This window comes from Kiloniella majae (genome assembly GCF_002118315.1).
Classification (GTDB): Bacteria; Pseudomonadota; Alphaproteobacteria; order Kiloniellales; family Kiloniellaceae; genus Kiloniella; species Kiloniella majae.
In genome coordinates this window covers 1-57,671 of record NZ_MTSZ01000009.1, presented here as the reverse complement: position 1 = coordinate 57,671, position 57,671 = coordinate 1, and the positions used below count along the sequence as shown (strand labels likewise).

Here is a 57,671-nt window from a genome sequence, read left to right as displayed (position 1 = left end):
TATTCCTGTATTGCAGAAGTCCGTATGATTGAAACAATTAATTCAGGATCTCCTCAAACACCTTTTATGAAGTTTGGTGACACTATTTCGATAGAAATGCTGGATAAAGAAGGTCAATCAATCTTTGGGAAAATTGATCAGAAAATAGTGGAATACTCTACGCCTTAAATAATTAAACAATACTGTCATCGGTTTTGTGTTTCTGATATTCCTTACTCCAATAATTATAAAACAGCTCCGAAGTGAAATTCAGAGCTGTTTTCAGATCAATAGCTATAAAAACAACATAGCTCTTTGGCTTTTGCCTTTTGAAAGAAGAAGGTCACCCCACCCAGATCCTATCTGTTTTCTCAAATCATTTAGTAGGATTTGCCTATCAAACCCTGCTATACTCACAAGCGAAACAGCAAGTGGTCGTATTTACCACATTTAGCTGCGCTGATCGGCATACCCCTGATTTACAGGGAGGATATACAGCACATGGAATGCAAAATTTTGAAATTTTGTGCTGCAATTGGCTGGTAATTGAACACCAAATTACATTTTAGGCTCTGGATTATTCCAATTAAGCCTATTTCTTAAGATTGACAACAATCGATAGATCGTGTGCATTCACCACGCCCAGCAGGCCATCACTATTGAGTAACACAGGGAATTTAATATCATGGTATCGATTGATGACCTAAAGGCACAACGCGATGCGTCCTTGGCAGTCACCGCAAAAGGTGCTCCAACAAGAACGTCTAACCAGTTCTTTGGCGTAGGCCCCATTACAGATATGACATCTGATGAAGTTGACGGGCGTCGCCTGCGCTTCCAATTTGATGCATGGCTTGAAGAAAATTATGCCAAAGTAGATGACCGCGGCAATCGCATTGGTAGTTTTACAACTGCTGAAATCGGTCGCAGCATGCACCGTGGCTATCCAGCTGATAAAGTTCTACTGGATATGGCCCGTGAAATTCACCGTTACTTTGAATTCCCTAAAAAGAATAAAATGGCTATCGGCCTTGGTGGTGGTCACAGTGGCTTTACCGTTTCCATTCTTCACCTGATGAATGCAAACAACCCTGATCAAAAAATCTATGTCGATACCCCAAAACCTGAATCAGCCGAAGGCAAAGCAGGTGGTTTCTTCCGTCAATCCTGGGGTTCCCAGATTATGGAAATGCAGAAGTTCGCTGCAAATGGTGATATCGAACGCATTCACTACTCCGAAGGCGAAGGCGCAATACCGACTGCTGCCGAGCTAAGCTCTATGGGCATCAAGCTCTTTGTTGGTGTTGGTCACGAAACAACCGGTGCAACGACCTATAAAGAGTCCGAAATCATCGAACTTCTAAAGTGGATCGACGCGGACCCCACAGAACACCACGCCATTATTGACAGTACATCCATGCTGGGCGCAATGCCATGGTCCGAGAATGTTGTTCTCGAGGTTATGGACAAATGCTGTATGTTCATGCCATTCCAAAAGGCAATCGGTGGTATTTCAGGTTATTTCATTGCTTCCTACACACCAGAAGCACTGGTTTTGATGAACCAGAACCAGAAAGACCCTGCCTGGGCGATCCCGCGTCAGCTGAAAATCGCTGTTCCTGCGGACCCAAAAGAGCCAATGAGCAGCGAAAAAACCTGGGAACTTGGTCCAATTTACGATCCTGCTGAACACAAGATGCTTGGCGGTATCATCAATACCTTCTCAACCCTTGCTTTTGCTGAAACAACTTTTGGCCTTCTGCGCGCAGAAAAATCAATCGGCTCAGCACGTGATCTGAACAAACGTTCGATCAAAAATCGCCAAACAGCCAACGACTGGATTGCAACCAACCCGACACTAGAACTGGGTGTTACGGATGCAGATAACCGTGGTGCTGCTGTGACCTTGCTCAAGGTAACAGAAGGTGTAAACACAGATCCTGCAATCCACGCAGACATCATTGCTAAATCCAAACAGTTGCTCGGCTACGAAGGCCTAACGCATCCGAATGGTCATCATGAAAAAGGGTTGGATGTTGCACGTTATGTCAATGCTTTCCCAGGTACACCTGGCGACTACCGCGCCTGGATTGGCGGTCTACGCCCTGTAGAAGACGTTATTGCTCTTCTGGAAAATCTGGAATACGCCTATCACCGCGCAAAAATTGTCGTGCTTGAAGAACTTCTGGCAAAAGAAGGCGTAACTTTTGAAGCATCTGCAAATGATGCATCAGGTAAAGTTCGTCAGGATGATCAGAACAAAGCGTACAAAGTGCTTGTTGCCGATCTTGTCGGATTAAAATTCGATGCAAATGGCAATCCTGACCATTCAGAGGTTCGTGCCTATATCGAGTCAAAGGGTGGTGTTTTCCACGAAGGCCCGATTGCAGATGATGCAAATCTCGAAACCGGCAAACTACACTTCTCATACCAGCCAAACCTGAGTACCGAAGAAGAGCTTTTGCCGCAAACCGACGAAGGCCAATATGACGCAACTATTGTTGCGGCGACCTTCCTGCCAAAGGCTTCTGCATTCAAACACGGTGGTGTCCGTATTGGTGCAGGAACCGGTAACATGGGTTCTGATTCATGGGGCGGCGGTAATGGTGATGGTGGTGAAGCCGCCCTCATGAACACGCCAAGCTTTAACAGCCGTGCAACAGCACAGATGGCTATGAAAGCCCTTCTAAAAGTAACTCCTGACCTGCCTGTCGAAGAAATGCACAAGCTTGTCTGTGCGGGTGATTTTGATACTGGTAAAGACCTGTGTAAATTCCCGACTGAAAAGCTTGAAGGCAAAAAACTTGCTGTGATCGGCTATGGCAACATCGGTCGTGAAGTTGCAAATCTAGGTAAAGCCTTTGGCATGGAAGTTTCCATCTATGCCCGTGCCCGTCACAAGGCATGGATTGAATCAGAAGGTTTCATCTACGCAGAAACGCCTGAAGAAGCAGCAAAAGGCGCTGATGTGATCAGCCCACATACTGGTCTGGGTGCTTTTAATGCTGAAACAGGCAAGTTTGCCAATGATAGCCTGGTCAACGAAGGCGTACTTAACGCTCTAAATGATGGTGCAATCGTTGTTAATTATGACCGTGGGGAAGTGATCAACATCGATGCCATTGATGCAGCACTTACAAGCGGTAAAGTTGCCTACGCTGCTATTGACGCAGATCTTTTCAAGAATACTGAAACAGGCGAACTAAGTGGACCAATGGTTCCTTACCTGACACTTGTTGATCGTCTTGCTGACAAGCTAGAGCTTCTGCCTCATGCTGCGGCAGATACTGAACATGTGTCCCGTGTTCAAGGGGCTAAACAAGCTGTTGATCAGATCTTCGATGCAATCCAGTACAAGTCTATCATGAACCTGAAAGGCGATCTTCCAGCCGGGTACACAGATGCAGGCGCAACAACCGTTAACGGTGTTGGTAAAGTGACCTCAAATGCACTGGCTTCTGTTGCTTCAGAAGACAAAACTGCTGCTGAACTTCGCAAACTCACCGAAGATATGGCCGCAATTTGGGGGGCTCTGTCTGTCACGAAAGACGCTGCACGCCGTCAGGAACTGATTGATCGCTACGGTGCTCAACTAACGCTGCAGTCTAACAAGTACATAACGCTTGTTGAGCAGCTTGGTCTGAAAGGACCATACGGCTAAGCCCATAACAGCAATAAACGGAAAAGGGTGTCATGTTTTTCATGACACCCTTTTTTATACTTACGACTTTTATACGTGCGACAAAAATGGTGCTCGACAGTTCCCCATAGATCTGGCTACTTTAGGTTCATGAAACACTGGCATACCATAATTTGTTTGATCTTTAGCTTCAGTGCGCTTTTCACTCCACTCGCTCAGGCCAATCAGCATGCGCTTGAGTTAAACGACCTTAATATAATTGTTACGTTTGTTCAGAACATATCTCACGCACAAGATATGGCTCCGGATATCGAAAGCTGCCAAGAATGTGTTGAGCATTCCAACACTGTTATCTGCCAAAATTTCTGCCTATCAATGACACCTGCGATACTCGTTGAAACTACATTCAGAAATGAATGTTTCCGCTCAGATGGTGCCCGCCCTCACCTAGAACGATGTGTCGGCTTATCCCCTGCCGTTGAGATTTCTCCCCCTATAAATCTGTAAAATTAAACATCTATAAATCATAACAATACAGATACACTAGGATCATAAAATGAGATCTTTTATCCCTTTGGCAACAATCGCAGCCACTATGCTTGTCCAGATTTTGCCAATTCACACCCATGCTGGTGAAACTGAAGCCACCCTTTTTAAAAACCCGCAATGCGGATGTTGCAGCGCCTATGCCGAGCATCTTCGCCAAAATGATTACAAGGTTAAAGAAGTTCCGACGGAAAAAATGTCGCTGATTAAAAAGTCTTATGGCATTACAGGTGAAATGTCCTCTTCCCACACAACATTAATCAACGGTTATGTCATCGAAGGGCATGTTCCCATCGATATTGTAGATAAATTTCTATCGGAAAAACCTGATGTAAAGGGTATTTTCTTACCTGGGATGCCAATGGGCTCACCTGGTATGGAGATGGGAATTGAGAAGGAAGAACCATTTAGAATTTATTCGATTACTCTCTATGCGATCGAATAAAAAAAGAGGGAGCCTATAAGGCTCCCTCCTCTACGTCTTTTAAAAACTTTACTTATTCTGCATTAGGAATAAACAACTGTTCTCCGGATAGTTTATAGCCCGCAATGGCTTTTTGTCCTTTTGAAGATACTATCCAGTTCACAAAGGTTTCCGCAGGCTTGATTTTTACATGTGGAAACTTTTCTGGGTTAACGACAATAACGCCGTATTGATTGAAAAGGCGCTTATCGCCCTCGAAAAGAATTTCCATATTTTGTTTGTTTTTATAACTGATCCAGGTCGCCCTGTCGGTAAGTGTATAACCCTGCATCGCCACCGTCGTGTTTAATGTTGCGCCCATACCGGATCCGGTTTCACGATACCAGTCACCCGAAGCTGACTTTGGATTACTCCCGCTGGCTTTCCAAAGCTCTAACTCTCTCTTATTGGTGCCACTGTCATCACCACGGGAAAGGAAGATCGCTTGCTTGGTTTTAATCTTATTTAGCGCCTCGGCGATTGTTTGTGTTCCTTTGACTTCAGCCGGATCACTATCAGGTCCGACAAGAACAAAATCATTGTACATTACGTCAAAACGCTCCACGCCATAGCCATCTGAAACAAATTTCTCTTCAGAGGTTTTGTGATGCACCATCAGAACGTCAGCATCTCCATTACGAGCAAGCTTAAGGGCAGCGCCTGTCCCTACAGCAACAACATGGACCTCAACACCTGTCTGCTTCTTAAAAAGCGGCAGAAGATAATCAAACAAACCTGAGTTTTGAGTTGATGTTGTTGATGCAAGTGTAATTTCGCTCTTAGCTTCATCGGCATACAGGGTTGAACCAAATCCCCCTATTAACAATACCGAAGCAAGACATAACGCCCGAAAAACAGACCGGTTAATCATTTAAATAAAAACTCCTATATTTGAACATCATCTTTGTCAGGTCGGCGTTTCCACCAAATCAGCTGACCATCTAAAAAGGCTTGAGCCAGATCATTTTGCGGGCCAGAGAAGAACTCATCTGCAGAAGACATTTCCTTGATGCGTCCTCTGAACATGAAAAGAACATCCGTTGCCAGACGCTTGGCCTGTCCAAGATCATGGCAGGTCATAATAACCGTCGTGCCCTCTGCTGAAATTTCGTGAATGAGCTCTTCAATAGAATGAGTTGCAGGCGGATCCAGACTGGCTGTAGGTTCATCCATAAAAAGAACCTGTGGCTTTAGAACCCATGCCCTTGCAATCGCCAAACGCTGCTGTTCCCCCAAGGAGAGAACTGTCGCAAGTTTATGAGCAACCCGTGTTAATCCTGTACGTTGAATAACAGCGTTAATCATGTCGGGCCGCAGAGCTTTATCTACACCGCGAATTGAAAGCGCATAATCAATATTTGCATAGGCTGAACGCCGCAACATGACTGGCCGTTGTGTCACCATTGCCTGATGGTGTTTGGGGTTTATATCTTTGCCTGAAGACCACACGACTTTGCCTGATTTTGGTTTCAACAAACCATGACACAGTCGAAGTAAAAGTGTTTTTCCTGCCCCGTTTGGCCCCAAAAGAAGATACCTTTTACCTTGGCTGAACTCACAATTGATATTTTTGACGAGATGCTTTCCGCCCGCTTCGTACTCAAGGTTTTCAATTTTTAACGGTAAGATCGAAGGATGTTTTGTCATCACTGATGCCGCCTCTTTACCGTTTCAGTAATGCTGTAAGCGAAAAGGTTGATCCCAAGGGCAACCGCCAGCAACACCAAGCCAAGGGCAAGAGCCATAACCAAATCCCCTTTTCTTGCTTCAAGGGCAATCGCTGTCGTCATAACACGGGTCAGGTGATCGATATTGCCCCCAACAATCATGACCGCACCGACCTCTGAAATAGCGCGACCAAACCCGGCTAACGCAGCCGTTGTCAGTGAAAACCGGGCATCCCATACCAAGGCCGTTACCTTGCGATACCATGGGACATCAAGTGATCTCAGGAGCTCGTCGTATTCAAGATGGAGTTCTTCAAGAACCTGTCGGGTAATTGCCGTTACAATGGGCACAACCAGTATAACCTGCGCGATAATCATAGCTGTGGGCGTAAACAGTAATCCGAAAACTCCAAAGGGCCCGCTACGAGACAACAGCAAATAGACAAAAAGCCCGACAACGACGGGGGGTAAGCCCATAAACACATTAATAATAATAACAAGGATACGCCGACCTGGAAATTTCGTTAGCGCAAGAACTGCTCCCAAGGGCAAAGCAATAAACAAGGCTATCCCCACCGCTGACAAGCTTAACCGCAGGGATAGGAAGACGATTTCAAGCAACTTGTCATCAAGAGTAACGACAAGCGATATGGCTTTGAAAAATGCCTGCCAAAGATCGTTCATAAAATTCCAAAATATAACTGAAACGGGACGTACATAGAGTTTTACGCCATAAACCTGTTATGGCAAAATATTCGGGCACATTACGCAGTTACTTTTGGTTTGTATGTATTTATATTTGAAAATCTAGATTTGAAAAATGGATTAAACTTTATAGTCTTGTAAAAAATATCTGATTAAAACTGTATCGCAACCAATACAAAGACGCTTTTAAAATAATTGTTAACGCCACACGGCGAAAGGCCGGTCACTCTTGACCTTAGATTTTACTATTAAAACTGAAACAGCTGTCGCCTCCTTTTCTTTAAATGGCGGCTGTATTACATCATATGCGATTAAGAAAGAACGCGCGTATGATATTCTACGCCCCTATCAACAAGAAAATGCGGCTACCTTTTCACCGCTGAACTCGGCTTCCTTTCCGTTAATCCCCTATTCCAACCGCATTAAACATGGAAAATTCACTTTTGATAGTCAGTCTTATCAACTTGCCTTGAACTTTGCAGATCACCCCCATTCCATTCACGGAATTTCCTGGCAAAAGCTTTGGCAAGTTAAAGAGCAGAATGAATCTCAAATCGTGTTGGAATTAAATTACGCAGCAAAAAATTCAAAATCCGGGGACTGGCCGTTTGATTTTCATGCCATTCAAACTTTCAGCCTCAGAGGGACTGATTTAACTCAAGAAATTTCTGTCACCAATACCAGTAATCGCCCAACGCCCATTGGTCTTGGGATGCATCCCTATTTCCCAAAACGAAAAAACACGCGCTTAAAGGCAAACGTACCAAATGTCTGGATGACAGAGCCAACCTGTCTCCCTACAAAGCTTGTTAAGTGTCCCGAACATTGGGATTTAAGGGAAAGTCTATTGGTAGAAGCGCTAGAATGCGACAACCAGTTTGAACCATGGGACGGCAAAGCACAGATCTATTGGCCAGAAGATAATATCAAGGTCGACCTGAGTGCCAGTACAAACCTCAATCGGCTTATTGTTTACGCCCCCAAAGATGAAGATTACTTCTGCGTAGAGCCAACATCACATATAACAGATGCTTTAAACCCTGAATCAAAAGGTATGTCTTTGGAAGAGACAGGCATTCATGTTCTTGCGCCACAAGAAACATATCAAGGTTGGATGAAATTTAAAGTCAACGCAGAGATTTAGTTTATTTTACAGACAATTAAAGATTATAAGTCAAGAATAATATCGGCTGGTGAGGAGTTATTATTTACAAAATTGGCATTGGGAATATCGTTGGACAAAGCACGTTTGGTTGCCTCTTCTTTAGTCAAACCATGATCCAACCATCTCTTGATTAAACGCTTTTCAAGCATTTCTATTGGTACTTTTAGGAAAATACTCAAATCAACAAAGTTGTTTATTTTATGCCACGGGTTATCCTTTAGCAGAAGGTAGTTACCTTCCATCAAAATTAAGCCATGACTTTTGCGAATATGTTTGGCATTCGGAATTGAACAATCCAGTTCTCTATCAAAAACCGGAATAGTTAGTTCGGTATCTTTTTTATATATTTGCTGGATATCCGATAGAAAACTTTCGACATCAAAAGTCGCAGGAGCTCCTTTTCTTGATAGTAATCCCTTTCGTTCCAGGATTGAATTATCAAGGTGATATCCATCCATAGGCATCACGACGGCTTCTTCCCGACTAATTTGGTTATTGATTAAGTCACAAAGAGTGTCACTCAGCGTTGATTTGCCAGATCCTGGCGGTCCTGCAATAGAAATCACAAGACGTCCACGATCTCTATTCAACTTAAGAATATAGACGGCGAGTTCTTCTGCCGAATGCATTATAATGCTCACGCAACCAGCTCTTTTGGCGGCTCTTTAGCCCCCGTCATGAAGGCAACAGCATCAGACATCGTGTATTCTTTTGGATTGATCACACATAATCGGCGTCCGAGACGGTGGATATGAATTCTATCTGCTATTTCAAAAACATGTGGCATGTTATGAGAAATCAATACAATCGGAATACCCCGGGATTTCACATCCTTTATCAATTCCAGAACACGACGGGATTCTTTCACGCCTAATGCAGCGGTTGGTTCATCCATAATGATAACCTTAGAACCAAAAGCAGCAGCACGGGCCACGGCTATTCCCTGTCGTTGCCCACCGGACAAGGTCTCAACGGCTTGGGAGATATCCTGAATAGTCATGAGACCGAGCTCGCTCAGTTTCTCACGTGCAATTCTATTCATTTCTCGCCGATCCAGCTTTCGAAAAAGCGATCCCATTACCCCTTTCTGCCGGAGTTCACGCCCCAGGAACAGGTTATCTGCGATGGAAAGCGCCGGAGACAAAGCCAGGTTTTGATAAACGGTTTCAATCCCTGCATCGCGCGCAGCCATTGGAGATGGAAAACGTACAGGCTCTCCATCCAAATCAATTTGCCCCTCATCCAATTGAACGGCACCCGACATCGCTTTGATCAGAGATGATTTACCTGCCCCGTTATCGCCAATAACAGCCAGAATTTCACCGGGATATAGATCAAAATCAGCGTGATCCAGTGCCGTCACCCGGCCATATCGTTTCACGAGACCTTTTGCTGAAAGTACAGGTTTCATTGTTTCTGTCATGACGATAATTTCCTGATCCACTGGTCAATCGCAACCGCAATGATAATCAACCAACCAATGGCAAAGACCTGCCAGAGAACATCTACACCGGAAAGGCGTAACCCGGATTGAAAAACACCAACGATCAAAGCCCCAATCAAAGGCCCCATAATTGATCCACGTCCACCAAAAAGCGAAACACCGCCGATTACAACGGCTGTAATGGATTGCAAGTTACCTTCAAAAAAACTCTGCGGGGAAACAGAGCCAACTCTGCCAATAGATGCCCAGGCACCGACAGCACAAATCAGGCCAGCAACCATGTAAACCGACACGAGTGTTCTATCCGTACGAATACCTGCAAGCTCAGCAGCTTCTTTATCATCCCCCACAGCATAGACATGTCGCCCCCAAGCCGTTCTGTTCAAGCAATACCAGAGCACGCAAAAGACAACCATCATCAAGATGGTACCGTAGGTTAGCTGAGCACCAAAAAATACGATGCGTTCACCAAACCATTTTAACAGAGGCGCCGTGCTATCAATATCTTGCCCCCGAATTGATTGTGCACCGGAATACCAGAGGTTCAGCGCATAAAAAATATTCCATGTACCCAAGGTAACAATAAAGGGGGGAAGCTTTAATAACGTGATCAATTTTCCATTGAGGTAGCCACAAAAAGTACCAACAGCAAAGCCCAGCGGGATGGCAAGGTAAATAGGGATACCGTAAACAACGGCAAAACGCCCCATAACAACCGATGTCAAAACCATGATTGCAGCAACAGATAAATCAATACCTGCGGTCAAAATAATTAAACTCTGCCCTGCAGCGAGAATGCCAATAATCGATACCTGCTGCATAATAAGAGATAGATTAAAGGGATGAAAAAATTTGGTTCCCGCAACCAAACCAAAAACAACGATGCTCATCGCCAAAACAATGACAGGCACCATTGTTGGATTACGGTGAAAGAAATGTTGAATATGATTTATAAATGACCTGTCGTGCTCTTCGAAAGAGGCCGGACCGTCCTTGTTATCGGGTAAAGCGTGTTCGTAGTTTTTTGTCATGAAGGCATTGCTATCGTGAATAATTAATAGGGCCATTTATCTGTAACAGCGCAAACCGTTAGCAGAAGTCATTATCAAGTAATTTAAACAATAATATCCCTCGAAAAGTAAAAAGGGGAAAACTAAAAAGAAGAAAATGGGAAAAGAGCAGGACTGGTAATCAAACCAGCCCTGTCCTTCGTAGGAAAACTAGCCCCAGCACTTTCCAAGGCCAGCTTTGGAATCAATACTTTCAACCCCTTTAACAGGCTCATCCGTAATTAACTGCACACCTGTATCGTAGAAATCCAGACCCGGAGTATTTTCAGGTTTTTTTCCTGTATCGGCCCAAGCTTTGATCGCTTCAACACCTTTTGATGCCATGAGCAACGGGAATTGCATTGATGTTGCGCCAATAACGCCTTCTTTGACATTTTGAACACCTGGGCACCCGCCATCAACAGAAACAATCAAAACGTCCTTTTCACGGCCAACGGCTTTTAAAGCTTCATACGCCCCCGCTGCGGATGGTTCATTGATAGTATAAACCAGATTGATTTCAGGATCTTTCTGCAGAAGGTTTTCCATGGCTTTACGCCCGCCCTCTTCATTACCCTGCGTAATATCATTACCGACAATACGTGGATCATCTTCGTCGCCAATGTCTTTTGGGTCTTTAACATCAACGCCAAAACCTGTCAGAAATCCCTGATCACGTAAATAATCAACAGAAACTTCGGACACATTGAGATCCAACAGGGCTATTTTTGCATTCGCAGCATCGCTGCCCATTTTTGCTTTGGCCCATTCACCAATCAGAACACCCGCTTTAAAGTTATCAGTCGCGAACGTTGCATCGGCTGTATCCGCTGGCTCAAAAGGTGTATCCAGAGCAATAACAAGCAATCCGTTATCACGCGCCTGCTTTACTGCTGGCGCAAGAGCAACAGAGTCCGACGGCGTAATCAGAATACCTTTTGCGCCAGATGCAATACAGGTTTCAATTGCCGCAACTTGCGTTTCAACGTCACCATCAATCTTTCCGGCAAAGGTTTGCAGATCAATACCATTTTTTTCTGCCCCGGAAAGTGCCCCTTCTTTCATTTTGACAAAAAATGGATTTGTATCAGTCTTGGTAATCAAACAGGCACTTACGTTATCGGCAAGTGTTGGTGATACGCTCATTGCACCACAGGCAACGGCCCCCATAAGTCCATATTTCAAAGAATTGAGTTTCATGACAATTCTTCCTCCCTTTATATAAAAATTATTCATTTCTGTAGAAATGTTTCAGACCATTTATCTGGCCTTTTCATTCGGCTTAATTCAATTCCAACACCATAAAAGTTCAAGTGTCAATAAATAAATCACTCTTATTTATTTATTGACCATAGTGAAATTATTCATGATATTAATCGCAATAAAAGCGTGTGACGTCATTATTTTCACGACATTTCACCCTGATAAAACAAAGGTCAAAATATTGGGTTCGGGTCAAGAAACGAAAAATATTAATGAGTTAGATCAACCGCTAAAAGGATCTAACCAAAGTAATATGAGAGCTTATAACGAACGCCTCGTGCTCTCGCTTGTGCGTCGTAATGGACAGCTTCCCAAAATGAAACTTGCACAGATGACAGGATTATCTGCACAAACTGTATCTGTCATTATGCGATCATTAGAGGCCGATGGATTACTTATAAAGGGCGAGCCTGTACGCGGAAAAGTTGGCCAGCCATCGGTCCCCCTTTCTCTTAATCCTGATGGTGTGTGTTTTTTGGGTTTAAAAATAGGTCGACGCAGTTCGGAGCTGATCCTTGTCGATTTTTTAGGACGAGTGAAGCAAAAGGTAATACACACCTACCCTTTTCCTGAACCTGATGACATTGAAAAGTTTGCCCTTAAATCTATCAAAAAATTTGAGACCGATTTAGGAGAAAACGCACCCAAAATTTCTGGCCTGGGTATCGCAATACCATTTGAATTATGGAATTGGGCTGAGGCCATTGGCACATCAATTGATAGGATGGAAAACTGGAAAACATATGACATACAGACGGTATTAAGTCAGAGCTGTTCCTACCCTGTTTATGTGCAAAATGACGCAACAGCCGCCTGTGGTGCTGAATTGGCTTTTGGAACAAACCAAAATAAACGCGACTTTGCATACTTCTACATCGGCACCTTCATCGGTGGAGGTTTGGTTATCAACGGTAGCCTTTTCATAGGAAAAAACGGGAATGCCGGTGCCTTGGGCTCCATGCTGATCAGTGACAAGAACGGTCATACCAGACAGCTAATTGACGAAGCCTCAATCGTCACCTTCGAGAAACAGTTGCTCGAGGCCAATATAGATCCCTCTCCGCTATGGACTACAGAAAATGGCTGGCAAACTTTCGATGAGAAAATTTCTCCCTGGATAGAATGTGTTGCAAATGGCTTGGCCCAGGCGATCATTTCAACCACAGCATTGATTGATCAGGAAGCAACGGTAATTGATGGGGCCTTTCCGGAATACGTTCGTCATCGCATCGTCAAAGCCACCCAAGAAGTTTTGAAAAACTACAATCAACAGGGGATCGAACAGCCGATTATCTGTGAAGGATCACTCGGAACAGTCGCCCGTGCCTTAGGTGGCGCAAGTCTTCCTTTGTTTGATCGCTATCTTGTTGATCAAAATACATCTCTTAATCAATAACCCTATTAAAACTAACGAGAACTCAAAAATGCAACGCTCAGAAGTCAATGAAATTCTTGCTCAATCAGACAGTTTCATCAAATCCCACGGGTATATCCTGCCCCCCTTTGCGTATTTCACTCCTCAGGACATGCAAACACGTAAAGAAGAACTAACAGGCATCACAAAGGCCCGTATGGGGTGGGATATTACTGACTACGGTCAGGGAAAGTTTGATGAACTCGGGTTATTTCTCTTTACCGTCAGAAACGGATTTGCAGAGGATCTGGAAACTGGCAAAGGTATGCTCTATGCCGAAAAAATTATGATTTCTCGCAAAGATCAAATTTCTCCTATGCACCGTCATAATATCAAAGCAGAAGATATTATTAACCGGGGCGGTGGCGATCTTGTCCTTGAGCTTTTTATGTCTGATCCTAACGGTGATATTGATGAAGAAGCGGAAGTTGTCGTTCCCTGTGATGGCATTAACAGAAAGCTTAAAGCTGGTGGCCTTTTAAAATTGGCACCGGGCGAGAGTGTTACCCTCCTGCCTGGCGTTTGGCACGCCTTCTGGGGGGAAAGAGCAGATGTTCTCATCGGAGAAGTCTCAACAGTAAATGACGATCTAACTGATAATGTCTTCCAAGCAAAGATAGGACGTTTCTCTCAAATAGAAGAAAACGAAGCTCCTCAACATCTACTGGTTTCTGATTACGATAAATGGATGAAATAACCCATGATCATTTGCTGTGGCGAAGCCCTTATTGACATGTTGCCTTTGGAAATTTCCTCGAAAAAGGAACAAAAAGGAACCGCCTATCAACCTGTTTCGGGTGGTGCAATCTTCAATACTGCCATCGCTCTGGGACGTCTGGGCACTAAAACAGGGTTCTGCGGGGGAATTTCAACTGACCTCTTTGGTGAACAGCTTTGCCACTCACTCTCGGAATCAAACGTTGATTACAGTTACTCCTATCGACAGGAAGCACCAACAACCTTGTCCTTTGTAAAGTTTACAGACGGGCAAGCCAGCTATGCCTTTTATGATGAAAATACAGCAGGAAAGTTATTCCAAATAAACAACATAAAAGAAATACCAGCCGATCTAGAGGCCTACCATTTCGGAGCGATCAGCCTCATTCAGGAACCTTGTGGAACATCTATTGAAGAACTGGTTACATCCGCAAAAGATAAGTGCGTACTGTCTTTTGATCCCAATATCCGGACAAGTTTCATCACTGATCCTGATGAGTACCGTCAACGTATCAATCGACTGCTCTCTATTAGCGATATTATTAAAGTCTCTGATGAAGATCTATTATGGCTTTCACCAGAGACTAAACCTGAAGATTTTGCGCAACAACAGTTGCAACAAGGCGCAGCAATCGTTCTTTTTACCGAAGGTTCTCAAGGCGCAACAGTCTTCAGCAAGGACGCAACCTTAAAACTGGAGAGCAAAAAGGTTGAAGTCAAAGACACTATCGGGGCCGGAGACAGCTTTAACGCGGGTTTTCTCTCCAGTTTAAGCGAACAAGGCGTTCTGTCGAAATCTAAGTTAAAGAATTTAACAGAACAGCAACTATCTACCGCGCTGAATAAAGCCAACAAGGTTGCGGCCTTTACAGTCACGCAAAGTGGAGCTGTTCCCCCCTGGAAAGAGGAACTGACCTGAATAATATAGATTAAGAGAGCGGATGTGCACTCTCATTATCAACAAAGAGCTGGACACGTTCACTGGCAAAGTGGGTAATACCAAACTGTATTGCTTTGCCAGTGGCGTCCACATCAACACTTTCAGTAATTAGAACAGGTTTGTTTTTAGCTTGTTGCAGTAATTCTGCCGTACGTTTGCTGGGCATCTGCGCCGTAATTCTTGTATTTTTACGGGTATAGTCATTTAATCCGAAATGTTTGAAAGCCTCTGTCAGAGATTTTGTTTCGGCAAAGACTGTCTCAATTCCCTTAAAACGGAGTGCCGGCAGGTAGCTTATGGAATAGGCCAGTGCGATACCATCTGCATGGCTTACAGCTTCCAATTTAATGACCTTTTCGTCTCTGGCAACCATCAATCTTTTTGCGACTTGCTTTGTTGCCTTTTCCTTTTCGCTGCTTAACAAAGTTTTATCCGGTAGGCGATGACGCCCCGACACAATTTGAGAGAAACGGGTCCGACTTCCTAAGGTGTAATCCATCAGGTTTTCCTGAACAAAAGTTCCCCGCCCTTGTTCGACACGCATCACATTATCTTCTGTAAGTGCAGCAATCGCACTACGCACTGTGTGACGGTTCACACCAAATCTTTTTGCAAGTTCATTTTCTGTCGGCAGTTTATCGCCCGGCTTAAAAACACCCGATGTAATATCCTGAAGCAAAAGACGTCCAATCTGTTTCCAGATTGCTTCACCTTTTTCCCACTCCATCTCATTGTCCTTTAAAGTTCATAAAACTTTCATCAGTCGTCAATTGTCTTCGTTAACGCTTCATTCTATAAATCAAAAAGGTATAGACGTCTAGACAAATTTAATATTTGTCGAAAGGAGATAAAAGTGACCGATGTTTCGGGCCAGAAAGACCAGTTAAACCAGAAAGATACTAATAGTGAGCGACAGAAATGGTTATCTGTTCTGGCTCGTTGCACATTGCAAGATTTACAACACCATTGGAATGAGCTGACAAAATCAGAAGCTGATCTAAACAACCTTCCCTATCGTTTCTTGCGTAAAGCGGAAACCGGATTGGTTATGGTTCGCGGAAGAGCCGGCGGTGACGGGCAGCAATTCAATCTGGGTGAAGTATCCGTAACACGCTGTACTGTGTGCCTTGATAGCGACCACATTGGATACGCGTACATCCGAGGCAGGGATCATAAGAAGGCGGAACTGGTCGCTGTACTGGACGCCCTACTCCAGACAAATCGCTGGTCACAAAAAATACGGGAGATTTTTGTTACACCACTGGCATCTGCTCAGGAAAAAGCAAAACTAGACCGTAAATCACAAATTGCGACTTCCAAGGTAGATTTCTTCACTATGGTACGAGGAGAAGACGCGTGATGGACTTCCAAACAAATTCTCTTTCTACGCAAGATATTGGTCAAACAACTCTTCCCGGTTTCGATAATCCTGTTTTTGATGCCACGGTAATTTTCAGAACAATTCTGGATGCGATGTCTCACCCCGGAACTGTTATAGAAACACCGATCAAATGTGAAAGTCCAAGCAAGCTGAATTCATCTGCAGCGTCTGTTCTGTTGGCTCTTGCAGACATGGATACGACAATTTGGCTTTCTCCAGAAACAGAGTGCTCAAATGTTGCTGATTATTTGAGATTCCATACCGGATGTTCGCTAACAAAGAATTCGAACCATTGTGACTTCGCCGTTCTTAATGGCACGGAAGGTCCAGATCAGATTGCTAACTTGCCAATTGGTACAGCTGAAAATCCTGATCGTTCCGCAACGCTTATCATTGCCGTTGATCATTTCAATGCTGAACAAAAAGCTGTCTTGAGCGGACCAGGCATCAAAACCACAAGCGAACTGTCTCCTTCTCCCCTCAATTCAAAGCTTTGGGGATGGATGAAGGATAACAGAAACTACTTCCCTTGCGGCATTGACGTCATTTTTGCCTCTCCCACTCATATTTGCGCCCTTCCCCGTTCTTCAGAAATGGACATTTAAAATGTATGTAGCTGTAAAAGGTGGCGAGAAAGCGATCAAAAACGCACACCGTCTTCTCGCAGAAAAACGACGCGGTCCAAAAGAAATACCAGAACTATCCATTACACAGATAAAAGAACAGCTCAGTCTGTCTGTATCCCGTGTCATGGCCGAGGGATCATTGTTTGATGAAGATCTCGCCGCTTTGGCCATCAAGCAGGCTCGTGGAGATTTAATAGAAGCAATCTTCTTAATTCGTGCCTACAGAACCACATTACCTCGCTTGGCCTATAGCCTTCCAATCAGAACTGACAAAATGAACGTGGAACGCAGGGTTTCGGCTACCTATAAAGACTTACCTGGTGGGCAAATCCTTGGTCCAACCTTTGATTACACACACCGTCTTCTTGATTTTGATCTAATGGAAGCCTCTGACGATGATCTGTCCGAAGAAGTTTCGACAGATGCTGAGGGCCTGAAAACTGAGAAAACCACTCAACCATCCGATACAGGAATGCCAAGGGTCTTGGGGGGACTTTTAAATAATGAGGGTCTTATTCAGGCGGAAACTCTACCCGAAAATGAAGAAGAACATCCTGTGGGCGATTTAACCCGTGAACCACTGGAGTTTCCTGTGGATCGCGATCAAAGATTACAAAATCTTGCCCGGGGAGATGAAGGTTTTATCCTGTCACTTGGTTATTCAACACAACGCGGATACGCCCGAAACCATGCCTTTGTCGGCGAAATCAGATTAGGAACTGTTTCAATCGAAATCCAACCACCAGAGTTGGGATTTGCAATTGATATTGGCGATCTGGAAATAACCGAGTGCGAAACAGTTAACCAGTTTCAGGGTTCAAAAACAGAACCACCACAGTTTACACGCGGATATGGTCTGGTTTTCGGTCAAAACGAACGTAAAGCCATTTCAATGGCGCTGGTCGATCGTGCTCTACGCGCCAAGGAAATGGGCGAAGACATCGTCGCTCCGGCTCAGGATGAAGAATTCGTTATGTCCCATAGCGATAATATTCAGGCAACGGGTTTTGTCGAACATATCAAGCTCCCTCATTACGTAGATTTCCAGGCCGAGCTGGGACTGGTTCGTCGCATGCGCGAAGAGCAACAAACCCCATCGACACAACAGTCACAAACACAACAGGCGGCAGAGTAAAACGATGTCTCAAAGTACAACTGCATCGTCCTATAACTACGCATATCTGGACGAACAAACTAAACGCATGATCCGCCGGGCACTTCTGAAAGCTGTGGCTATTCCGGGCTATCAGGTTCCTTTCGCCGGTCGGGAAATGCCGATGCCCTATGGGTGGGGAACAGGTGGTGTACAGGTGACAGCAACCGTCATCGGCCCCTCGGACACATTAAAAGTAATCGACCAGGGCAGTGACGACACAACCAATGCTGTCAGTATCAGGCAGTTTTTTGAAAAAACTGCAGATATCGACACGACCGAAAAAACCAAGGACGCAACTGTTATCCAAACGCGTCACAGAATTCCTGAAGAAACGTTAACAGAGGGGCAAATTCTGGTCTATCAGGTGCCAATTCCTGAACCTCTTCGTTTTCTGGAACCCCGAGAAACAGAAACCCGCAAGATGCATGCCTTGGAAGAATACGGTCTTATGCACGTCAAGCTATATGAAGACATTTCCCGTCATGGCCATATCGCAACGACCTATGCTTATCCGGTAAAGGTAAATGGCCGTTATGTCATGGACCCGTCTCCTACCCCCAAATTCGATAATCCCAAAATGGATAATTGTGCTGCACTTCAACTGTTCGGTGCTGGTCGTGAAAAACGGATTTATGCCATCCCCCCATACACCAAGGTACAAAGCCTGGATTTTGAAGATCATCCCTTTGAAATTCAATCCTGGGATCAGGACTGTGCCCTCTGCGGATCAACAGATAGCTTCCTGGACGAAGTCATTCTGGATGATAAAGGCAATCGTATGTTTGTCTGTTCCGACAGCGATTATTGTCAGAGCAGGCAAGATGGTTCCATGCCTTCGTCAGTGGAACACACCCTATCCCAAGCTTCCCAGATGCAATCCGTAAATTCAGAGGCATCAAAATGACTTCCTCAAATCAAACGTTATCACCTGAACAGACACTCTTGAGTGTAAAAGATCTGACCATGATGTATGGCAGCCGGATTGGATGCCAGAACATATCATTTGACCTTCGTCCCGGCGAGGTTCTTGGAATTGTCGGGGAGTCCGGATCAGGAAAATCTACTCTTCTCAACTGTATTTCCGCTCAGCTGAAGCCAACCTTTGGTTCCGTTAGCTATCACACCCGTCATGATGGATCACAAGACCTTTTTGCTGATATGAGTGAGCCTGAACGCCGCTTTCTTATGCGGACGGATTGGGCCTTTGTTCATCAAAACCCTCGTGATGGCCTTAGAATGGGTGTCAGTGCAGGTGCCAACATTGGTGAAAGGCTAATGGCCGTTGGCTGGCGTCACTATGGAAACATTCGTGACACTGCGACTGACTGGCTTGGTAAGGTTGAAATATCGACAGAGCGTCTGGATGATCTTCCGTCGACCTTTTCCGGTGGTATGCAGCAAAGACTGCAAATTGCACGTAACCTTGTCACCGCCCCTCGCCTGGTTTTTATGGATGAGCCAACTGGCGGCCTGGATGTTTCCGTACAAGCAAAGCTCCTCGATCTGCTGCGTGGTCTTGTACAGAACCTCGGACTTTCCGTTGTTATCGTTACCCATGATCTCGCCGTCGCACGATTATTATCTCACCGCCTCATGGTGATGAAAAACGGACACGTTGTTGAAAGTGGCTTAACGGATCAGGTTCTTGATGATCCGCAAGACCCCTACACACAGCTCCTTGTTTCATCGATATTGCAATCTTAAGGACATGAATATGTCAAAAATGATTAACGTGGAAAATGTCGCAAAACATTTTACTCTCCACAATCAGGCAAGCATGACAATCCCAGTATTTGAAGGAATTTCTTTCTTCTTAAATCAGGGTGAGTGCGTTGCGCTAACCGGTGAATCAGGTTCAGGTAAGAGTACTTTTATGCGCATGCTATATGCCAACTACATATGCAACAAAGGAAGTATTCATATCCGCCACAATGATGAGTTGGTTGATATTGTCAAAGCAGATCCACATCAAATTCTGGATGTAAGGAAGCGCACCCTTGGGTATGTCAGTCAATTTTTGCGTGTTATTCCCAGAGTTCCAACGATCGAAATTGTTGCTGAACCTCTGATTGCTCTCGGACAGGATAAAGAGCAGGCCATTACGAAGGCACAAGACATTTTGGCCCGTTTGAGAATACCTGAACGCTTGTGGAGTTTATCACCCCTGACGTTTTCTGGCGGAGAACAACAGCGGGTTAATATTGCTCGTGGGTTTATCGCAGATTACCCGATCCTGTTACTCGATGAACCAACAGCTTCTCTTGATGCCGTCAACAGACAAACCGTTCTGGACCTTATTGAACAGGCGAAAGAAAGAGGGTGCGCTATTTTGGGCATTTTTCACGATCAGGAAGCCAGAGAAGCGGTTTGTTCCAGAACCTTTGATGTCACCCAATTTCAGAGTGTTTAGAGATGAATGAAAAAGTCTTCACGAATGCAAAAGTCGTTCTTGCGAACGAAGTTGTCCATGGATCTTTAAAGATTGCCAATGGCAAGATTGAAGATATTTCAACAAGAAACACATCCATATCCAGTGCGCTGGATCTTGATGGTGATCTCTTGCTACCCGGGTTGGTAGAGCTGCACACCGACAACCTTGAAAAGCATATGACGCCTCGTCCCAAGACTGAGTGGCCATCTGTTGCTGCGGTTGTCAGTCATGACAGTCAAGTTGCCAGTGCAGGGATTACGACTGTCTTTGACGCCATAGCAGTGGGTGATGTGAACGAAGGAAGCAGCCGGGTTAAACGATTGGAAGAAATGGTCGGTAGTCTGGTTCACGCCAATCGCGAAAACCTGCTTCGTGCTGATCATCTGATACATTTGAGGTGTGAGGTCAGTTACGCGGATATGGCCCCTGCTTTGGATAAGCTATCAAAAAATAACCTGGTTCGAATGTTGTCCGTTATGGATCACACCCCCGGACAAAGACAGTTTGTTTCTCTTGATGCCTATTACATTTATTATCAGGGAAAATATGGTCTGAGTGATGGCGAGATGGAGAAATTCATTTCTGACAGGCGACTTGATCAGGAAAAATATAGCCAAAAGAACCGCAAATACGTTGTTGGTACAGCCCATGATAATGGCTTTGCCCTTGCCAGTCATGACGATGCAACGGAAACACATGTGGAAGAAGCTGTATCTGATGGTATGACGGTTGCTGAATTTCCAACCACACTCGAAGCAGCCAGAAGTTCACATAATTCCGGCTTGGCCGTTATGATGGGCGGACCCAATGTGGTCCGGGGTAAATCTCATTCTGGTAACATTTCTGCAGGTGAATTGGCTAAAGAAGGGTATCTGGATATTATTTCTAGTGATTACATCCCGCATAGCCTGCTGCATGCCGCTATGTTGCTCTATGAAGATTTTGACGCCTACGACCTGCCCAAATCTATTCAAACGGTGACAAAGACACCAGCAGAACGCGTTGGCTTAACTGACCGAGGTGAAATTGCCTTGGGAAAACGCGCAGATCTTATTCATGTCCACCACTCGCACCACCACCCTGTTGTCAGAGGGGTATGGCGCGAAGGAAACAGGGTTTCTTAAAATGGAAACAGGTTGGCTTTATCTTGTAGTTGGACCTAGCGGCGCAGGCAAAGACACCTTGCTTGATGCCGCTCGTCAACGCTTTGGCAATACAACAAGCGTTATTTTCCCAAGGCGATCAATTACCCGCCCCACAAATGCTGGTGGTGAAAATCATTTGGGCCTTTCAGTCGAGGAATTTACCCGAAAAAAAAGGGCGGGTATTTTTGCCCTTTCATGGGATGCACATGATTTGAAGTATGGCATTCCCAGATCTATCAATGACGAATTGTCCGAAGGTAAATGTGTTGTTGTCAATGTATCCCGGAGCGTTTTAAACGAAGCCCGTAGCGAATACCCGAACCTGAGAATAATCTCGATCACAGTCGACCCCGATATTCTTTCGCAACGATTACACGCCCGTGGACGGGAAAGTGAAGCAGATATTCAAAAAAGGTTAGAACGTGCCAAGTCATATCGCGTACGAGGTGATGATGTGATTGAAATTGATAACAGCGGTGCACTTGAAGACGCGATTACAAACTTTGTTATGGCGATTGAAAATCCTTATTTACAGACCAGCCATCCTTACCGGTATAGTGAATCGCCAACGCTACGAGGTTAGGTAAAATCAGTCACCAGTTGAAAGTTGATAACGGGAGATTTCTTCAAATTTCCCGCCTTTTCCGGGGTCGCCAAAAAGAGCGATCTCATCAATAACAAATGCCTCCTCACACAAGCTTTCGCAATGCTTTTCAAGTAGAGCCTGATATTTGATTAAGTCCATTCCATCAAGCTTATCACTCAACGTCAGATGGAACCGAAACTCTTCCATCACAAAAGGGTATCCCCACCGAAGAAGTAGTTCTTCCTGAACAGACGTAAGGCCAGCCTGTCGTCTGCGATCCAGTTCTTGCTTGCTGGGTGCTAATCTAAAATTATCAAAAGTTCTGATGCATTGCTCGGCAAGATCTGGAATATGATTCTCAGGATCATCAGGGACAAGTGCAAGAAACTTTCCTATAGATCTTATAGAGAGAGGTCCACAGATAATCGGACGAGCTTTTGTCACAAAGGATTTTAGCGATTTATCTAACGACTCTAAACTGCGATTTTTCCGTAACTTAAAGGGTGACCTTAATGTTCCATGAAAAGCATATCGCCCCGCTCCTCGCGTGATATACTCAATTTCTTGAGCAGCCATCCCCTCAACGTTTGGCCTTGGAATAGCTTCATGAGAAACAGGATTATAACCAAACCAGGCATTACCAAATTGTCCCAGTTTACTGTCTAATCGCGGCGCATAATAAATTGCATAGCGTTCATAAACCATGACTTGTCCTATAATTCTGGCAAAGATTGGCTACAGTTCAGGATCATACTTCAAGCAAAATTCATCAATGGTAAGCGTCCTGAAGTCCTTTAAACGGTCCGTCAGAAGGTCATGCCCCCAATCCCACCACTTGATACGTAAAAGAGCCTTTTGAATAGGCTTCTCAAAACGTGAACGAATTTCAACTGCGGGAACCCCCGCAACTATCGAGTAAGGCGTGACATCTTTCGTAACAACAGCCCCGGAACCAATCACAGAGCCGGTACCAATACGAACACCGCCTTTGACAATTGCGCCGTGACCGATCCACACATCATGATCAACATGAACAGGAGACGAGCGACGCCAATCAAAAAAATTCGCATCATCATCCCCCATATCATAAGCATCGCTGCGATATTGAAAGTGATGCATACTGGCACGATCCATGGGATGTTGCCCAGGATTAAGCCGGACAAAAGCTGCAATATTTACAAACTTTCCAATCTGACTATAGATAATATCGCTGTTATTCACGACATAGCTATAATCATCCAGTTTGCTTTCTACAATCTTGGTTCCCTCCCCAACCTCAGTCCATTGCCCCAAATGACTATCCAATACGACAGCGCTATCAGCAACAGTCGGTTGTTCGGAAAGTTGTTTTTTTGCATGAGGTTGGGTTTGGAAGTACATCTTTTAGATAACCATTTTTCTTAGGCGTTGGGATAGAACATCCAAAAGGCTGACAGATATGATAATCAGAATAATAACGGCTGCGGTTTCTGCATAATAGAAGCCACGAATGTTTTCCCACAAAACCATACCAATACCACCAGCTCCAACAATCCCCAGAACCGTTGCGGAACGAACATTGGATTCAAAACGATACAGCGAATAGGAAATCCATAACGGAAGAACCTGTGGAATGACACCAAAGATGACTTCCTGCAGGCCAGTTGCGCCTGTTGCTCTAATTCCCTCAACGGGGCTTGGGTCAATCGCTTCGACAGCTTCAGAGAATAATTTTGCCAAAACACCTGTTGTATGTATCCACAAGGCAAGAACACCTGCAAATGGTCCAAGGCCAACAGCAACAACAAAGAGCATGGCAAACACCATTTCATTAATTGCGCGGGCTGCATCCATAAGGCGACGAACAGGCTGATAAACCCACCAGGGTACAATATTTTCTGAACACAAAATGCCGAAGGGGATTGAACATACGATACTCAGAGCAGTTCCCCAGATGGCAATCTGAATTGTAATCCAGATTTCTTCGACATACATTTTCCATTGCGACATATCCGGCGGGAAAAAACCAGAGGCAAACTGGCTCATGTTCTCTGCGTTTTCAATCAGATCCCAAGGCCTCATATCAGCCCCTTCCCATGACATCGCAAGTAATGCAAAAAAGACAGCCCACATAACCAGGCTACCAATGGACCGCTTCAAATCATGAGCAGGAATTTCGATGGATTTTTGAGTTTCTGAAAGATTAGACATCGGAAAAAATCTTATATTGATGAAAGGAAGAACTGTTCTTATGAACAGAAAAACGGTGCTCTAAGAGAGCACCGTTTTTGCATTGTCACTGCTTATTGTGCAGCAACCAGAACTTTCAGATCAGAAAGTTTGTTGTTAATCGCCAGTAGCCTTTTTTCTTTATCATCAGCGGCCAGACCTTCGTTACCTTCGATCTTTAGCTTATTTTTGAACAGAGCCAACTGACGCACAGGATATAGCTGTGTGTTGTTGCTTTCCATGAACAGTCCCTGACCATCAGAGATGCCACCCAAGACTTCTTTAGCATGGGCAACATCACCAAGACGACCATAGCTAAGGAAGAAGGCTTTAATACGAGACTTAAGCTCCTTGGACATATCTTTGCGGTAAACCATCGGGTCAGATGGAATCAATGGAGATGTCCAGATCACTTTGATTTTTGAAGCAGCTTCAGGCGCTTTTTTCATAGAGCGGCCAAGTTGCTCTGAATTGTTTGCAGCAACATGAACCTGTTTGTTGGCTGTTGCCATCAGGTTTGTTTCGTGGTTTGCATTACGAACAGTTTTGAAACATTCTTTTGGATTAACACCATTCTGGGCAAACACATAGTATGAAGGAACCAGGAAACCAGACGTAGAGTTCGGATCACCAATACCGAAGTTCAAAGACTTGTCACATTTGAAGATATCTTCAAGGCTGTTGATGTCTTTGTTATCTACGTGCGTGATGATGTGTGAATAGTAACCTTGGCTTCCGTCAGCTTTAGATGTCTGTGCGAAAACTTCACCACCAGAGCGATCAACAGCTTCGATACCTGATTTGTTCCCGAACCAAGCCAAATGAACTTTACCAAAGCGCATTGCTTCGATAACACCCGCATAGTCTGGGGCAAAGAAAGGGTTAACCTTCATACCAAGAGCAGTTTCCAGATCCTTCATCAAAGGAACCCACTGTTCTTTCAGGTTAGATGTTGATTCTGTTGAAATGATCCCGAAGTTCAGTTCTGTAGGATCTTTCTCAAGAGGTTTGTAGTTAGTTTCAGCCTGAGCAACACCACCAACAAGTGCTGTTACTGCTACAGCTGCAGAAGCGATTAGTTTGCGAACCATTTTACCTGTTCTCCTAGTTTTAAAGTACATAAATGCCAGATGAATAAGGAACTGCAGATCGTAGCTTTAAGCTACTGCCTGTTCTGGAAGTGATGTCACAACAGGCTCTTCCTGTTGCTCGGAACCTAGCAATTCCAAACTGTCATCACCGTAAAGTTGTTCGAGTAGTTTTGGCGTCAAACGCTTTGAGTCGCCATCAAAAATAATTTCACCGTTCCGCATCGCAATTGTTCGCGGACAATAGCGCAGGGCATAGTCAACCTGGTGCAAAGAAACCAATACGGTTACACCGTCTTCCTTGTTCACATTCTCCAGTGTATCCATCACTTTACGAGCTGATGATGGATCCAGTGAAGCGATTGGCTCATCGGCTAAAATCACCTCTGCACCCTGTGTAATAGCACGCGCAATTGCGGCACGTTGTTGTTGACCACCAGACAAGGTCGATGAGCGCTGTTCAGCAAGGTTATCAATTCCAACACGTGCCAAGGCCTTCATAGCGATCATTTTCTCAGCACGAGTAAAAAGACCTAAGGTGCCTCGCCATCTTGGAATCTGTCCCAAAAGACCAATAAGCACATTCGTCAGGACAGAAAGTCGGTTCACCAGGTTAAATTGTTGGAATACGACACCAACATCAGAACGGGCAGAACGAACCCCACGCCCTAGCTTCCCATTCTCTTGAATGGTTTGATCAAGGACTTCGATTTTACTGTTATCGCTATCGCTTTTCATTAATCCGGAAATATGTCGGATCAGGGTAGATTTACCAGAACCGGATGCGCCAATAAGAGCAACCATTTCGCCCTTATCAATCTGTAGATCCAGTGAATTCAGGGCTTTTTTACCCTTTGTGAAGGTCTTACTCAGACCTGTAACCTTGATCGCAACCATGAAACTTGCACCATAAACGCTTGAATGTTTGTTGATGCAAGTCTGCCGTCTTTGAAAGACTCCTGCGTGATGGTTGTTTTAAGGTTCTGTTAACGTCCTTCTCTTTTCCTGCACAAGAAGGGAAACTTGTCTAGATGAATTCCCTTTCTTTACAGACAACACAGAAAGATCAGTTTCTGGTTTGATAATAGGATCGGGTTTTCTCGATAAAGAGTTCTATAGCTTCATCAGATATATCCATGTGAGTAACCAACCGTATTTTGGGAACTTGAGCACCAATTAAAATGCCTTCCTCGTGAAGGAAATCACACAAAGCCTGATGATGCCCTTCACCCGGGTCCATAAAGACCATATTCGTTTCAACGCTTGATAAATCAATTGATACCTCTGGAATAGACTGTAACCCTTTGGCAAGCTTAGTTGCTTTTTCATGATCTTTGCCAAGTAAAGGTACATTATGTTCCAAAGCATAAAGGCCGCAGGCAGCAAGCACCCCGACCTGACGCATACCGCCACCCAAGAGTTTCCGCATACGCTTTGCAAGCTTTATCAAATGCTCCGATCCACAGAGAACGGATCCAACAGGTGTTCCTAATCCCTTGGAAAGACATATAGAAATTGAATCAACTGGTTCACACAGTTTTTTTAATGACACATTCAAAGCCGTTGCCGCATTGAATATACGTGCACCATCCAAATGAACCGATAGGTCATTCTCATGTGCGACTGTAGCCAAAGAAGCAATACGTTGAGGATCTTGTACGCGCCCGGAAACAGTATTTTCAAGGCACAGTAAACGGCTAATCGGACAGTGAAAATCATCTGGCTTTATCGCATCTTTAATCTGCTGAGGGGCAAGGCCACCTGAATTATCTGTCGGCAACGGAAAAGGAGAAATTCCTCCCAACACTGCGGCACCTCCAGCCTCGTCTATAAAGATATGATATTCATCCCCCGCGATATATTCATCTCCACGACCACAATAGCTCAAAAGAGCTGCGAGGTTACTCTGGGTCCCTGTCGGAAAGAAAAGGGCATTTTCCATACCAGCCATTTCGGCAAGTTTACTTTCAAGCTCGACAACAGTTGGATCATCGTCATAAACATCGTCTCCTACCTTGGCTTGCGCCATGGCATCGTACATCCCCTTGCTTGGTCTTGTGACCGTATCGCTCCGAAAGTCAGCTATCAGTCCCGAATTCGAACCAATCTTATTTTTGCGATCCAACATACTTGAGTACATGCTTAACTCTCCTAGAATACTTTAAAAGTCTTCAAGTTCCCCAATTGGGTACCTTTAAATGCTAAGGCGTGGCCTCTTACCGGGATAACGGACAAGATATACTAAGAGCATTGAATACTCCTTATTCAGAGACATCATGAAGAACTAGAGCAAACGATAAACAGGGCAATAAACTTTGTCACGACAGGAAGTCATTGTTAAAGAAAAAATTTTCACTCTCTCTCATTCAGACAAAAACGTTGAATTAAAATCCAAAAATCAAATAAAACCGTTAGGCAGAATCACCCAAACTGATATTAGATACACAGTCAGAACATTCTTCTTCTGTTCCTATCAAGTGGTAAATACTCAGCATGTGGCAATCAATCAGGTCAATTTCAGCTCTCCTTTTTAGCTTTGCCATGCTTATGCTTGGACAGGGAATGATCAACACATTGTTAGGCCTTCGTAGTCGAATTGAAGGCTTCTCGACAGAGACCACCGGCCTGATCATGACCGGCCAATTTATTGGCATGTTGATTGGCGCCGTTTTTGCCATTCGCGTGATTGCCGCTGTTGGACACATTCGTTCCTTTGCTGCCTTTGCCTCTATCCTCTCGGTTGCCGTTCTGGCCCACGTTTTGTTTACCGATCCTATCTTCTGGTTTTTCCTGCGAATTGTGACCGGTTTTTGTATGGCCGGCATGATTATGGTGGTTGAAAGCTGGGTGAATGAAAAATCCAGCAATGAAAACAGAGGAAAAATTCTCTCCCTCTATATGATTACCAACTATATAGGTTCCGGGACCGGTCAATTTATGATGTTGTTAGGGGACCCCGCCCAATTTCAGCTCTTTGTTATTGGCTCAATGGTCTATTCCTTTGCACTCGTGCCCCTTCTTTTAACCAGAGCAACAGCCCCAACACCAAGCTCGCCAAAACGAATGGCTTTCAAGAAACTCTTTCTGGTTTCACCAGTTGGGGTATTTGGAACTGTATGTGCAGGTATGTCCAACTCTTCTCTTAATAGTATGGGGGCTGTTTTTGGCAAAGATGTCGGCCTTACGATACCTCAGATTTCCACCTTTATGGCGGCCGCGATTTTTGGGGGCATGCTGTTACAGTTTCCCATTGGGCGTATATCGGATCGCTTTGACAGACGTACCGTTCTCATCTTCTCGTCGCTTTTGACAATCGGATCCTGTTTTGCCGTTATCTGGGCAACGGGACAGAGCTTTATTATCCTTATTGCTGCCATTGCGATCTACGGAGGTATGTCCTTTACCATTTACCCGATTTCTGCTTCACAGGTGAATGACATGGCAGATAGAAAAGAGCTTGTTCAAGTCTCTGCCGGTCTTTTGATCGCCTATGGGGTTGGCGCCAGTTTAGGTCCGACTGTTGCGGCACAGTTCATGGCATTTATAGGTCCCGAAGGTATATTTATGTTCTTTGTTCTCAACAATAGCCTATTGGTCATTTTCACCATTGTTCGTATTTTCCAACGTCAAAGACATGTTGAAAGCAAAGCGCCCTTCCTACCGCTGGGTGGCAACGGCATGAGTAGTAAACAGCTCTATACTGCTGCTATCAAAGCGGAGACATCACCCAAAAAAGAAAGTAATTCAGAGTCCTAATGAAGATAAAATCAACTCAAAGACTGACAGGAATTAATTATCTGTTCAAAGAAGATCGGTGGCGCTGCTTATCTTAAACAACGCCACCTCGAAATACTACCTTGACGAGATTTGTTGTGATTTTCCGACCAACACTTCAGCTTGACGAATTGACGCGTAATCGATTAATCGACCATCAAGTGAAACAGCACCCTTCCCTTCACTTTCAGCTTCTGCCATAGCATCCAGAATACGTTTGGCCCGGGCTACTTCTTCATCACTTGGGCTCATCACCTCGTTCGCCAAATCGATCTGGGACGGATGAATAGCCCACTTGCCTTCACAGCCAAGAACCGCAGCACGTTTAGCTGCTGCTTTAAAACCTTCTGGGTCAGAAAAATCCCCAAATGGCCCATCAACAGGGCGTAATCCATTGGCCCGTGCCGCGACAACCATCCGACTAATAGCATAGTGCCACATATCGCCCCAATGGGTGAGACGATCTCCGGACAAATCGGGATCAGTCAAAACGATGTAATCCTTATTTACACCACCTATCATTGTAGTTCTTGCCCGTGTAGATGCTGCGTAATCAGCCACACCAAAATGAAGAGACTCATTGCGACGGCTTGCTGACGCAATTTCGTTTACATTTTGCATACCAAGAGCCGTTTCAATGATGTGCTCAAAACCGATGCGTTTTTGATATCCTTTGGCATCTTCTATTTGGGTAACAAGCATATCAATGGCATAAACATCAGCCGCTGTTCCAACCTTTGGAATCATAATTAGATCAAGGTGTTGACCAGCCTGTTCAACAACATCAACAACATCACGATACATGTAATGGGTATCCAGCCCGTTGATACGAATAGACATGGATTTTCCGGTCCAATCGAGATCATTTAAAGCCTGAATAATATTCTTTCTGGCTTGCTCTTTTTCATCCGGCGCCACAGCATCTTCCAGGTCCAGGAAAATAACATCGGCATCTGACTTTGCTGCCTTTTCAAAGAGTTGAGGCTGACTTCCGGGAACCGCAAGTTCGCTTCTGTTCAGCCTTGCTGGGGCTTGGTCAATTATTTGAAAACTCATTTTTTGGGACATCCTATTCCAAATTTGTAGGTCTAGGAGCGGAATTAACCGGGCAAAACATCTTTGCTGTCAACCATGATTTTTTCCTTCACGTAGTGAAGGATTTTTCCTGGAATTCAATCACTGGATTCTCGAGTAACTTCTTCAGTCCAAAATTTAAGATTGAAACCCAGACTGAACCTCAAGGGAAAACCCCTTAGCCATCCTCTCCACCCGAAGAGCTGACACGTGTCGAATAATAGTATGCTATCGCTTGGGACCTGTTGGTTACAGAGAGTTTTCCAAATAGATTTCTCAAGTGAAACTTCACCGTATTCAGAGAAATATCATGGTCACGAGCGAGTTCTTTGTTGGTTCGTCCCTGAGCCAAAGAAATCAACAAAGCCCGTTCTCGTTTTGTCAGGGAATGCATAGGGTCTTGGCGTAGATCACGCACATCGACAAAGGGAAAAACCATCCCCCCATTGGCAATACTTTCGACCGTATCAAGCAAATATTCAGGTGGTTGTGAGCGCGAGCAATACCCCGCGGCTCCGGCTGCCATGGCTTGCCTTGGAATATCCTGATTATCCCCTTGGGCATAAACAACAATACGCGGTGGTTTTACCTGATTTCGAATAATTTCAATCAAACGTTCGCCGCCCAACATTGGCAAAGACCAGTCAACAACGCCAACGGTGAAAGTTGAAAGTAGCGTGATTTCGAGAAAACTTTCAGCCGATCCTACAGAAGCAACCAGACTAAATCTGGGATCGCGGTCAAAAAATTCAGACAAGGCCGAAAGCATCAACGGGTTGCTATCCGCCAAAGCAACTTTGATCGGCTGTACATCAACCGACAGTGCTTTTCCCACAACCGACATATTTCGTCCTTTCACAACAAAACCTACCCATAAGAATAGTACGTTAAATTGAATTTTGATTAAATACAATTATTAAGGATAGTTTTTTACCTACCTGTTTAGATACTCAAAAGCAGTATTTTAGAGTGTTGTGCCAATTTCAAAATCAGCGTTTCATAATCAAAACTTATCGGTTTGCTTATACCCAGCTCCCGGTTTGTAAAGATACCCTGGTTTGCAAAGGTATCAGGCAAGTTGAACAGAGTGATTTTTGAGAAGGAACGTTCATGGATATCCATGAGTATCAGGCAAAAAGTATCCTTGCGAACTTTGGTGTCGCCATTCCACGCGGAGGCCTCGCCTATAGTCCCGAACAAGCAGCATACCGCGCCCGAGAAATCGGGGGAAACAATTGGGTCGTCAAGGCTCAGGTCCACACAGGTGGTCGCGGTAAAGCTGGTGGTGTTACCTTGTGCGAAAATGAAGAACAGGTGTTTGATGCGGCAAACAAAATGTTCGGAAAACGCCTTGTCACCAATCAGACAGGTCCCGACGGTAAATTTATCTATCGTGTCTATGTCGAAGGTGGTGTTCATATCGAACGAGAAATTTACCTTGGCTTTGTCCTTGATCGTAAATCCGAACGAATTATGGTCGTTGCTTCGGCTTCCGGTGGTATGGAGATCGAAGAAATATCTGAAAGTCACCCAGACAGCATCATTAGATCCATTGTTGAACCTGCTGTTGGGATGCTTGACTTTCAGGCACGGGAAATCGCTTTCAAGCTTGGCGTTGATCCGGCACAAATTCCACAAACAGTGGAAACGATCATTGGTTGCTACCAGGCATTTCGTGAACTTGATGCCACAATGGTAGAGATCAATCCATTGGTGGTAACAAGCGAAGGCGCAATTGTCGCCCTTGATGCCAAGATGACTTTCGACGACAACGCTCTCTTCCGTCATCCTGATATCTCAGAGTTACGGGATAAATCCCAGGAAGATCAACGTGAGTCCCAAGCATCTGATCGAGGCCTGAGTTACGTAGCGCTGGATGGCGAAATTGGATGTATCGTAAATGGCGCCGGACTGGCCATGGCCACAATGGATATCATTGAAGTATCCGGCGGTCGTCCTGCAAACTTTCTGGATATTGGGGGCGGTGCATCACCAGAACGTGTCGCCAAGGCCTTTAACCTTGTCATGGCCGATGACAATGTAAAAGCCATACTCGTGAATATCTTTGCTGGTATTAACCGATGTGATTGGGTTGCCGAAGGTATCGTGCAAGCCCTGCAAAACACCCCTGTTGATGTGCCGGTGATTGTTCGCTTGGCTGGAACAAAGGTAGAAGAAGGCAGAAAGATCCTAGCCAGTAGTGGATTACCGATTATTCGTGCCAGTACTCTGGCCGAAGCAGCAGAGCGTTCTGTAGAAGCATGGCAAAACACAACTAAATCAACTAACAATATCCAAATTCTTGGAGAGGTCGCGTCATGAGCATTCTGTTAAACCGTGACACAAAGGTCCTTGTCAATGGGATTAGCGGTAAAATTGCCCGTTTCCACACAAAGGAAATGATGGATTATGGCACCAATATTGTTGGGGGCGTTGTTCCGGGCAAGGGTGGTGAAATCGTTAACGGTGTTCCCGTTTTTGACACCGTAAAAGATGCCGTAGAACAAACTGGTGCTTCTGCTTCAATTGTATTTGTACCACCACCCTTTGCAGCTGATTCCATAATGGAAGCCGCCGATGCTGGCATTGAATTCTGCGTCTCTGTGACGGACGGTATTCCGGCACAAGATATGATGAGTGTTAAACGTTACATGCGTCGATATCCTAAAACAGAACGTATGCGCTTGACCGGACCAAACTGCTCCGGAACTATAACACCGGGAGAAGCATTACTTGGCATCATGCCAGGTCATATATATCTCCCCGGTTCTGTCGGCATAGTTGGTCGATCCGGAACATTGGGGTATGAAGCCGCATCACAAATGAAGGCTTTGGGCATTGGCGTATCAACAAGTGTCGGGATTGGTGGCGATCCTATCAATGGTAGCTCGTTCAAAGATATTCTAGAGCTGTTTGAGCAAGATCCAAAAACAGAAGCGGTTGTGATGATCGGTGAGATTGGCGGACCACAAGAAGCTGAAGCAGCTGATTTTATCCGAGATCACATGACCAAGCCAGTTATCGCCTATGTTGCGGGGCTAAGTGCTCCCAAAGGACGTACGATGGGTCACGCTGGTGCAATCATCACAGCCTTTGGGGAAAGCGCCAATGAAAAGGTAGGTATCTTGCGCGAAGTCGGTGCTTCGATCGCCCCTGATCCATCTTTAATAGGAACAACGGTTGCTCAGTCCTTATCCAAGGCTTCTTAGACTTGAAAACGATGCTGTGCGTAACTTCTAAAGTTGCGTACAGCTTTTCATTGAAAAATATTAAGTAAATTTAAATAATAAACACCAAAATAACGCTTAAAATAATTTTTTAAAATTAACTAAACAATATCTGAAATAAACATAGAAATAATGATTATAAAAATAAAGATCATTACGAATATTTTCTTATAATCCACCAATACATACGCAACATTACGACAAAATCATACATTTATATGTAGTTTTTAAAATATTAAATCTATCTAAAATTTTAAATACTGTTATTATATTTGAGTCATTTTCCTCAACCGTGGCCTGACTGATTTGCCTGAGGGGGCAGCGCCAGTACTAGGAGCCCGAGGAGGCTAGAATGTCAGATTCAAACACACCCCGTAATTCCGGCAACGCTACATCTGAAATCGAAGCGTTAGAGCAAGAACCTCTTCTTGCTGTAGGCCAAGAAGCCACAGAGCTTTCGATTGATTTACCCGCTGTTGGTACCTCTCAATCAATTACTGCGCAAGCTGGACAGCGTTTACAGTTAAACTTTGATGCAACCCAAGCTGCAGCAGTCGTTGATGGTCAAAATCTGGTTTTAAACTTTGACCTTAATGGAGACGGCACACCAGAAAGTAGTATCGTCTTTGAAAATCTGGCTGGTGAATTTGGCGACGGGAACGCTCCTGTTCTCGTTATTGATGGAACTGAAGTCGCAGCAAGTCAGCTAATTGGACTTGTACTGGCGCAAGCTGGTGATCTACCTCTTGAAACTGCTGCAGGTGCAGGAGCAGCCGGAGCAGCTGGCGGTGGCGGTAGCGTCTATAGTGAAGATACCGGTAGCGTGATTGATCTATTGATTGCACAAGGTGTCATTGGACCAACTGAACTTGATTTTGGTTTGCCAGGTGCAGATGATGAAGTTACCGATCCAGCAGAGGGAACATTTGACGTTACCTTTATTACAACGTTCACAGAAGTACCCGATTTTGAAGGCGGTATATCTGGTACTTTTGCTGGAGGCTTTGAAGACTGGCTACCAAACCAGAACCTGCCAGGCGGCGATTTAAACAAAGATGACAATCCTTTTGGCGGCGAAGGTGGTGAAGACTCTCTTGAGCTTGCTGCAGCTCCTATGCAGGTCGTCTTTACTTTTGTTCCTGCAGATAATGAGACCTTGGACTTTGTGGTTATGGACGCCTTACCAGACGGCGCGCGTTTATTTATTGGTGGTTCTGAATTAGGCGATGAATATACTGGCACCTTCCCTGCTGTTATTTCTCCTGACAACTTTGATGATGTCTTTATCCTCCCCCCTCCAGATTCAGATGAAGATATTATTGTATCCGGTACGGCGGTTATCACCGATCCAGATTCAGGTCTGTCAGCAGTCCTTCCTTATTCAGTTGAAGCCATTATTGATGCTGCTGCGGATATGCCATTGTTATCTCTTGGACGTGATGACGGCGGCGAAGGTGGTGAAGGCGGTGAGCACGAATATCCTGACATCCAGATTAGAGACCAAATCAAAGACATCCCCGATGATGATGACAATGAAGTCTTTTTGGATGGTGGTAAAAATGGTGTCATTGGTGAAGAAAGCGTCATTAAACTGCCTATTAATGCCGAGCTTTGTGACAAAGACGGTTCCGAAACGCTAACCCTTGTCTTATCTGGCATTCCTGCTGGATTTACAATCAACGAAGATTGCACAAAATTACCTGAAGGCTGGGAAATTTTCGGACCGATAACACCTGATCCTGTTCCTGATGACGGCGGTGAAGGTGGTGAAGAAACCCTGCTTGCGGAAGAAGCAGGCGAACTTGTTCAATATATAATTCGCTATACAGGTGATCTTCCTGACCCGGATGATCCCGACCTTGATCCGTCAGAAACAGTGGACTTCACAACATTCGGCGGTCTAGTTGCCTTCAATACCAATGATTATACGACAACCGGTGTTGATGTAGAGGGCGGTGAAGGTGGTGAAACACCAGTCATCACAACACTAACAGATGAACAATTACCAACTAGTCCTCAGGAACCAGAAAACGGTGGTCGTTATAAAGAAGGTCCTACTCATACAAATGGTCCGGTTGTCATTACTGTTCAAGCTATCGCTGAAGAACAGGAAACAGATGTTGGTACAGATGAATTAACGCTGGAAAACAATACCGCCATTGCTGAAAGTAGCTTCATTTTTGATATCAAAGAAGATGTTCCTGATATTGTTCGCTACGCAAAATTGTATCTGGATGAAACAGAAGGTGTGCAGACATCCGATGAATGGCGTGCTGCCAATGATGTCCCCGGCGTTTCAGATGCACAAACTATTTTGGCAACTGCAATGGCTGCTGATAGTGCAGTCGGTGGTGAAATTGTCAGCCGGGGTTTTACATCAATATCAGACGGGTTGAATCTCTACACTGACGGCTCGAATGACGAAGTAGATGGTTCTGATGGACCTTTAGATACAGATAGTCCTTCAAGCCCAAGCTTCTCCCCCCCTGACGATCTCGAAGATATTCGCTTTATTGACTATGACGGCGCATACAGCGGTGTAAAAACAACTGATGGCTCACATATTAATCTCTACTCTTCGGACTCAGATCCTTCTGTTATATATGGACGGGTCGGTGGCGAAGATGGTGAACTGGCTTTTGTCGTAACAATTGGTGCTGATCTTACAAATGGTGAAAATGACGTAGATATCTATGTCGAACAGTATCTGTCACTCAAACATCCAAAGACCTATAGTCACGACGAAGACATCAATACAATGAAACTAAGGTTCTTTGCTGTTGATGATGAAGGCGACCAGAGCAATATCGGAAAACTGAGAATCAACTTTGATGATGACGGCCCTAAGATCGGTGGACATGAATTCCTCTGTGTCGATGAAACCGATTTTGATAATAGCGCGGTTATTTCAGATTCAGGTGTATTCGATACCTTCGACTTTGGCGCTGATGGTCCAGCCATTGACGATATTCGTATCAGTATGTTTTCTCTTGGCACCATCAGAACATCCGATGGGAATCATCCTGTCAGTACGAGCCAATCCGGAGATACCTTAATCGGTACAGCTGATGGCGAAGAAGTGTTCAGGTTCACGGTTAATCCGGATGGGTCATACAGTTATGAGCAATATGAAGCACTAGAACACTGGAACCCTTATAACCATAACGAACCAATTGGTATGAAGTTTTCCGTTCGAATCAAGGATGGAGACGGCGACAAAGCTTACGGCAACGTCCTCCTCAAAGTTCTTGATGATGGTCCTGATATTGGTGGTCAGGAAATGGTAATGGTCGATGAGACTGATTTGAATACCAATGTATCTATCAAAGATGGTGGTGCTTTTGATATCTTTGATTTCGGTGCAGACGGACCACAAACTGACTATGGTTGGTCCCCTCATAATGATGCCATCAAAATTTCAACGAACACGAGTGGTATAACAACCGCTGAAACAGACACTCCGATTACCACATCACAAAGTGGTAATGTGCTCACTGGGTGGACTGGCGGTGAAGTTGCCTTCACCTTTACAGTAAATCCAGACGGTACATATGAATACGAACAGTTTATCGCTCTGAAGCACCCAAATACGAATAATCACAATGATCCCTTGCCCATGAAATTCTACGTCAAAATTGTTGACGGAGATTGGGATTATGACTGGGGTTCGGTCGATGTCATTGTAAAAGATGACGGCCCGCTTGCTCATGATGATGAAGAATGTGTCACCGAAGTTGAAAAGGACGCCCAGCCGCAAAATATCGGTATTGTCATGGACTTCAGTGGGTCAGTCAGCAATAGCGATCTGGCCACAGAAATTGCCAGTGTAAAAACATTTATTCAGACGCTTTTTGCTTCCGGAGCAAGTGTTTCCGTAACACTGGTGGCCTTTGGTGATAATGCTGCAAATCTTGGTACCTTTACTGATCTTGCTTCTGCAGAAGCCGCTCTTGATGGAACCAGCCGTGGCGTCATTAATTCTGGCGCGACAGATTATGAAGCCGCGATGGAGATGCTCTTCTCTGACAGTGGGGGTGATTTCGAGCATGTTCCGGGTTCCAATAACCAGATCTTCTTCCTCAGTGACGGAGAACAGAATAACGGTGCCTCACCGCTAAGTAATGCATCTATTGTGCTAGACAGCGGCGGCAAAGCCGACCTTCTGGACGGCGACATCGGCTTTACAGCTGTGGGTATAGGCAGCGGCGTTCAGCCGAGTGATTTTGTCAACTTCTTTGATGGCAGTGTTGTTGCCAATGATGGTGAAGTTTTAAATGCCGCAACCTTCGAAGATCTGGCTGACGTCCTTGTCGGTACAATTGGTCTGAGTAACAGCCTTAGCGGTAATGTTGTCAATAACGACGATGCTGGCGCAGATGGTCTGGACCGGATTTGTGGTATTGATATCGATGGTGTCAGCTTTAGTGTTGATGATGATGGTGTCCTGACCGGACCAACAGTGGGCACACCTTCTGCCACTTATGATGATGGCAGCAAGCTTTTGACCATCACAACGGCGAAAGGTACCCTGGAAATCTATCTGGATGATCAAGGTGGCAATTCAGCTGGTGACTATACTTATACAAGCCAACCATCGGTCATGCATGGTGCGCCGGGATCGGCAACAGATGATGAAGTCGAAGATATCTTTACTTACTCTATCCTCGATAATGATGGCGATAAATCATCAGCGGATCTCAAAATCCGTATCAAGGACGATGAACCTGTAGCCGTTGAGGACAAACTCAACCTTGTTGCACTACCGGGCGAAACACCACCGCTCAATATCGGCTTTGTTATTGATGAAAGTGGATCCATTGGCCAGTCAAACTACCAGACACAGGTTAATGGCGTTCGCAGCTTTATTGACAAGCTGGTAGCAGAAAGCACTGCACTGGAAACACTGGCATTTTCACTGGTAACCTTCGGAACAAATGCCGAAGACTATGGCACCTTTGTTTTTGATGGTTTCGCTGGTGGAACGCTTAATCTTGATGATTTCAAGCGTCTTAACAATGACGGTACTCTGTCATCAACAACCCTGGATGATCAACTTACAGCAATTCACGGTGCTTATGACGGTTCAGGTTCAACAAACTATGATGCAGGAATGGTGTCCATGTTCGGAACCAATTCAGAGTATCTGGACAATCCTGTAACAGCCTTATCATCCTTTGAGAACCATCTCTATTTCATCAGCGATGGTGAACCAAACGATACCAGTACAAGCAACAATGATGAAATCGATAGTAATATTGCCACAGCAATTGTCGACAATAATATACAGGTAACAGGTATAGGAATTGGTCCGAGTTCTTCGGTTGAAGACGGTTTGGAGGATTATTTCCTCAATACAGGTGGCGGCGATGCTGTTAATCCTTCTATCCCGGCGAGCCTGTATAGCTTTGTCAGTGTTCCTGACTTCAATGACCTGGCGGATGCTTTGGGTGGTACACTTGGTGGAGCAGAAGCCAGTGGTAACTTACTTGCGAATGATCAACCGGGTGCAGATGGATTTGGTGCAGTTGCCATTACCGAGGTTCTTCACGATGGCACAACCTATACTGATGCCGGGGACGGTAGCAGTGATGGTATGATCACCATCTCCTCAACCAAAGAAGGCGGTAAGCTTGTCGTCAATACAGCTACAGGGGATTACACCTATACCGCTCCGGGATCTGTAAGTGGTGATTTTGAAGAGGTATTTAACTACACCATGGTTGATGGTGACGGTGATCCCTCTTCTGCAGATCTGAAAGTCTGTGTAACTATGCCAGAACCAGTTGATGCAATTGACGATATCATTCTGACAAATATCACATCCGGTGATATTCACATCCCGGATTCAGCATTGCTGTTTAATGATGAAATTAATTCAGGTACATCGCTGACTGATGTCGATAATCCAGTAAACGGAACGGTCAGCGAAAGCGGTGGTGTCGTTACCTTTACACCGGACGGTATGGATATATCCAGTCTCGGATTTGGATCAGGTAGCACTGTTCAGACAATTTCTGAGAGATCATATGGATCTGATGGCTATGATTACCATAATCATCGTTATTATGATCATGTCGTTGGAAGAGATCGTAATAGCGATAGAGATACTTCCGGTAATAATCAAGCAACTCGATTAAATCGCTCAAACTGGGTTAGAGATGGAAGCACACCATCAAATGAAGTTGTTCATTTGCTTGATATAAGAGGCCGGATTAAAGATGCTAGAGATGGTTCAGATAGACGGTTTGATCGCGATAGTTATCAAATTGCACTACTTAGTGGGGAAACATTCTCATTAGAAAGCTTTAGTGGTAACTCAAACCTAAAAGTTGTTCTTTTTAGCCCCGTAGGATCAGTTATCGATTCAGACTTTAACCCCGGAGAAAGCTATACAGCGACAAGTTCTGGAAACTATTACATCAGAGTCCAATCCACAGACAATATCAGTAACGATTCTGATCGCAGCCGCTCCTACGAAGCAGAGCTTTCAATTGAGAGTACAGATATTGTCCAAGTTCAAGACGGCGCGTTTGACTATACAATATCGGATTTAATTACCTCTGATACAGCTGAGGTATCCGTTGAATATCAAGACGGTTCTACTATTACTGGAACGGATGACGGGGAAATTCTCGTCGGTGGTGATGGTGATGATACCTTAATCGCTGGCGGTGGGAACGATACTCTGATTGGTGGTACTGGCTCGGATACACTAACTGGTGGTACCGGCGCAGATACTTTCCTCTTCTTCGGTCAAACTGTTGGTACCGACGTTGATACCATTACTGACTATGACAAAGCCGAGGGCGATATTCTTGATATCAGTGACCTGATTGTCTTTGACGACAATACAGATGTTGTTGCGAACTTTGTACGTGCTACAGATACAGGGGCAACCACGTCACTGGAAGTATCTAGCGATGGCGTGACTTATACAGAAGTTGCTGTCATGGAGAGCATAAATGCAACAGATATCCTGACAGTCGTTCTGGATAATGATGAGCATATGATTGTTGTTGGATAAGCTCTAACATCGATCAAATAAAAACCCCCGCTGTTAAAGCGGGGGTTTTGTGTTGTTTATTTCGTATCCACCCTATGGTCTGAAAACTTTCCAACCATCATCCGTTTTTAACCAAAAAGCGCCCTGAGAAATTGTAGTACGCCCAGTCGCAACATCAGTTTTTTCTTCGAACTGAATTGGTCCCTGATCTTTGCTGTTCACAACCTGATAGGCGCGACCGCCCAGAATTTTATTTACCTGAATGCTTTTGGATGATTTGACCGTGTACTTGCCACTCAGTAATTCAGCGACCATCCCCTTGATCATTTCCGGTGGCGGGCCACCCGCTAGTGGTAAATCTGTCATCATCGGCTCAAAGAAAGCTATATAAGTTTCTGTGTCGCCGTCGGCGGCGGCTTGATACATAACTTCAATCGCTTCGAGTAAACCATCATCAGTCGTTATTTCGCCAGTCAAGTAACTGAATGCCGGTTGAGCTCCGGCTTGAAAAGTGGTGCTTTGTTCCCCTGCTCCCTTTTGATGTAATTCAGCCAATACATTCTGATTTTTACCCGGCTCTTCTGGAAAATCCCCCTGACAAGCGACAAAAACCTCTGCACGGCCTGTTGCCGCGGGATCATCCGTAACCAATTCAATTTGGAAATCGTTATCGCCTTCAAACAGGAAATTAGCCGGAATTGCGTTAGAATGGGGTCCCTTGTGATTAATGAGAATTACATCGTTAACCCGGACAGTTAAAATTGCTGTATCACTTCCTTGCAGTGCAACAGTTGTGATTTCATTACACGCGTGAGCTGACATTGCAGTTATCCCTATTGATCCCATTGTTACCAGAGCCAAACAAACAGGTTTTATGCGTTTAAACATGATACTTCCTTCTCATTCCTGGCCTTAGAGCCTCACTACCTAACGGCAGCACTTGATGTTTTGTTCAGAACTAAGTCGGAGCAATAGGAATAATGGTTCAAATAAAAAAATTTTCTTTTATTTTATTGTTTTTAAATAAAATAAATCAGATAAACACTAACAAGTGCCTTTAAGTAATCCTGCCCCATATACAGGATCGTGCCCGGGATCGCCGAGATCGATCAGAGAAAAAGACAAAGCCCGTGATAAAACCTGACGGGAAATTTTTGGATTGTTTTTCAGGATAAGAGACGCCACAGCAAGAGCGTGAGGCGTTGCGAAGGATGTACCGGATACATAAGCTCCTTCATTATCCGGAACTGCTGTCCAGATATCCACGCCCGGCGCAGCAAAATCAATAAAATCACCTTGATTAGCATCGCGATAAATTCTTTGCAGGGAATCAATTGCAGTAATTGAGAAGATGCCGTCTATGGCCGCAGGGTAACTTCTAGGGGCTTTGGGACCTTGATTGCCAACACTTGAAAAGACAATTGCGCCCTTCTCTAACGAAAGACCAAATCCTTTGTTTAGCACCCTGTTCGCTGTTGCTGTGCTGAGGGAAACATTAATCAATCGAACTTGATTAGAGAGTAGCCAATCCAGTCCCTGCAAAACAGCAACCGTACTGGCCAACTGATCCCCTGAGTTTGAGAGCCTTAGAACCACAGCGTTATATAAAATTGTCCCGGGGATCAAACCTTGATAACCCCGTTCTTGATCATTCCCGATCAAAATAGATCCGATTGAAGTTGCGTGGCTTAAGTCAACGGTTTGATTACCTAAAAAATTACGAGATACAATTGACTGCCCAACAAAGGCAGTATGGTGCTGATCTATTGCACCATCCAATAAACCGACGGGGAAACCAAGCTGTGTAGTTTGACACCCATTGTCCGGGTCCCAGCCAATCGCCTTTTGTGCGTATAAACGTGGTTTGGCAGAAGACGTCAGGTCATTATTAAAGTCGATCTCGGCATCCGGGAAAACTGCTCTGAGTTCCTGAATAACAGTGGCAGCATTTGTTGCACGTGTCTGAATTAAAACCGACTGTAAAGCATTTAGGTTATATACATCAACAACGGGTAACCCTCGTCTTTGAAGCTCTGAGCGTACCGGGTTTTCCTGTGTACTTTCCACAAGAATAATGACATCCTGTAAAGTAGATCTATCATTAGAGACTGTATTATTCGATGGACAAGTTCGAACACTCAGCCCCGTTTCATCAAACACATGTTCTTTATTTTTTTGATAGAATACGAGATCATAAGCAGTATTTAACTCAATATTCTTTTTAGGTAGATAGCTTGAAATCCTCGTCTGACTTTTGTTTAAAATTTCCAGCTCAACCAACTCGCCAGCATTATTTAACCCAAGACGGTTACTCTTTGGAATTTTATCAAAATTCACGCCCTGAATGGTGAGTATCGTTCCCGGACGAACACAACTTGCCCTGAGGCCTGTAAAAGTGATTTCACCAGGTTGTACGGTCTCTGGCTGCGTAGGGCTGGGTTGACGATCAACAGGGTTTGGGTTCCCCGTTGCTCTTGCGTTCGCGGGTATTGGTGCTGTTCCCGGTAACGTAGCAGCAGGGTCAGCAGATGTTTGCGCAGGTAGATCTTTTGGTGATCCGACTGAAAGCAGCAGGAAACCAAGGAAAGTTAAAGAATAGCGTAACATCACTTCCCACCACTTTCCCCGCCGTCTCGTTGTACGGTTTCCACCAGATTTTTATGGGCCTGAAGCTTTGAAATAACCCCATCCGGATCTTTTGATACAGAAAGCTTGTAAACGCCCAGTGCAGACGGTCCATCAACGATACGGGCATCAACAGCCAACAAGAGCTCACGAATGTTTTCTTCCTGCGCCTCAGGCACAAAAGTAACCGAGAGTATCGGACCACGAATGTGCGCGATGTTGCCACCACTCGCTGCAACCAGATCATTATTCTGCTGCCAAAGCGGTACAACATAAGCAGTTTGAACAAGGAACATCATACAGGCCGCAATCGTTGCGATCCGCCAAACACCACTTTTGACGTTATCATTCTGTGGCATTTTTTGTGATTCAGTGGTTCTTTCTTTCACAAGATCCCGCTGTAAACGTTTTAACCCAAATTCACCCGGAGATACTCCAAGATCCTGATTTTGTACTTCATCTCTCATATTTTCCAGAAAAGTACATTCATCTCGAAGGACCTCATCTTCAGCCAAGGCTTTTTTGACGACTTCAAGCTCTTCGCCCTCAAGGGTTCCATTTACATAGAACGGCAAGAGCTCTTCAATTTCCTTTTTCATGTTCAGCCTCCCATACGGTTGGACAGGCAGCGTTTCATCGCCTGTTTGGCATGGAACATACGGGTCTTAACGGTGTTTTCCGGACAGTCCACAATCAGGGCAATTTCTGAATATGGAAGGTCTTCGAAAAACGCCAACTGCATCACGGCACGTTGTACTGCCTTTAAAGTATCAAGACAAAACTTGATATGATCACTTTTTTCAGCAGTCAAAAGACACGCCATTGCATCAGGACTATCATCCGCAGTTTCCGGAAAGTTGTCACTATCCATTGGTATGTCTGTTCTTTTACGCATCCGATCCACCGTCTTGTAATACGCTATTCCAAATAGCCAGGTTGATACTTTTGAACGCCCCTCAAAGGTTTCGGCTTTGCGCCAAACCTCCAAGAAGGTTTCATTTAGTATGTCGGCTGCTTCGAATGAATCGTTCAATTTTGATTTAATAAAAAGATACAAACGTTTTTCAAACAGATTATAAAAATCAGCAAAGGCGGATTCATCGCCCTTGCTGACACGTTTTAGTAAAGAAAATGCTGTATCGTTTTCTGTCATCAAAAAAGATCTCTATGGCATAAATATCAATTGACGGGGCGAAGACCCAATAACCCGTCCTTCTTTATCAAAAGCACGCAATCGCCAGTCATAACTTTCACCAGATGTCAGGTTATCCAGAGAAAAAGCGGACAGTTTGAGTTTTAAATCCTTCGCGGATACAACTTTCCCTGAAACCACTTTGCTATGGCCCGGATTGAATATTTCAACCTGATAGGCAAGAGCACCGGGAACATTCTCCCAAGCAAAAACAGTATCCTGACTAACTCTTACTCCATTTCCAGGGCTGAGTGTTGTCAGGTTATCTTCGGGTCTATTGGTTGTCCCTTCCAGAACAAAGTACCTCAACACAGGAAGTTCAGCGATACCATCCGCATTTTCGACACTGAATGTCAGTAGATAAAGACCGTTCTTAGCCGTTGGCAGTGCCGGACTTACTATCCGGGTCCGACCTTGCCCAGAGCTTACAACCTGTTGACGCACTACTTGCAGGATACGACCGCGTGCACTTCCAAGGCTTGCTGTGGGATCAATGATCCGCCATTCGCCCTTTAAAAGACCACTACTGCGGAAGTTTATCTCTGCAATAGCCCTTCTAGTATCACCCTGGGCGATAACATCTGTTCTGGCATCATTGTCAAAACGCAGATCAATACGATTGATACTGAGCGCACCGCCCTGACCTGTCCCAGCAAAAACCGAAAGCCTTGCCAAGCCTGTTGTTTGTGTGTCCGTAAAGGTTCTCGAAATCAGAACAGATCCTGTGGGGGCTTCTGCTATTTTTCTGGCCAAAGCAGGAGAAATAGAAAGTACTTCGCTAAAACGTAGTGTTTCACTTTGCGCCGCAGCCAAAGATGATTGTTTCAACAAAGTACCGCCTAAATTCGCAACAGTAGAGCCATTAATTTGAAGAACAGCATTTGTCGAACTGACTGGAACAGTGGTCGGAGCCGTTGGCTCAAACCTTGTAACATTCCATGTCAACGAAAGAGCTGATGCACCTTTAACATTAACATTTGCACGTTGCGGCGTAACGGTAACCGAGGTTACGTTCGCTTCGGCAACCATTGGCGCGGTTAGACCCGCCCCGGATATAACACCCGAAACCAGAACCGCCTTAATAGCTAAGCGAAAATGGTGCTTTAACGCGCAGAACCATGTAGGCCTGATACTCTGTTTCATTTTGAGCACTATCTGTGTTTCCATTGAATTCCTCCATTGATCCTCTCAGGGCCAATGCCAAACCTGGGCGATTGGTGCGAGGTTGAAGGAAGGTCCATTCTACCTCGCTATTAACGATATGACTATCAGATGAGTCGCCGCTACCGTTCGCAAGGTTCAAATTATAATCAATATTTAAGTCAACTTTATCTGGAACAAGCTCTGCTGTCGCCCCCAGATAAAGGTTTGTGCTAAAGCTGTTTTTATTTGTATCAAGGTCCTCAAACACCCCGAATTGTGTGCCGCCATTAACATCCAGCCGGTCTGAAACAATCCACCCAACGTTAAAACCAGTCAGATTGTTGACTGTATCACTTGATACATTGGTATAATCATCAAAACGGGAATAGCTATGGGATGCAGACCAGTACCAGTCATCATAGTTAGCACCGCCACCTAATGTAATAGAAGATGACAGATTATCTGTATCACCACCATCATAGCCAACTGGCGTTTTAACACGCCCCAGGCTGGCTAGATAACTGTTCATAAAGATATAGGGTGTTCCTAGCCATTCTGTTGATCCCGTTTGTTGATCAAAAGCATAGTTAAGACCAAAATCAATACTCTCCAAACGATCTGTTGGAACATTTGCGAAATCATCAACGTTATTGGTTTCATGTAATGCATAGAGGTTTGCGGATAAAGCGCCCCAATAGAGGTTTGTATAAGCGGAATAAGCATCACGATCAGAAACCAGTCCCGGGTTGGCCAGGCTTTCAAAGAAAGTATCAACGCGGTCATACCCAAAGCCAACGTCAATATCCAATGCGTCATCCCATACAATAGGTGCCTCTTCAAACAGACCATGTTCGATCAAAAACGAAACAGCATCACTGCTATCTTTTGGCGCATCCCCATTATCGCCATCCTGATCAAACAGGGCGTGAGCGTATTGTGCTTTTAAACGGGTTCTATTTTGGCCAAAGCTTTTTTCCAAACCGACGCCCCATCCAGAACCAGAGGCAGCACTATCCAGATCGGAAAGACCGATACCACTTCCCTCGCCCAAACCATCGTAATAAGTGCCAGTTAACTTCAATGCATCGACATCGGTGGAAAAAGGCTTTACGGCCAAACTAACGCCCTTAAGGCGGTTTTCCGTACTGTTAAGGCCTGTTAGATCCGCGGCGCCAGAGACAGATTCCGTACCAAAAGCAAAGCCCTGTGCTTCCACCCTGCTGTCACTTGTACCAAGTCGTGCGGAAACACCGCGACGATAAAAATCAGAAACAAGAAGTGTTTCCAATCCGGTGTCATGATGGCCGAGTGAAAAACCACCGACTACGGTATCGCCCTGATAATCAGCATTTACGTCATATTCACCCAAATCGATCGTACGTTCAGTCTGAGCAAAATCAACATCACTTTGCACCAGGTAATTTGCATGACCATCCACGGTCCATTTTCCGGCGGCAAAACCTGTGTTGATATCACCACTACCTGATAAAGTTGAACGATTGGTGGCATGCCCGATATTTTGCTGTACAACACGTCGACTGAATTCGGTTAATGTATCAGCCCGAAAATAAGCCGAACGAAGTAACCGTTCTGCCATTTCAATTTCAGGGGTGCTTTCATTCAAATCAGAAACATTACCAGCAGAGCCAGTACCATCATCAGCTATCGTAAAAGTCCATTGCTGCCTTACCTCTGACGTACCATCAGGATTTAACGTTACCAATTTCAATGTGTGTTCATTTCCCTCAAGAGCCTGAAGAGGCTTGTATATAAAATCAACACCATCAAGGGAAAGAAGTGACGTAATATCAATACCGTCCAACTCGACACCAAGTTGTGTCAGAGTTATCACATCCAAATCATCCGGAAGATCTATTAGTATTTTTGCATCAGATGTTTTAGGGGGTGTAAAATCTGCTACCCAATCTGCCATGGCTGGTTGAACGCAGAAAAACGGCAAAACCATTGCCGCTATCAGAGGTCCAAAACCATACTGCATCTTTTTTCTAATTTTCAAACGCACGCCTGATGTTCCCCAAGGCAGACTTCGTACAATTTTACACCAAGATACTATAGAAATCAGTATTTTGAACAATAATCCAAAGTGTATCAATTGTATCAATAAAAGCTGAACTCATTTTCAACTACATAATAAAAGAGTAGCAGAGCCTTGTTTTAGGCCCTGCCACACTCCGTTCATCTAGGCTTATTGAGGTGTTTGAATTATCAGACGTTTAGGTCTTTGTGTTTTGGGTTCAGCCTTGCTCAGAGGAGCTCGCTGAGGTTTTGTTTGCAAGATTGGCTTAACAGTTGGTTGGTTTGCATTATCCTGGCTTTGGTAACCACCTGCTTTAGCTCCACCAACATTTACATTCACTTGTGGCGTACAACGATGCTTAAAAGTCGCCGAACCGAACTCTTCCCAAGGTCCATAACTATCACTGTTTTGATCTTTGACCTGAGCTTCAATCGTCAGTGCATGTTCGTAGGTTTTATTAATCGTCGCCCACCACTTGAACTGATAATGATTGTACATTTTATCAATCAAAGGATAGTCAAAATCAAAGTGCCTGTTTATCTGGCTTTGAGAATCATAACTGCCGAGATAAACGTTTGGAAGCACGTAGTTACCTTCACTATTCTCTACGATAACTTTAAAACGCACAGTCCCTTTACCTGCTCCTTTGTAGTTCACACGAATTTTAGGATCAGGCGTTCCTTCGGTACATTTCCCGATGTGATGGGGCATATTAGGTTGGAATGTTGCCTGATTTAAAAGCAAAGACTGATTGTTATTGTACTGCGGATTATTACCCATCTGTCCCAACTGTGCGTTTAACAGAGGCTTATCTGTAAGCGTGGGATCTCCCTTATACTTCACCTGTATTGTAAAGTTTTTCGTTTCAAAGCCTGCTTTAAGTACAGCCTCGCTAAAAGTCTTTGATTTTTTACACCATCCAGCAAGAGAAACAGGTCTTTGCAATACAACTTGCTGATCATTTTTATAAAAATCAACCTTGGACCCTCCCCCTTGTAGATGGGATTGTAATTTCTTATTGAGCTCTTCTAGAGCGTTAACACGAATAGCCGGATGACCATTCTTTATTTGATTTAAAGGCACAGTAAAGATTTTATCATCACCGCCAGCACTTTCGGTCACCCATTTCCCAAAACCAATACGGGTTTTATAACTAACCACAAAATTACTCTTATTATAAAGACTTGATCCTTCATTGATTTTATCACCAGACATACCGAGAGGGCCAAAATGAATATCAGCGTGACTAAAATCCATTGTTTTATCATCGCCACACTGTACAAACCCAGCAGCTTCAATATCAATAGATGATTCCTGAACCTGTAAATTGACATTATTTACAGACTTACTTCCTGAAGCATTTTCCACATTAATAACCGCCGCATACCCAGGAAAACTTAAGTCAACATTCTGTACATACTCAGAATTTCCGCTGGATGCCGCAAAAACAGTATTTGTGGTTATTACACTCATCCCAAGTGCAGCAGCACTTGCACCTAGAAGTATTTTTTTAAATCTATTCATTTTGATCTCCTGCTTTATCAATCTACGTTTTCGAGCAACGCAATGTTGTCGTTACAGGGTCTGACGGTATGAAAACGGGAAAGGTTCAAAATGAATTACAAAAAATTTCAGATAATGTTTTTATATGTATCTGATTGTTCCCAAGACAGACGCCCCGATGTTCAGATAAATAATCCAAAGCATCGGGGCGTTATTCTAAGTGGTATATATATCAATCGCATTTCAGCTAAGGTATCTATTGTATCAGAGATACCTTCAGGAAACATCAACCGTTCATAGGTGTGCAGATTTCGATAAGCGTCCCGGCTGTATCACGTAAATAGGCGACTGTCTGTCCCCATGGCTTACCATGAGGAGCCAAAACAGTTACCGCGCCAGCCTTTACCGCATCATCCCACTTTTGGTGGACTTCCTCGGTCACAAATACCATGGTTTGGCCAAACGGCAGACCTTTGACAGTTAATTTCTGATAATCTCCCTTAAAACTGTCCTTCCCCATTATATGAGAAGCAATACCAAGAATAGCGCCTTCGGTTTCAAGCTCTGCATAGAGCAAAGAGTCATGCTCTTTGTATTCCATACGAACTTTCAGATCGAACGCCTGTTGATAGAAATTAAGAACTTCCTGAACATCTTCTACATAAATAACAACAAATCCGAGTTTCATAACAATCCCCTTTTCCTCACGCTTAATAAAGAAACAATACCCATAAAAACCAGTAAGTCGTTGCGCCATAAAATCAGGTTCAAAATTTATATAAAAATATTTTTGAACCATTCAAACCTCTGCCTCGACAAACGTTACAAGTTGTCAGAAACGAAAGAATAAAGTGGAGTTTACAATGATTACTTATTGCACAGATATCAAAAAATCAGGAACCGACAATTCAAGAGACTGCTATACTCTTATTTTTGCTGATCTTTTGGATGATGTTATTATTGATCAGGAAACTCAAAAAGTTGATCCAGTGCCTGTAATCAGAAACTCGAAAGGTTGTAATACGATCTCTTCAAGAGAATCTTCCATTCGACTTTATAATCTAATTGATAATCATGAACTCATCGAAAACGTATGACTTCCACAAAATTTAAGTCTGTCAGGTACATGTTCGGTTCGTTGATACAATTGAAACCATTAACGATGCATTTTTGACAACAAACACACCTATTATTGCCTAGTTCATAAGTATCTGAACATAGAAAAGCTTGAAAACTTTAGGAGTGCACAATGCAAATTGTCGGAATTTTATTTGCAGTACTATTTACAATCATTGGTACTGGCGCACTCTATTTGTATAACGCTCAACAGCAAAATGCTAACAATCTTGAATCTAACGGCGTAAAGGTCATTGGTACCATTACAGATAAGAACGTCAAAACCAGATATAACTCTAAACGACGTAGATCAGAAAACTTTGGATACGAAGCCTCTTATAGCTTTGCTTCCAAAGACCAAGAACAATACTTGGGAAAAGAAACCATTTCACCAGAAACATACCAAAACATAAAAATTGGACAAGAAGTACCCGTTTTCTATTTACCAGAAAATCCCGAGATCGCGACCATATTTGGTGATAGCTATAGCGCAGGTGCAGCGTTTCTAAAGTGGATGAGTTGGAGCATGTTTAGTCTTTCAGGCTTCATAGCATTTCTTCTATTTCTTGCCCGTATAAGAGTATTTGGATAATCATAGTAATACTAGAAGGCTTTTATAATGAAGAATATAATCACTAATAAAACAAATATTTTCAGCGCCTTACTGATAATGACTTTACCTTTATCATCAGTAACAAAGGCAGATCAACAAAAGCCCGCAGTTCACAATGCAAGCCAAAAATGTACCTCAGATAGATATGTACAGCCAATTGGGCAGTTTGCTGTGGATGTGTATTGTGATGATGCTCTCGGAACCAATATTTCAATTGTGAAGTTAAAATTTGATGCCCCGATAGTTGGCCCCTACACAACAACAAAAAGAACCTGGCAAGGCGGAGATTGGGCTTTCTCTATTACCAGTTTCATGTGGGGAAAAGATAAAAAATCACTTTATGTCGCGACAGAAGGATATAACGGTACGGGCAAAGCCTACTATCTGAATGTTGAAACACAATCCAGTCAGGAAATCTGGTCTATGTCTTCCGGGGATTGTGGAAGTGTATTGAAGGGAATGGATAAGAACAACATTATCCTTGAGAATATTCCTTGCTCTGGTAATCAAGCTCAAGAGGTTAAACTCCCCATTCCAACGAATTAATGTATCTGTTTTTTGATGAACAGGATCATCGGTAAAATCCAAATATTCGCCAAAAATTCATCCAGCTATAGATGAAGCCGTCCTGGTCTAATGGCCAGGACTTGAGGCGAAGAACAAGTCTGTTTTGTTGTTCACTACCATCAGGAAATAGCATCGTTGTAACAACAGAAGCTTTCGCGTCTTCATCCTTGGATTGAATGATATACGCTCCCTCACCGTAGAAATCTGCGACATATCTTTCAGATGAGATTTTATTCAAAACAAGTTTATCAGCCCTATCTGGCAAGATTGCACTAATTTCCCAATCTTTCGTATAAATAGATACGTCACTAATTGTAACCTTTTCAGGAATATCAGGCATGCCATCCCCGATACTCACATGGAGCTTAAACACAAGCTTCTGTCCTGTTCCTGTAAGATCAGTGATCCCTGTTTTTTCCGATATTTCCAGATCACTGACTGAAACAAAATCTACTGCCAGAGATTTGGCAAAATCAGCATACTGTTCACTCTTGTAGTGATAGTCAGGTTGATTATTCTCTCCGCAGCCAAACAGACTGGTCAAAACAAAAACAGACGCAAATTTCTTCAAACGTGTTTTTTTCGAGACATGGCTTTTTCTACGATCCGAACACATAGCCGATCCCCCTGACTGTGCGAATGATTTCTGGTTTTGTCGGGTTTGTTTCAATCTTTCGACGCAAACGAGAGATACGAAGGTCTATAGATCTATCGAACGGCTCCCATCCTCTATCGTGTGCCTGTTCAAGTAACTGATCTCGATTTAATACACGACCAACATTTTCAGAGAAAACACGTAACAAGCTAAATTCCATAGCCGTTATGGCAATTTCATTATTTTCTTCATCAAAGAGCTGTGCGCTATCAAGATCAAGTCTGCATAAACCAAACTTTACAGATCCTTTAGTGTTAGATGATACTTGCTCTGACAGCGTTCCGGGACGTCGTCGTAAAGTGGCCTTTATTCTTGCCTCTAATTCACGTAAATCAACAGGCTTGGCAAGATAATCATCAGCCCCCATTTCCAATCCGACGATACGATCAACTACCTCTGAGGCCGCGGTCAACATAATGACCGGTACATCAGAGTTACTTCGTAAGTTACGAAGAGCTGTCAATCCATCTTCACCCGGCATATTAATGTCCAGAATGACTAAATCAGGGGAATGCTTTTCTGACGCTTCGTGCATGTTTTTAGCATCAGCAGCTTCAATAATTTTATAGCCACGATCATTTAAATATTCGGCAACCATTTCACGTAAATGTGGCTCATCATCGCAGACAATAATTTTATAACCATTTGCACTCATGTAAAAAATTACTTCCCAGTTTTTTGAATAAGTGATCGCATCATGTTGACAAGTTCGTCCGGAGAGACAGGTTTTTCCAAGTGTAAGCATCCTGAATTTTCGATGAAATCCGCAACTTCCGGGCTCATTGAATCTCCGGTTACAAAAGCCGTTTTAGCAGCCATCTCAGGAAACTCAGCAGTAATCCGCTTTAAGAACTCTATACCATCTATACCTGGCATTTTTACATCACTTAAAATTGCATCGTATGAGTGCGATTTTAATTCTGAAAGAGCATCTTTAGCTGAATTGATTGCTGTTACGTCATAACCGTCTTCAGTAAGAATTTCATGAATGAGATCCGCGACATCGATTTCATCATCAACGACCAAAACACTTTGTTTTAAATGCTTTTCATCATGTAGATCAGGAGCAATTTTATTCTCCTCTACCACTTCAGAAGCTTTCATTCGAACGGAAAAACAAGTGCCGCCTTTTGCAGAAGATCGGAAGGATAGATTTCCATTATGGGCATCTACGATTCGATGGCAAAAAGCAAGTCCAACTCCCGTTCCGCTTCCAACGTCTTTTGTTGTGAAAAAGGGTTCAAAAATTCTGGCCTGTATTTCTTTCGGAATGCCAATGCCATTATCAATGACATCGACCACAACCTCACCTAACAAATCATCAAATGAAGAGCGAATAACTAACTTACTCTCTTCTCCCTTTTCAGACAGCGCATGTTCCGCATTTACAATCAAGTTGGTAAAAACCTGTGCCATCTGATCGTGATCAGCAGCAACAAAAGGCAGATCCTTCGCCAGAGATAAAGATATTTCTGCGCCGGATACTTTCAATCCATAACCGGCAACATCCAAGGCAACTTCGACGGCTTCGTTCAAATTACAGTTTTCAATCTGCATTGGTCGTTGCCGGGCCATAGCCAAAAATGTTTTTACAATTTTGGCGCAGCGCTCTGCAGCCATTGCAATCCGGTCAACTCTTCTTTTTACTTCGGGATCATCAGTTTTATCCTGTAACATCAAGGCATAACCCACAACGATAGAAAGCGGATTATTCAATTCATGGGCAACACCAGCGAGCAACCCGCCCAAAGCAGAGATTTTTTCATTTTGATGGGCAATTTCCCGCTGCTCTTCCAATTCTTTTTGCATTTGAAGCTGTTCGGTAATATCTCGCGTTGACGAAACGATGACATCCTCGCCCTTGTAATCGGTCACGCGCGCAGAAGTAAGGCCCTGCATAATGCTGCCATCTCGTCGACGGAACTGAACCCTGTAGTCATCCAATGTTCCACTCGGAAGCAAAGCTTTGAGATAATCTTCACGATCCTGAGGTTTGATGAAAAAGCTTTTAGCCGTTTCTATATCACCAAACCGATCACGTGATGCAGGCGGACAATATATAATTTTACCATCAGAAACCCTTGAAACCAGAAAGTTAGCGGGACATGCCTCAACAATTTTATGGAGCAACATATCCGCTTCACGACTAGCGTTTTCCATTTCTCTTTGCTTGGTAATGTCTTTTATCGTAACAAGGTATCCGCCACCTCCAGTTTTATGAGTAGAACCAAGAAACAAGCGGCCATCCGGGCGTGGTATTTCCAGATCCTTTTCATAACTGGTAATACTCAGAACAACCTTATCTATCCACTCTTCCAAAGAGAGGTCTGGTGGCAAAGTAAAGCCTTTGAACGAAGCAAAATCTTTGGTGATATCCCGTATATTCCGCCCCGGACGTAAAGCATCGCTATCCGGCATAACAAGATCTATATATTTCTTATTGGAAAGAACAAAACATAAATCAGCGTCATAGAGAGCAATACCAATATCCAAAGACTGGATAGCATCCAATAATACTTCAGAGGACGGCAGTGTTTGGGGGTTAGTTTGTTCGTTGCATGGAACTTTTAAATAGCAGGTTCCACCTTCAGCGGTTTTGTAATGTGAGAGCAAGAATGCCTCTCCGGTGAAGTTTTTCCGAACAAAGCTGCCATGATCAGAACCCCATTTATCAATAAGATCATTAATTTCTGACGTCGGCACAAAAGATGCTAATGCCTTTTCCAGAATAAATTTTTCGACCTTAGAACCTTTTAACGACCGTTGTGCCTCATCGTCGAGCGCCAAAAAGCTATCATTGATCGAAAGTAAATGCCCCGCGTTATCAAAGGTCGCAAAACCAGTCCCCATTTGAGATCCCATTTGTAACTCCATCTCAAAAATAGACTTCACTCCATCACCTTCTTTCATTTACGAGCCCAAATGCTGCGATTTATTCAGGCTAAATTAGAAGATGAAGGTATCTGTAAGATGTCTGAGTAATTGTTATTTGTATCAATTGTACCATTATCTATTCGTAATGGGTTTTGAAAAATTCAGCTACTTATTTTACCACAACCTAAAACGATGAAATAGACCAACAATAACGTGGTAAGAAACAATCACTCAAACAGGACATCAGAATGATACAAACCAAAGATACGCTCTATTAGAAATAGAATATTAGCTCTAATAAACGTCAGATAGCTTACTAAATCCGGGAGTATTAATACTGTGAAATCAGAATTTCTGATACCTGTCATTATCGTATCAATACATCTGATCGCTGTTTATTTAGGATGGCAAAATAGCTGGGCAATTATAGTTCCAAAATGGGTTTTACGAATTACCCTCAGCTTTTTGGCAATTTACTCTTCCTTTTGGGTATTAGAAGAAATTCAGTACGATATACGTCCCCAGGTACTTTTGGTTTTTCTGGTAAGTATTACGCTTTGCATTTCGGTATGGATTTCATCCTCACAGACCTTCATATGGAGTATCTTTACGATACAGTTTTTAATCCTTGGACTAGGGTCAACCTGGTTTGTTTTTTTCTTTAAAATAACGCGCTTATTCTAGAGACAAGCCAGTGCCATTCATAAGTTATAATTGTGTAAGATGGTGTTTTTCCAAAAGATCCACCAGTAATTTTCCGGCCTTTTCGCGGTGGATACGGTGAACACGACGCGCTGTGTCTGCATCTTTTGCTTCAATAGCAGCAACAACTCGCCCATGATCTTCGTTTGATTGTGCTGGCACGGGGCGAAGCGTTAAAGTCAACATGCGAACACGATGAGACTGATCAATAAAACGACCAACTAATTCTATAAGCCTGTTGTTACCACTCATAGAAACCAGAAGTTTGTGGAATTTTTCATCAGACAATGCCCAAGCTTTAAGGTCTTGCGCCTGCAAAGCATCGTCCATTTCCTGCACACTATCCCTCAGGGCCTTAATTTCATCTTCTGAATGATCTCTGTTTGCTGCTTGCCATGCAGCTGTTGATTCCAACCCGGTCAAAAGCGCATAAATCTCTTTCATATCAGAAACTGATATAGGCCTTACCTTCATACCATGACGGGCACGTACTTCGACAAGACCTTCCACTTCCAGCCGTGTCATAGCCTCACGCGCAGGTGTTCGGCTGATATCTAATAACTCAGCAAGCTCCCCCTCCATAAGTTGAGTTCCTGGGGGTAACTCATTTTCCAGAATTCGCCGCTTTAATTCTCTATAGGCTTTTTCTGTTAAAGAGATTTTTGGGGATTTTGATTTCTTTTTAAGTGTTCTTACCAATGAATTCCCCCTTTGTGTTTGAGCTATTTTTGATCAATTACACATCGTTTATCAAGACTTGTTTCTGCTATCAATTAAATTAATAAGACCTGAGCAAAACGCTTTAATCTGAGTAATTATAAATAAAGTGTGATTCTTTTGCCTTGGAGCAAAGGCTTTTACAACTTACTCGATGTTTCCCAAAGAGTCTGTTTGGGTTGTTTTGCCGTTTTATCCATAGGCTTTTTGGAACCTTGCTCCTTTAGTTAAATTCCATCCGATAGCCGCGAGTGTAAACTGAACATAGGTTCGTGAGAGGCCCATAAAGCGGGAGCGCCCCATTCCCCAGAGCCTTTTCATTGACCCAAAAATTGCTTCAACACGGCCTCTTGTAACGCCGATCTCGACATTACGGGCACGCTCTGTTGCTGAAAGCTTCCTGTTTCGATAACCTTTACGCTGAACTTGGTCGGTTATGCCTCGCTTTGCCATCCATTCCCGAACCTTTTGTGAGGAATAGGCACTATCGGCATAAAGCGCGGCCTCGCTACCATCAAGCAGACCAGTCAAGGAATTGATCTCGTGCTTATTGCCCGGCGTCAGGGCCGTGGCAAAGATAAATCCATCCTCGTCACAGTTCACAAATGCCTGATAGCCCCATTTGGCCTGAACTTTACCTTTTGCATTAACCTTCACATGAGAGCCAGCCTCAGGATCTGATTTTCGTAATCCGCTTTGTGCTGCCTCCACCAACGTGGCATCAACGATGGCGACACGACCCTCTTGAAGGATCACGTTGGATTGACTGAGTTGGTCATTAATCTGTGTAAGCACAGCGTCCAGATGCCCTGCCTTTTCCAATGCAATTCGGAAACGTCCAATGGTCGAGGCTTGAGGCACACCCTGATCCATCTCAAGACGACAGAACTTGCGAAACATCAAATCCCGAGCCAGTTGAGCCTCTAGCTTAACATCAGACAGATTGTGCCAAACTCCCAGAAGCAAAGCACGAAACAACGTCATCGCTGCATAGCCCGGGCGACCAGTCCGACCTTCTCCTTGCGGTAACAACGGTTCCAGTGCAGTCCAATTGATCAATACTTCTATACCCTCAAGCGCGTTAAGCGCAGGATGGTCCAAAAGGTCATGTGTGGCGAAAAGGGCGGGTTGAGTTTTGAAGCTTTGTTTCATAACCATTGTCGCGTCCTGAAATAAGTTTACATATTGGAGACTTATGATGGGACCTTCAAAGAAAGAGCGAGTAAAGCGTAGTC

The 57,671-nt window shown here is 44.1% G+C and carries 51 protein-coding genes (1 of these 51 running past the window's edge); 22 read left to right on the top strand and 29 right to left on the bottom strand.

Annotated features, from left to right (window positions below; genetic code table 11):
• The 3 genes from BKB51_RS18790 to BKB51_RS18775 form a co-directional block, all read left to right on the top strand.
• A protein-coding gene (locus BKB51_RS18790) for a fumarylacetoacetate hydrolase family protein (protein WP_085902659.1) crosses the window boundary here: on the top strand, positions 1-168 show its end. It extends 852 nt beyond the left edge of the window; only the last 168 of its 1,020 coding nucleotides appear in the window; its start codon lies beyond the left edge, outside the window; its stop codon occupies positions 166-168.
• A 496-nt stretch (positions 169-664) separates the two neighbouring features.
• Positions 665-3,640, top strand: coding sequence for an NAD(P)-dependent oxidoreductase (locus BKB51_RS18785; RefSeq protein ID WP_085902658.1), 2,976 nt, complete (start codon positions 665-667; stop codon positions 3,638-3,640).
• A gap of 535 nt (positions 3,641-4,175) precedes the next feature.
• The gene (locus BKB51_RS18775; RefSeq protein ID WP_125911881.1) at positions 4,176-4,610 is read left to right on the top strand and encodes a DUF411 domain-containing protein; all 435 of its coding nucleotides are present in this window, start codon (positions 4,176-4,178) and stop codon (positions 4,608-4,610) included.
• A gap of 52 nt (positions 4,611-4,662) precedes the next feature.
• Here the strand turns inward: BKB51_RS18775 and BKB51_RS18770 are convergent, their stop codons facing one another.
• The 3 genes from BKB51_RS18770 to BKB51_RS18760 are packed head-to-tail and all read right to left on the bottom strand — an operon-like array spanning position 4,663 to position 6,979.
• Positions 4,663-5,499: an ABC transporter substrate-binding protein gene (locus BKB51_RS18770; protein WP_085902656.1), complete on the bottom strand. Its 837-nt coding sequence runs from the start codon at positions 5,497-5,499 to the stop codon at positions 4,663-4,665.
• A 14-nt stretch (positions 5,500-5,513) separates the two neighbouring features.
• Positions 5,514-6,275 (bottom strand): ATP-binding cassette domain-containing protein, encoded by a 762-nt coding sequence (locus tag BKB51_RS18765; protein WP_085902655.1) that lies wholly within the window; start codon positions 6,273-6,275, stop codon positions 5,514-5,516.
• The gene (locus BKB51_RS18760) at positions 6,275-6,979 is read right to left on the bottom strand and encodes an ABC transporter permease (protein ID WP_085902654.1); all 705 of its coding nucleotides are present in this window, start codon (positions 6,977-6,979) and stop codon (positions 6,275-6,277) included. Before BKB51_RS18760 ends, BKB51_RS18765 begins: the two co-directional genes overlap by 1 nt.
• Before the next feature lie 250 nt (positions 6,980-7,229).
• Here BKB51_RS18760 and BKB51_RS18755 point away from each other — a divergent pair, with 250 nt between their 5' ends.
• Positions 7,230-8,144: an aldose 1-epimerase gene (locus BKB51_RS18755; RefSeq protein WP_085902653.1), complete on the top strand. Its 915-nt coding sequence runs from the start codon at positions 7,230-7,232 to the stop codon at positions 8,142-8,144.
• A gap of 23 nt (positions 8,145-8,167) precedes the next feature.
• Here the strand turns inward: BKB51_RS18755 and BKB51_RS18750 are convergent, their stop codons facing one another.
• From BKB51_RS18750 to BKB51_RS18735, 4 genes are all read right to left on the bottom strand, one after another.
• Positions 8,168-8,806, bottom strand: a complete 639-nt coding sequence (locus BKB51_RS18750; RefSeq protein ID WP_198946806.1) for a nucleoside triphosphate hydrolase — start codon at positions 8,804-8,806, stop codon at positions 8,168-8,170.
• The gene (locus BKB51_RS18745; RefSeq protein ID WP_198946805.1) at positions 8,803-9,588 is read right to left on the bottom strand and encodes an ATP-binding cassette domain-containing protein; all 786 of its coding nucleotides are present in this window, start codon (positions 9,586-9,588) and stop codon (positions 8,803-8,805) included. Before BKB51_RS18745 ends, BKB51_RS18750 begins: the two co-directional genes overlap by 4 nt.
• A complete protein-coding gene (locus BKB51_RS18740) occupies positions 9,585-10,640 on the bottom strand; it encodes an ABC transporter permease (RefSeq protein WP_085902711.1) in 1,056 nt (351 codons plus the stop codon). Before BKB51_RS18740 ends, BKB51_RS18745 begins: the two co-directional genes overlap by 4 nt.
• Before the next feature lie 189 nt (positions 10,641-10,829).
• On the bottom strand, positions 10,830-11,858 hold the full coding sequence (locus tag BKB51_RS18735; RefSeq protein WP_085902651.1) for a sugar ABC transporter substrate-binding protein: 1,029 nt from the start codon (positions 11,856-11,858) through the stop codon (positions 10,830-10,832).
• Between the two features lie 316 nt (positions 11,859-12,174).
• Here BKB51_RS18735 and BKB51_RS18730 point away from each other — a divergent pair, with 316 nt between their 5' ends.
• Genes BKB51_RS18730 through BKB51_RS18720 form a run of 3 tightly spaced genes read left to right on the top strand, consistent with a single transcriptional unit; the run spans position 12,175 to position 14,971 of the window.
• Positions 12,175-13,317 (top strand): ROK family transcriptional regulator, encoded by a 1,143-nt coding sequence (locus BKB51_RS18730; protein ID WP_198946804.1) that lies wholly within the window; start codon positions 12,175-12,177, stop codon positions 13,315-13,317.
• A 28-nt stretch (positions 13,318-13,345) separates the two neighbouring features.
• Positions 13,346-14,032, top strand: coding sequence for a D-lyxose/D-mannose family sugar isomerase (locus tag BKB51_RS18725; RefSeq protein WP_085902649.1), 687 nt, complete (start codon positions 13,346-13,348; stop codon positions 14,030-14,032).
• A 3-nt stretch (positions 14,033-14,035) separates the two neighbouring features.
• A complete protein-coding gene (locus tag BKB51_RS18720; RefSeq protein ID WP_085902648.1) occupies positions 14,036-14,971 on the top strand; it encodes a carbohydrate kinase family protein in 936 nt (311 codons plus the stop codon).
• 10 nt (positions 14,972-14,981) lie between these two features.
• On the opposite strand, the gene phnF is transcribed toward BKB51_RS18720, so the two are convergent.
• Positions 14,982-15,719: a phosphonate metabolism transcriptional regulator PhnF gene (gene phnF / locus BKB51_RS18715; RefSeq protein WP_085902647.1), complete on the bottom strand. Its 738-nt coding sequence runs from the start codon at positions 15,717-15,719 to the stop codon at positions 14,982-14,984.
• 126 nt (positions 15,720-15,845) lie between these two features.
• On the opposite strand from phnF, the gene phnG reads away from it, so the two are divergent.
• The 8 genes from phnG to phnN are packed head-to-tail and all read left to right on the top strand — an operon-like array spanning position 15,846 to position 22,314.
• Entirely contained in the window at positions 15,846-16,352 is a 507-nt protein-coding gene (phnG, locus tag BKB51_RS18710; RefSeq protein ID WP_085902646.1) for a phosphonate C-P lyase system protein PhnG, read from the top strand.
• The gene (phnH, locus tag BKB51_RS18705; RefSeq protein WP_085902645.1) at positions 16,352-16,978 is read left to right on the top strand and encodes a phosphonate C-P lyase system protein PhnH; all 627 of its coding nucleotides are present in this window, start codon (positions 16,352-16,354) and stop codon (positions 16,976-16,978) included. The genes phnG and phnH overlap by 1 nt, the downstream gene beginning before the upstream one ends.
• 1 nt (position 16,979) lies before the next feature.
• On the top strand, positions 16,980-18,134 hold the full coding sequence (locus BKB51_RS18700; RefSeq protein WP_085902644.1) for a carbon-phosphorus lyase complex subunit: 1,155 nt from the start codon (positions 16,980-16,982) through the stop codon (positions 18,132-18,134).
• A gap of 4 nt (positions 18,135-18,138) precedes the next feature.
• Positions 18,139-19,059, top strand: coding sequence for an alpha-D-ribose 1-methylphosphonate 5-phosphate C-P-lyase PhnJ (locus BKB51_RS18695; RefSeq protein WP_085902643.1), 921 nt, complete (start codon positions 18,139-18,141; stop codon positions 19,057-19,059).
• Positions 19,056-19,859: a phosphonate C-P lyase system protein PhnK gene (gene phnK, locus BKB51_RS18690; protein ID WP_085902642.1), complete on the top strand. Its 804-nt coding sequence runs from the start codon at positions 19,056-19,058 to the stop codon at positions 19,857-19,859. Before BKB51_RS18695 ends, phnK begins: the two co-directional genes overlap by 4 nt.
• Before the next feature lie 10 nt (positions 19,860-19,869).
• A complete protein-coding gene (gene phnL / locus BKB51_RS18685; protein ID WP_218044088.1) occupies positions 19,870-20,565 on the top strand; it encodes a phosphonate C-P lyase system protein PhnL in 696 nt (231 codons plus the stop codon).
• A gap of 2 nt (positions 20,566-20,567) precedes the next feature.
• Complete coding sequence (locus BKB51_RS18680) at positions 20,568-21,710, top strand: alpha-D-ribose 1-methylphosphonate 5-triphosphate diphosphatase (RefSeq protein ID WP_085902641.1); 1,143 nt, start codon at positions 20,568-20,570, stop codon at positions 21,708-21,710.
• On the top strand, positions 21,643-22,314 hold the full coding sequence (phnN, locus tag BKB51_RS18675; RefSeq protein ID WP_245813306.1) for a phosphonate metabolism protein/1,5-bisphosphokinase (PRPP-forming) PhnN: 672 nt from the start codon (positions 21,643-21,645) through the stop codon (positions 22,312-22,314). Before BKB51_RS18680 ends, phnN begins: the two co-directional genes overlap by 68 nt.
• A gap of 6 nt (positions 22,315-22,320) precedes the next feature.
• Here phnN and BKB51_RS18670 read toward each other — a convergent pair whose 3' ends face one another.
• From BKB51_RS18670 to ltaE, 6 genes are all read right to left on the bottom strand, one after another.
• Positions 22,321-23,022, bottom strand: a complete 702-nt coding sequence (locus tag BKB51_RS18670; RefSeq protein WP_085902639.1) for a DUF1045 domain-containing protein — start codon at positions 23,020-23,022, stop codon at positions 22,321-22,323.
• A gap of 30 nt (positions 23,023-23,052) precedes the next feature.
• Positions 23,053-23,697: an LbetaH domain-containing protein gene (locus tag BKB51_RS18665; protein ID WP_085902638.1), complete on the bottom strand. Its 645-nt coding sequence runs from the start codon at positions 23,695-23,697 to the stop codon at positions 23,053-23,055.
• 3 nt (positions 23,698-23,700) lie between these two features.
• Complete coding sequence (phnE, locus tag BKB51_RS18660) at positions 23,701-24,507, bottom strand: phosphonate ABC transporter, permease protein PhnE (protein ID WP_085902637.1); 807 nt, start codon at positions 24,505-24,507, stop codon at positions 23,701-23,703.
• 92 nt (positions 24,508-24,599) lie between these two features.
• Positions 24,600-25,616 carry a phosphonate ABC transporter substrate-binding protein gene (gene phnD, locus BKB51_RS18655; RefSeq protein WP_085902636.1) on the bottom strand — a complete coding sequence of 339 codons (1,017 nt, stop codon included), beginning with the start codon at positions 25,614-25,616 and terminating at the stop codon, positions 24,600-24,602.
• A gap of 66 nt (positions 25,617-25,682) precedes the next feature.
• Positions 25,683-26,510: a phosphonate ABC transporter ATP-binding protein gene (gene phnC, locus BKB51_RS18650; protein ID WP_085902635.1), complete on the bottom strand. Its 828-nt coding sequence runs from the start codon at positions 26,508-26,510 to the stop codon at positions 25,683-25,685.
• A gap of 169 nt (positions 26,511-26,679) precedes the next feature.
• Positions 26,680-27,753, bottom strand: a complete 1,074-nt coding sequence (gene ltaE / locus BKB51_RS18645; protein WP_198946803.1) for a low-specificity L-threonine aldolase — start codon at positions 27,751-27,753, stop codon at positions 26,680-26,682.
• Positions 27,754-28,106: 353 nt separating this feature from the next.
• On the opposite strand from ltaE, the gene BKB51_RS18640 reads away from it, so the two are divergent.
• Entirely contained in the window at positions 28,107-29,369 is a 1,263-nt protein-coding gene (locus tag BKB51_RS18640; protein WP_085902634.1) for an MFS transporter, read from the top strand.
• 96 nt (positions 29,370-29,465) lie between these two features.
• Here the strand turns inward: BKB51_RS18640 and BKB51_RS18635 are convergent, their stop codons facing one another.
• Positions 29,466-30,443: an HpcH/HpaI aldolase/citrate lyase family protein gene (locus tag BKB51_RS18635; protein WP_085902707.1), complete on the bottom strand. Its 978-nt coding sequence runs from the start codon at positions 30,441-30,443 to the stop codon at positions 29,466-29,468.
• Between the two features lie 196 nt (positions 30,444-30,639).
• The gene (locus BKB51_RS18630) at positions 30,640-31,305 is read right to left on the bottom strand and encodes a response regulator transcription factor (RefSeq protein ID WP_085902633.1); all 666 of its coding nucleotides are present in this window, start codon (positions 31,303-31,305) and stop codon (positions 30,640-30,642) included.
• A 266-nt stretch (positions 31,306-31,571) separates the two neighbouring features.
• Here BKB51_RS18630 and BKB51_RS18625 point away from each other — a divergent pair, with 266 nt between their 5' ends.
• The 3 genes from BKB51_RS18625 to BKB51_RS18615 all read left to right on the top strand — a co-directional run bounded on the left by BKB51_RS18625 (position 31,572) and on the right by BKB51_RS18615 (position 40,712).
• The gene (locus BKB51_RS18625) at positions 31,572-32,783 is read left to right on the top strand and encodes a malate--CoA ligase subunit beta (protein ID WP_085902632.1); all 1,212 of its coding nucleotides are present in this window, start codon (positions 31,572-31,574) and stop codon (positions 32,781-32,783) included.
• Entirely contained in the window at positions 32,780-33,670 is an 891-nt protein-coding gene (gene sucD, locus BKB51_RS18620) for a succinate--CoA ligase subunit alpha (RefSeq protein WP_085902631.1), read from the top strand. Before BKB51_RS18625 ends, sucD begins: the two co-directional genes overlap by 4 nt.
• 370 nt (positions 33,671-34,040) lie before the next feature.
• Entirely contained in the window at positions 34,041-40,712 is a 6,672-nt protein-coding gene (locus BKB51_RS18615) for a DUF5801 repeats-in-toxin domain-containing protein (protein ID WP_085902630.1), read from the top strand.
• A gap of 72 nt (positions 40,713-40,784) precedes the next feature.
• Here the strand turns inward: BKB51_RS18615 and BKB51_RS18610 are convergent, their stop codons facing one another.
• The 8 genes from BKB51_RS18610 to BKB51_RS18575 form a co-directional block, all read right to left on the bottom strand.
• Positions 40,785-41,513 (bottom strand): hypothetical protein, encoded by a 729-nt coding sequence (locus tag BKB51_RS18610; RefSeq protein ID WP_125933057.1) that lies wholly within the window; start codon positions 41,511-41,513, stop codon positions 40,785-40,787.
• Positions 41,514-41,735: 222 nt separating this feature from the next.
• Positions 41,736-43,298, bottom strand: a complete 1,563-nt coding sequence (locus BKB51_RS18605; protein WP_085902628.1) for a S8 family serine peptidase — start codon at positions 43,296-43,298, stop codon at positions 41,736-41,738.
• The gene (locus tag BKB51_RS18600) at positions 43,298-43,915 is read right to left on the bottom strand and encodes a zf-HC2 domain-containing protein (RefSeq protein ID WP_085902627.1); all 618 of its coding nucleotides are present in this window, start codon (positions 43,913-43,915) and stop codon (positions 43,298-43,300) included. Before BKB51_RS18600 ends, BKB51_RS18605 begins: the two co-directional genes overlap by 1 nt.
• A 2-nt stretch (positions 43,916-43,917) precedes the next feature.
• Complete coding sequence (locus tag BKB51_RS18595) at positions 43,918-44,469, bottom strand: RNA polymerase sigma factor (RefSeq protein ID WP_085902626.1); 552 nt, start codon at positions 44,467-44,469, stop codon at positions 43,918-43,920.
• Between the two features lie 12 nt (positions 44,470-44,481).
• Positions 44,482-45,651 carry a hypothetical protein gene (locus BKB51_RS18590; protein WP_125911880.1) on the bottom strand — a complete coding sequence of 390 codons (1,170 nt, stop codon included), beginning with the start codon at positions 45,649-45,651 and terminating at the stop codon, positions 44,482-44,484.
• Positions 45,587-47,668: a hypothetical protein gene (locus tag BKB51_RS18585; protein WP_125911879.1), complete on the bottom strand. Its 2,082-nt coding sequence runs from the start codon at positions 47,666-47,668 to the stop codon at positions 45,587-45,589. Before BKB51_RS18585 ends, BKB51_RS18590 begins: the two co-directional genes overlap by 65 nt.
• Before the next feature lie 189 nt (positions 47,669-47,857).
• Positions 47,858-49,213 carry a hypothetical protein gene (locus tag BKB51_RS18580; protein WP_085902623.1) on the bottom strand — a complete coding sequence of 452 codons (1,356 nt, stop codon included), beginning with the start codon at positions 49,211-49,213 and terminating at the stop codon, positions 47,858-47,860.
• A gap of 265 nt (positions 49,214-49,478) precedes the next feature.
• Entirely contained in the window at positions 49,479-49,880 is a 402-nt protein-coding gene (locus tag BKB51_RS18575; protein WP_158090282.1) for a VOC family protein, read from the bottom strand.
• Positions 49,881-50,055: 175 nt separating this feature from the next.
• On the opposite strand from BKB51_RS18575, the gene BKB51_RS18570 reads away from it, so the two are divergent.
• From BKB51_RS18570 to BKB51_RS18560, 3 genes are all read left to right on the top strand, one after another.
• Positions 50,056-50,289, top strand: coding sequence for a hypothetical protein (locus BKB51_RS18570; RefSeq protein ID WP_085902621.1), 234 nt, complete (start codon positions 50,056-50,058; stop codon positions 50,287-50,289).
• A gap of 152 nt (positions 50,290-50,441) precedes the next feature.
• The gene (locus BKB51_RS18565) at positions 50,442-50,900 is read left to right on the top strand and encodes a DUF3592 domain-containing protein (protein ID WP_085902620.1); all 459 of its coding nucleotides are present in this window, start codon (positions 50,442-50,444) and stop codon (positions 50,898-50,900) included.
• 78 nt (positions 50,901-50,978) lie between these two features.
• On the top strand, positions 50,979-51,467 hold the full coding sequence (locus BKB51_RS18560; RefSeq protein WP_125911878.1) for a hypothetical protein: 489 nt from the start codon (positions 50,979-50,981) through the stop codon (positions 51,465-51,467).
• A 25-nt stretch (positions 51,468-51,492) separates the two neighbouring features.
• Here the strand turns inward: BKB51_RS18560 and BKB51_RS18555 are convergent, their stop codons facing one another.
• The 5 genes from BKB51_RS18555 to BKB51_RS18535 form a co-directional block, all read right to left on the bottom strand.
• The gene (locus BKB51_RS18555) at positions 51,493-52,104 is read right to left on the bottom strand and encodes a hypothetical protein (RefSeq protein ID WP_085902618.1); all 612 of its coding nucleotides are present in this window, start codon (positions 52,102-52,104) and stop codon (positions 51,493-51,495) included.
• Positions 52,088-52,798, bottom strand: coding sequence for a response regulator (locus BKB51_RS18550; protein ID WP_085902617.1), 711 nt, complete (start codon positions 52,796-52,798; stop codon positions 52,088-52,090). Before BKB51_RS18550 ends, BKB51_RS18555 begins: the two co-directional genes overlap by 17 nt.
• An 8-nt stretch (positions 52,799-52,806) precedes the next feature.
• Positions 52,807-55,053, bottom strand: a complete 2,247-nt coding sequence (locus tag BKB51_RS18545; RefSeq protein WP_085902616.1) for a hybrid sensor histidine kinase/response regulator — start codon at positions 55,051-55,053, stop codon at positions 52,807-52,809.
• Between the two features lie 672 nt (positions 55,054-55,725).
• Positions 55,726-56,418 (bottom strand): GntR family transcriptional regulator, encoded by a 693-nt coding sequence (locus BKB51_RS18540; protein ID WP_198946802.1) that lies wholly within the window; start codon positions 56,416-56,418, stop codon positions 55,726-55,728.
• A 210-nt stretch (positions 56,419-56,628) separates the two neighbouring features.
• Positions 56,629-57,671: IS5 family transposase (locus BKB51_RS18535; protein ID WP_218044087.1), on the bottom strand; the 1,043-nt coding region annotated here is incomplete at its 5' end.

What these genes read in the sequence shown, in the direction of transcription:
- BKB51_RS18785 (WP_085902658.1), top strand. Translation starts at nt 665, where the DNA reads ATGGTATCGATTGATGACCTAAAGGCACAACGCGATGCGTCCTTGGCA.
- BKB51_RS18775 (WP_125911881.1), top strand. Translation starts at nt 4,176, where the DNA reads ATGAGATCTTTTATCCCTTTGGCAACAATCGCAGCCACTATGCTTGTC.
- BKB51_RS18770 (WP_085902656.1), bottom strand. Translation starts at nt 5,499, where the DNA reads ATGATTAACCGGTCTGTTTTTCGGGCGTTATGTCTTGCTTCGGTATTG.
- BKB51_RS18765 (WP_085902655.1), bottom strand. Translation starts at nt 6,275, where the DNA reads ATGACAAAACATCCTTCGATCTTACCGTTAAAAATTGAAAACCTTGAG.
- BKB51_RS18760 (WP_085902654.1), bottom strand. Translation starts at nt 6,979, where the DNA reads ATGAACGATCTTTGGCAGGCATTTTTCAAAGCCATATCGCTTGTCGTT.
- BKB51_RS18745 (WP_198946805.1), bottom strand. Translation starts at nt 9,588, where the DNA reads ATGACAGAAACAATGAAACCTGTACTTTCAGCAAAAGGTCTCGTGAAA.
- BKB51_RS18740 (WP_085902711.1), bottom strand. Translation starts at nt 10,640, where the DNA reads ATGACAAAAAACTACGAACACGCTTTACCCGATAACAAGGACGGTCCG.
- BKB51_RS18735 (WP_085902651.1), bottom strand. Translation starts at nt 11,858, where the DNA reads ATGAAACTCAATTCTTTGAAATATGGACTTATGGGGGCCGTTGCCTGT.
- BKB51_RS18730 (WP_198946804.1), top strand. Translation starts at nt 12,175, where the DNA reads ATGAGAGCTTATAACGAACGCCTCGTGCTCTCGCTTGTGCGTCGTAAT.
- BKB51_RS18725 (WP_085902649.1), top strand. Translation starts at nt 13,346, where the DNA reads ATGCAACGCTCAGAAGTCAATGAAATTCTTGCTCAATCAGACAGTTTC.
- BKB51_RS18720 (WP_085902648.1), top strand. Translation starts at nt 14,036, where the DNA reads ATGATCATTTGCTGTGGCGAAGCCCTTATTGACATGTTGCCTTTGGAA.
- phnF (WP_085902647.1), bottom strand. Translation starts at nt 15,719, where the DNA reads ATGGAGTGGGAAAAAGGTGAAGCAATCTGGAAACAGATTGGACGTCTT.
- phnH (WP_085902645.1), top strand. Translation starts at nt 16,352, where the DNA reads ATGGACTTCCAAACAAATTCTCTTTCTACGCAAGATATTGGTCAAACA.
- BKB51_RS18700 (WP_085902644.1), top strand. Translation starts at nt 16,980, where the DNA reads ATGTATGTAGCTGTAAAAGGTGGCGAGAAAGCGATCAAAAACGCACAC.
- BKB51_RS18695 (WP_085902643.1), top strand. Translation starts at nt 18,139, where the DNA reads ATGTCTCAAAGTACAACTGCATCGTCCTATAACTACGCATATCTGGAC.
- phnK (WP_085902642.1), top strand. Translation starts at nt 19,056, where the DNA reads ATGACTTCCTCAAATCAAACGTTATCACCTGAACAGACACTCTTGAGT.
- phnL (WP_218044088.1), top strand. Translation starts at nt 19,870, where the DNA reads ATGTCAAAAATGATTAACGTGGAAAATGTCGCAAAACATTTTACTCTC.
- BKB51_RS18680 (WP_085902641.1), top strand. Translation starts at nt 20,568, where the DNA reads ATGAATGAAAAAGTCTTCACGAATGCAAAAGTCGTTCTTGCGAACGAA.
- phnN (WP_245813306.1), top strand. Translation starts at nt 21,643, where the DNA reads ATGTCCACCACTCGCACCACCACCCTGTTGTCAGAGGGGTATGGCGCG.
- BKB51_RS18670 (WP_085902639.1), bottom strand. Translation starts at nt 23,022, where the DNA reads ATGGTTTATGAACGCTATGCAATTTATTATGCGCCGCGATTAGACAGT.
- BKB51_RS18665 (WP_085902638.1), bottom strand. Translation starts at nt 23,697, where the DNA reads ATGTACTTCCAAACCCAACCTCATGCAAAAAAACAACTTTCCGAACAA.
- phnE (WP_085902637.1), bottom strand. Translation starts at nt 24,507, where the DNA reads ATGTCTAATCTTTCAGAAACTCAAAAATCCATCGAAATTCCTGCTCAT.
- phnD (WP_085902636.1), bottom strand. Translation starts at nt 25,616, where the DNA reads ATGGTTCGCAAACTAATCGCTTCTGCAGCTGTAGCAGTAACAGCACTT.
- phnC (WP_085902635.1), bottom strand. Translation starts at nt 26,510, where the DNA reads ATGGTTGCGATCAAGGTTACAGGTCTGAGTAAGACCTTCACAAAGGGT.
- ltaE (WP_198946803.1), bottom strand. Translation starts at nt 27,753, where the DNA reads ATGTACTCAAGTATGTTGGATCGCAAAAATAAGATTGGTTCGAATTCG.
- BKB51_RS18640 (WP_085902634.1), top strand. Translation starts at nt 28,107, where the DNA reads ATGTGGCAATCAATCAGGTCAATTTCAGCTCTCCTTTTTAGCTTTGCC.
- BKB51_RS18635 (WP_085902707.1), bottom strand. Translation starts at nt 30,443, where the DNA reads ATGAGTTTTCAAATAATTGACCAAGCCCCAGCAAGGCTGAACAGAAGC.
- BKB51_RS18630 (WP_085902633.1), bottom strand. Translation starts at nt 31,305, where the DNA reads ATGTCGGTTGTGGGAAAAGCACTGTCGGTTGATGTACAGCCGATCAAA.
- BKB51_RS18625 (WP_085902632.1), top strand. Translation starts at nt 31,572, where the DNA reads ATGGATATCCATGAGTATCAGGCAAAAAGTATCCTTGCGAACTTTGGT.
- sucD (WP_085902631.1), top strand. Translation starts at nt 32,780, where the DNA reads ATGAGCATTCTGTTAAACCGTGACACAAAGGTCCTTGTCAATGGGATT.
- BKB51_RS18615 (WP_085902630.1), top strand. Translation starts at nt 34,041, where the DNA reads ATGTCAGATTCAAACACACCCCGTAATTCCGGCAACGCTACATCTGAA.
- BKB51_RS18610 (WP_125933057.1), bottom strand. Translation starts at nt 41,513, where the DNA reads ATGTCAGCTCACGCGTGTAATGAAATCACAACTGTTGCACTGCAAGGA.
- BKB51_RS18605 (WP_085902628.1), bottom strand. Translation starts at nt 43,298, where the DNA reads ATGTTACGCTATTCTTTAACTTTCCTTGGTTTCCTGCTGCTTTCAGTC.
- BKB51_RS18600 (WP_085902627.1), bottom strand. Translation starts at nt 43,915, where the DNA reads ATGAAAAAGGAAATTGAAGAGCTCTTGCCGTTCTATGTAAATGGAACC.
- BKB51_RS18595 (WP_085902626.1), bottom strand. Translation starts at nt 44,469, where the DNA reads ATGACAGAAAACGATACAGCATTTTCTTTACTAAAACGTGTCAGCAAG.
- BKB51_RS18590 (WP_125911880.1), bottom strand. Translation starts at nt 45,651, where the DNA reads ATGAAACAGAGTATCAGGCCTACATGGTTCTGCGCGTTAAAGCACCAT.
- BKB51_RS18580 (WP_085902623.1), bottom strand. Translation starts at nt 49,213, where the DNA reads ATGAATAGATTTAAAAAAATACTTCTAGGTGCAAGTGCTGCTGCACTT.
- BKB51_RS18575 (WP_158090282.1), bottom strand. Translation starts at nt 49,880, where the DNA reads ATGAAACTCGGATTTGTTGTTATTTATGTAGAAGATGTTCAGGAAGTT.
- BKB51_RS18570 (WP_085902621.1), top strand. Translation starts at nt 50,056, where the DNA reads ATGATTACTTATTGCACAGATATCAAAAAATCAGGAACCGACAATTCA.
- BKB51_RS18565 (WP_085902620.1), top strand. Translation starts at nt 50,442, where the DNA reads ATGCAAATTGTCGGAATTTTATTTGCAGTACTATTTACAATCATTGGT.
- BKB51_RS18560 (WP_125911878.1), top strand. Translation starts at nt 50,979, where the DNA reads ATGACTTTACCTTTATCATCAGTAACAAAGGCAGATCAACAAAAGCCC.
- BKB51_RS18555 (WP_085902618.1), bottom strand. Translation starts at nt 52,104, where the DNA reads ATGTGTTCGGATCGTAGAAAAAGCCATGTCTCGAAAAAAACACGTTTG.
- BKB51_RS18550 (WP_085902617.1), bottom strand. Translation starts at nt 52,798, where the DNA reads ATGAGTGCAAATGGTTATAAAATTATTGTCTGCGATGATGAGCCACAT.
- BKB51_RS18545 (WP_085902616.1), bottom strand. Translation starts at nt 55,053, where the DNA reads ATGAAAGAAGGTGATGGAGTGAAGTCTATTTTTGAGATGGAGTTACAA.